Origin of the sequence: Kitasatospora griseola, from assembly GCF_014648555.1 — a bacterium.
Lineage (GTDB): Bacteria > Actinomycetota > Actinomycetes > Streptomycetales > Streptomycetaceae > Kitasatospora > Kitasatospora griseola.
In genome coordinates this window covers 376,246-417,253 of sequence record NZ_BMRI01000003.1, presented here as the reverse complement: position 1 = coordinate 417,253, position 41,008 = coordinate 376,246, and the positions used below count along the sequence as shown (strand labels likewise).

The window sequence follows — 41,008 nt, the reverse complement described above, 5'->3', positions numbered from 1 at the left end:
GGGGCTGCGACACCGGCTGCGCCGCCGGGGGTGAGGCCGGTGAGCGGTCAGTCTCCCCTACCCGTCCCCCAGTCGGGAAAACGTTCACCGGTTGTGTTCCCGCCGTTCGCTCCGGCGCGAATGCGGCCCTCCTCGCCTGGGAAGACTCCCCTCAGACCGTCCCCCCGGCCAGCGGGGCCGCGGGGACCGGTGGGCCGCGGGTGACGTCGCGTCACCCGCTCTGGAGGGCTAGTGGTCAGTACCAAGAGCCGCCGGACACCTGACCGGCGCACGTACGTCCTCGACACCAGCGTGCTCCTGGCCGACCCTCTCGCCATGACGCGGTTCGAGGAGCACGAGGTGGTCCTCCCCGTCGTCGTGGTCACCGAGTTGGAGGCCAAGCGGCACCACCCGGAGCTGGGCTACTTCGCCCGCCAGGCGCTGCGACTGCTGGACGACTACCGGATCCGCCACGGGCGGCTCGACGAACCGATCCCGGTGGGCGAGCTGGGCGGCACCATCCGGGTCGAGCTGAACCACTCCGACCTGTCGATCCTGCCGGCCGGCTACCGGGCCGGCGGCGGCGAGGCGGACACCAGGATCCTCGCGGTCGCCCGCAACCTGCAGGCCGAGGGCTACGACGTCACGGTGGTCTCGAAGGACCTGCCGCTGCGGATCAAGGCGAGCTCGGTCGGCCTGCTGGCCGAGGAGTACCGGGCCGAGCTGGCGATCACCTCCGGCTGGACGGGCATGACCGAACTGCACGTCCCCGCCGACCAGGTGGACGAGCTGTTCGCCGGCCAGGACCGCGCCCTCTCGGTCGAAGGCGCCGAGCAACTCCCGGTCCACACCGGCCTGGTGCTGCACTCCGAGCGCGGCCGGGCCCTCGGCCGGGTGGCCGCCGACGGCCGGGTGCGGCTGGTCCGCGGCGACCGCGAGGCGTTCGGGCTGCGCGGCCGCAGCGCCGAGCAGCGGATCGCCCTCGACCTGCTGCTCGACCCGGAGATCGGGATCATCTCGATGGGCGGCCGGGCCGGCACCGGCAAGTCCGCGCTCGCCCTGTGCGCCGGCCTGGAGGCCGTCCTGGAGCGCCGCCAGCACCGCAAGGTGATGGTGTTCCGGCCGCTGTACGCGGTCGGCGGCCAGGAGTTGGGCTACCTGCCCGGCAGCGAGGCCGAGAAGATGGGCCCCTGGGCGCAGGCGGTGTTCGACACCCTCTCCGCCGTCACCACCCAGGACGTGATCGAGGAGGTCATCTCCCGCGGCATGCTGGAGGTCCTGCCGCTCACCCACATCCGCGGGCGCTCGCTGCACGACGCCTTCGTGATCGTGGACGAGGCGCAGTCCCTGGAGCGCAACGTGCTGCTCACGGTGCTCTCCCGGATCGGCCAGAACTCCCGCGTGGTGCTCACCCACGACGTCGCCCAGCGGGACAACCTGCGGGTCGGCCGGTACGACGGCGTGGTCGCGGTGGTGGAGAAGCTGAAGGGGCACCCGCTGTTCGCCCATGTGACGCTCACGCGTTCGGAGCGCTCGCCGATCGCCGCACTGGTGACCGAGATGCTGGAGGACATCCAGCCGTAGGCATAACCGGACACACCGGGGCAAAGGGGTCTGACGGGTACCGTCAGGCCCCTTCGCTGTCAGCCCTGTTGACGACCCCTCGGCCGTTCGTCCACCAAACGCCCAGGTGGCGAAGTTTGTGAGATCCGCCACGGCACAGGGAATTGCGTAGACACCGTCGCGTGCGGCATGGTGAGGGTTCTGTCAGGCCCCGCGTACGGCTATTCCTCGCCCGGCAACTCCGGTCGGCGGGCGGAAAACTGAACACCGCAAGGCCGTACGCCGCTCGATTCCACCGCCGCTCCGGGCTCGCCCGGGGGGACGGCCGAGCCCGCGCCTCCCGTGACCAGAGTTCGACGGAGGCCAGTGACCAGGGGCAGATTGCGCCCGGACGGTCACGCGCCGGGCGACGCTGGAAGGAAACCATGTGACTCGGATCTCGGTCCGGGGAGTCGCTGTCGCCTCCGCCACCGCGGTGACCGCCGTCGGTGCAGTGGTAGGTGCGGCCTCTGGCAGTGAGGGCAAGACCGTCCAGGCGGTCGACGTCGCGAGCGCCACCCTGCTCGCCGACGCGCCCACCGGTGCTCAGGCCCAGAACGTCAGCGACGGCATCAGTCGCCAGGCCAACGCCCAGCAGGTCTCCGCCGACGCCGCCGCCAAGAAGGCAGCGGAAGAGGCGGCCCGGCAGAAGGCCGCCGCCGACGCCCAGGCGAAGGCCGACGCGGAGAAGGCCGCCAAGGCGGCCGAGGAGAAGCGTGCGAAGGAGGAGGCCAACCGCGCCTCCGCCCGCAGCGTGCTCGCCACCGTCAGCCCCGGCTCGGTCCAGGACATGGCGCTCCAGATCGTCGGCGACGCCAACCAGTTCCAGTGCTTCAGCCAGATCGTCAAGCGCGAGAGCGGCTGGGACTACACCGCCACCAACGCCTCCTCCGGCGCTTACGGCCTGGTCCAGGCGCTGCCGGGTTCCAAGATGGCCTCGGCCGGCGCGGACTGGCGCACCAACCCCGAGACCCAGATCAAGTGGGGCCTCAACTACATGAACAGCCGCTACGGCAGCCCCTGCGGCGCCTGGTCGTTCTGGCAGTCCCACCACTGGTACTAGGCCACTGGTACCGAGCCACGGCTCGTTCCGAAGGGCCCCGTTCTCGCACGGTCGAGAACGGGGCCCTTCGTGCTGCCGCGAGACAGCGGCCTCCAAGCGGGCCGTGCCGCCCGGGCGGCGCTGACCAGTGCGCAGCGGGCGGCGACGGTCCGGTGCGGACGCGGGGAAGCGAAGCGGGTCCTGGTTCCTCCGCTCCCGGCCGGTCCGCGGACAGAAGGTCTGTTGAAGCCCCTTCCCACGTCCGGGCGGACGAAACGGGCATATTGGTGATGATTTGCCCGGAATCTCCTGGAAGCGGTCCGTGTCACCGCCGCGACCCGGGGCCCCGACGGCGGGTAGCGTTCCTCACCGACGGCCGTGCGACCCGCGGCCGCGCAGCAGACGAACGCGGGGGAGACCGGGGAAGTGACGGAAGAGACGAGCGGCGGCCGCTGGCGCGGCGTCGCCAAGATAGGGGCCGTCGCGGCCGGTCTGTTCGCCGCGGCGGAACGCCGCCGTCGTGCGGCCATCGCCGCGGAGGCGCAGGCCCTCGCCACCGAGCAGGCCGTCGAACTCGCCGCCGAGCGGGCCGCCCTGCGCACCGTCGAGCAGACGGCCCGTCAACTCGCCGACCAGGGCGGTGGATCGGCCGACGGTCGGGCCCCCGCTGCCGCCTCCCCGGAAGGGGCGGCCGTGCGGGCAGACCCGACCGTCCCGGCCCCGCGCAGCGCCGAACCGCCGTCGACGGCCCCGCCCGGCCGGCCCGCCAACCCGGTGGACGCGGTGCCGTGGACGCTGCGGGTCGCCGCCGAGTCCACCTGGCGCCTGCTGCTGCTCGGCGTCGCGCTGTACGTGGTGTTCCGGGTCATCGACACGCTGCGGCTGGTCGCGTTCTCGGTGCTCGCCGCGCTGCTGATCTCCGCGCTGCTGGAGCCCACCGTCTCCTGGCTGCGCCGGCGCGGCGTCCCGCGCTCGGTGGCCGCGGCCGGCACCTTCATGTCCGGCCTGGCGGGCATCGGCCTGGTCGGCTGGTTCGTGTTCTGGCAGGTGTCCACCAACCTCGACCGGGTCACTGTCAAGGCGCAGGACGGTGTCCGGACGCTGCGCGACTGGCTGGTCAACGGGCCGTTCCACCTGACGCAGGACCAGCTGGACAACTTCACCAACCAGATCACCACGTCCATCGGCAAGAACTCCGACCAGCTCACCTCGGCCGGCTTCACCGGGGTGAGCATCGCCGTCGAACTGCTCACCGGCATCGCGCTGACCGCCTTCACCATCTTCTTCCTGCTCTACGACGGCGCCCGGATCTGGAACTGGATGCTGCGCGCCCTGCCCCGGCACTCCCGGCACGCGATGGCCGGCGCCGGGCCCAAGGCCTGGGCGACGCTGACCGCCTACGTCCGCGGCACCGTGGTCGTCGCGTTCATCGACGCGCTGTGCATCGGCATCGGACTCCAACTGCTCGGGGTGCCGATGGCGATGCCGCTCGCGGTGATCATCTTCCTGGGCGCGTTCGTGCCGCTGGTCGGCGCGCTGGTCACCGGCACCATCGCCGTGCTGATCGCGCTGGTCACCGTCGGGCCGTTCAAGGCGCTGATGGCGCTGGTGGTGCTGGTCGCCGTCCAGCAGCTGGAGGGCCACATCCTGCAGCCGCTGATCCTCGGCCGGGCGGTGCGGGTCCACCCGCTGGCCGTGGTGCTCGGCGTCGCCGCGGGCTCCATCATCGGCGGCATCGCGGGCGCGATCGTGGCCGTGCCGCTGATCGCGGTGACCAACACCGTCACCGGGCACCTGCGACAGCGCAACGCGGCCGGCCAGGAGGTCTTCCAGGCGATCGAGGCGGCCCGCAGGCCCTAGCCGCGGAAACGACAAGGTCCCGTCCGGGGAGGGGAGTTCCTCCGGGACGGGACCTTTGCGTTGTGCGTTACGCCAGCTGGGCTTCGGCGTCCAGCACCGAGGCGACGGCCTGGACGGTGGCGGCGATCTTCACGGAGGCCTGGACGACCTCGCGCTCGACGCCGGCCTTGCGCAGCACGCCCTCGTGCGAGTCGAGGCACTGGCCGCAGCCGTTGATCGCGGAGACCGCGAAGCACCACAGCTCGAAGTCGACCTTGTCGACGCCGGGGTTGCCGATGATGTTCATCCGCAGACCGGCCCGCATCGTCCCGTACTCCTTGTCGGAGAGCAGGTGCAGCGTCCGGTAGTAGACGTTGTTCATCGCCATGATCGCGGCGGCGCCCTTGGCGGCCTGGTAGGCCTCGGGCGACAGGTGCGACTTGGCCTCGGGCTCCAGCTCGCGCAGCACGGCGGACGAGCCCGTCGCCATCGCGCAGGCCAGCACGGTGCCCCAGAGCTGCTGCTCCGGCAGGTCCGAGTTGCCGATGACCGAGCCCAGGTTGAGCTTCAGGTCCTTGGCGTAGTCCGGCAGGGCCGCCTTGAGTTCGTCGAGAGCCATCGGGGTCAGCCGGCCAGCAGGGCCTGGGCGTCGAGGGTGTCCTCGCCCTTGGTCCAGTTGCACGGGCACAGCTCGTCGGTCTGCAGGGCGTCCAGCACCCGCAGGACCTCCTTGGGGTTACGGCCGACGGAGCCGGCGGTCACCATGACGAACTGGATCTCGTTGTTCGGGTCGACGATGAACACCGCACGCTGGGCGGTGCCGTCGGCGCCCTCGACGCCGCAGGCGCGCATCAGGTCGTGCTTGACGTCGGCCAGCATCGGGAAGGGCAGGTCGCGCAGGTCCTTGTGGTCCTTGCGCCACGCGTGGTGGACGTACTCCGAGTCGCCGGAGACGCCGAGGATCTGGGCGTCACGGTCGGCGAACTCCTCGTTCAGCTTGCCGAACGCGGCGATCTCGGTCGGGCAGACGAAGGTGAAGTCCATCGGCCAGAAGAACACGACCTTCCACTTGCCCTCGTAGGACTTGTGGTTGATCTCGGCGAAGGCGTTCGCGGCGTCGAGGTCCACGCAGGCGTTGAGTTCGAACTCGGGGAACTTGTCGCCGATCGTCAGCACGTCGCTTCTCCAGGGGTTGAGATGAGGGTTGTCCGAATTACGGACATGTCCAGCGTCGCACAGCGGCTACTGATCAGTGAAATCGGATCTTCTGCTTTGCCTGATAGGCAATCCCGATCAGTGCGGCACACTGGTGGCAGCATCGGACCCACGCAGGAAGCGCAGCCGTGAAGCACCCTACGCAACGCACGCCCACCCTCTCCCAGCTGCGGGCCTTCGCGGCCGTCGTCGAACACCTGCACTTCCGGGAGGCCGCCGCCGCGATCGGCACCAGCCAGCCCGCGCTGTCCGGCGCGATCGCCGCACTGGAGGAGGCCCTCGGCGCACAGCTGGTGGAACGCACCACCCGACGCGTCATGATCACCCCGCTCGGGGAGCGGGTCGCCGTCCACGCCCGGCAGGTGCTGTCCGCGCTGCACGCCCTCACCGAGGAGGTCGAGGCCGCCCGCCGGCCGTTCACCGGGCCACTGCACCTCGGAGTGATCCCGACCGTCGCGCCCTACCTGCTGCCGACCGTCCTGCGACTCGTCCGCGACGCCTACCCCGACCTCGAACTGCACGTCCACGAGGAGCGCACCCCCTCCCTGCTGGACGGCCTGGCCACCGGACGCCTCGACCTGCTGCTGCTCGCCCTGCCCGCGGGCGGCAGCGTCCCCGTGGCCGAAATCCCGCTGTTCGACGAGGACTTCGTGCTGATCGTGCCGCCCGAGCACGAACTCGCCGGACGGGTCGACGTCCCGCGCGACGTCCTGCTCGACCTGGACGTGCTGCTGCTGGAGGAAGGCCACTGCCTGCGCGACCAGGCACTCGACATCTGCCGCGAGGTCGGCGCCGAGGTGTCCGGCGGAAGCACCCGCGCCGCCGGACTCTCCACCCTCGTCCAACTGGTCGCCGGCGGCCTCGGCGTCACCCTGCTCCCCGCCACCGCCCTCGACGTCGAGACCGGCCGCACCGACCGCCTCGCCGCCGTCCGCTTCGCCGCCCCCACCCCCGGCCGCCGCATCGGCCTCGCCCACCGCCCCGGCTCCGCCCGCACCCCGGAGTACGACCGCTTCGGGGCGGCCCTCCGCGACGCCCTGCGGGGCCTGCCCGTCCGCATCGCCGCCTGACGGCGGCCCCTCGCCCACCCACCCACCCGTGGCCCCGCCGCCGACGTGGACCCCGGGGCGACTCCGCTGCGCGGGGCTGGGGTGGTGCTGCGGCTCGCCCGTGTAGGCCCCGTGCGGTGGGTCGCTCTCGTGTCTGTCCCCTCCGGCTTCTCCCGCCCGCGCAGCGGTGTTTCTGCGTTCACCTTGGCGGCGGGGTCACGGGTGGGTGGGTGGGCGGTGGGCATAAAGAACGGTGAGGGGGTGGGCGGGTGTACGTGTCGCGGATCAGGGTGTCCGGCGTGAAGTGCTTCCGTGGGGCGCGGGCGGTGGATCTGACGGTTCCTCAGGGGCCGGGGTGGAATGTGGTCGCGGGGCCGAACGGGAGCGGGAAGAGTACGTTGCTGCGGGCGGTCGCGGTGGCGCTCGGGGCGTTGCCGGGTGATTCGGCCGCGGGCTGGGGCGACGGTTGGGTGGAGGCCGAGCCCGCGCCGCGCTGGCGGGTCGGGGTGGCGCAGGGTGTGCCGAGGGCGCTGTTCGTGGAGCCGGCCGGGGGCCGTGACGTCCTGTTGGACGCCGAGTCGGTGGCCGGGGTGCTGCCCACCGGTTGGCGGGTGAGCGACCCGCGGCGGCAGTACGTGGCGAACGGCGAGCTGGAACTGCCGTTGGACGAACTCGGCGACGGCGTCGCCGCGTTGGCCCGGCTGGTCGGCCGGCTCTCGGCGGTCCCGCACCCCGGGCCGGTGCTGATCGACGACGTGGACCGCCAGTTGCACCCGGTGTGGCAGCAGCGTCTCGGCCCGTGGCTGACCGAGCGGTTCCCGCGCACCCAGTTCCTGGTCGCCACCCACAGCCCGTACGTCTGCCAGGCCGCCGATCCGGGCGCGCTGATCCGTCTGCCCGGCCCCGCCGAGGATTTCGCGCCGCACCGGCTGGACGAGGACCTGCGGCAGCGGGTGCTGTACGGCAGCGGCGAGGACACCGTGCTGTCGGAGCTGTTCGGGCTGCCCAGCGCCTACTCGCCGGCCGCCGAGGCCGAACGCCGCCTGCTGGTGCGGCTGGAGCGCAAGATGTACGCGGGCCGGGCCACCGACGCGGAGCTCGCCGAGTACCGGGAGCTCGGGGCGAAGCTGAACAGCTCGCTGACCGCCCGGGTCGACGAGGTCACCGCGCGGCTGCTCGGCCGGGACCGGTGATCCCGCTCCAGCGGCCCGCCCTGCAGTCGCGGCTGGCCGCCGACCTCGACCGGGCCACCGCCGGCATCCGGGCGGCCGGCCCGAGCACCGCGTCCGGCCGCGCCGCGTGGCGCAAGGCCGTCCGGCCGAAGGCCCAACTGCGGCTGATGCTGCGGCAGATGGCGCCCGGCCTGGAGCGCTGCATGTACTGCGGGGACAACCTGGGCACCGATATCGACCACTTCGAGCCGATCGCCCAGGCGCCGCTGCGGACCTTCGACTGGCAGAACCACCTGCTGGCCTGCGCGCACTGCAACAGCAACCGCAAGCGCGACCGCTTCCCGCGCGACCCGGCCACCGGCGACGGCCTGCTGGTCGACCCGTGCCGCGAGGACCCGGCCGACCACCTGCTGCTCTACCTGGACTCCGGTGCGTACGACCCGCTCACCGTCCGGGGCGAGGCCACCATCGAGGTGTTCGGTCTCAACGAGCGGCCCGAACTGGTGCGCGGCCGGCGGATGATGTTCGCCGTGGTCAAGGCCCTGCTGCTGACCTGGCAGCTGGCGGGCCCCGCCGAGGCCGAGGAGTACGCGGCGGCCCTGCGCGAGATCCATCACGCCGACGTGCTGCGCACCGTCCTCGGACTGCGCCGCAGCCGCCCGCTGGCGCTCGCGGTGCTCGGCCCGGACGTCCTCGCCGCGCTGGACGAACTGGTCGCCGCCGAACCGGGATTCGTCGCCTGAGGGCCGGTCAGAGGCGCTGCTCGAACCAGACCACCTTGCCCGCGCCCAGCCGGGTCGCGCCCCAGCGGTCCGCGCACCGGGCGACTATCTGGAGGCCGCGCCCGCGCTCCTCGTCCGGGCCGGCCCGGCGGGTGCGGGGGAGCGCCGCGGAGTCGTCGCCGACCTCGCAGCGCAGGCGCGAGGTGCGCACCAGCCGGAGCGTCACCGGGCGGGTGGCGTGCCGGATCGCGTTGGTGACCAGCTCGCTGACCATCAGCTCGCAGTTCTCCCGCAGATGGTCCAGGCCCCAGTTGTGCAGCGCGTGCCCGGCCAGCCGGCGCGCCCGGCCCGGCGTCTCGTGCCGCGGCTGGAGGTACCAGTAGGCGACGTCGTCGGCCGGGATCCCGTCGAACGCGGCGGCCAGCAGCGCGATGTCGTCGGCCCGGTCGCCGGGCGGCAGGATCCGCAGCGCCTCCTGGCACAGCTGCTCGGGGGTGAGCCGGTGGGCGCCCTCCAGCCGGGCCCGCAGCAGTTCGAGGCCGGTGCCCAGCGGGCGGCGGCGGGTCTCCACCAGGCCGTCGGTGAACAGCAGCAGCGCCGAACCGGGCGGGGCAGCCAGCTCCACCGAGGTGAAGTCCACCCCGCCGACGCCGATCGGCGCCCCCGGCGGCAGGTCCAGCAGCTCGCTGGTGCCGTCCGGGCCGACCAGCACCGGCGGCACGTGCCCGGCGCTGGCGATCACCACCCGGCCCGCGATCGGGTCGTACACCGCGTACACGCAGGTCGCCAAGTGGTGCTCGCGGCCCAGGCGTTGGGCCTGCTCGTCGAGGTGGTAGAGCACCTCGTGCGGCGGCAGGTCCAGGCCCGCCAGGGTCTGCGCGGAGGTGCGCAGCTGGCCCATCACCGCGGCCGAGGTCAGCGAGTGGCCCATCACGTCGCCGGCGATCAACGCCACCCGGTTGCCCGGCAGCGGGATCGAGTCGTACCAGTCGCCGCCGACCTGCGCCCCGCGCTCGCCCGGCAGGTAGCGGTGTGCCAGGCGCACGCCGTGCGGCTGCGGCAGGTGCGCGGGCAGCATCGAGCGCTGCAACTCGTCGGCGATCTCCCACTCGCGGGTGTAGCGCAGCGCGGTGTCCACGGCCAGGCCCGCGTGGGTCGCCAGATGGGCGGCCGTCGCGGTGTCCGCCGGGTCGAACGACACCGGCTGCCCGTCCGCCGCCGGCCGCCGGATCAGCAGCAGCATGCCGAGCGCCGCCTGCCGCCCGTGCAGCGGCAGCGCCAGCAGCGCCGTCCCCGCGGGCAGCCGGCCCAGCGCCCGGGCGCCGAGCAGTTCGGCGGGCAGGCCGCCGCGCTGCTCGTCCAGCACCACCGGGCCGTGCGGGGCGCGCCGCTCCAGGGCGCGCTCCAGCGCGCTGCCGGGCGGCACCGGGCGCAGCCCGCCGCGCCGGCCCAGCCGCGTCCCGGCGGTGTGCAGCACCCGCAGCGCGCGCGGCCGTCCGAGGTCGCGCTCGACGTCCGGCAGCGGGTCGCGGACCAGCACCACCAGGGCGTCCGCCAGTTCGGGCACCAGCACCCGGCCCAGGTTGCGCAGGGTGGCCGTCAGATCGAGCGAACTGTTGATCCGCCGGGCCGCACCGTCCAGGTACGCCAGGCGCTCGGCAAGCCGGGGCGGCCCGTCGGGCGGCGGATGCCGCTGGACGGGTACGGCGGGCTGCTGCCCCGCCAGGGGCTCCAGTTGGTCGCGCACGGGCTGCCCGATTCTGTGCAGATGTGGAGGACGTCGTAGCTGGGGCTGACGTCAGGTCAGCCGGTGCGCCGACAGCGCAGGTACAGCTGGGTCTCCGGAGGCTGCGCGGACCCCGCCGGGGCGTACGACTGGCTGTCCACCGCCTCCACGGTGAAGCCCGACCGCTCCAGCAGCCCCGTCAGCTCCTCGCGCAGATAGCCGCTGACCCGGATCTCCTGCTCCAGGAACGGCAGCGGTGCGTTGTCCAGGTCCGCCTCCACCATGCCCAGCGCCAGCAGGCCGCCGGGGCGCAGCAGCTCACGGATCCGGCCGAGCGCCACGGCGATCTCGGCCCGGGGCAGCATCAGCAGCGAGAAGAACGCCGCCGCGCCGTCCCACGTCCCGGCCCCGGCCGGCCCCAACTCGGGCACGCCCCACAGTCGCTCGGCGTTCCCGGTGGCCAGGTCGACGACGTCGAACCGGTGGAACTTTGCGGCCGGCACGGCCTTCCGGGCCTGCGCCAGCATGCCCTCCGAGAGGTCCACGCCGATCACCCGCAGCCCGCCGTCCGCCAGCTGACCGGCGGTCGGCTCACCCGCCCCGCACCCGACGTCCAGCACCCGGGCCCCGGCCGGCAGCTGCTCCAGCAGCCACCCCGCGCAGGCCAACTGGCCCGACCTGGCCGGAAACACCTCCTGGTAGCGCTCTCCCATCGCGTCGAACGCAGCGGCCTGCTCGGCCCGCTCGGCCCGTCGGCCCTCACCCGCGGACGCCCGTTCGGCGTCGACGGGGACAGCAATCTGTTCGTCCGTCACCTGATCTGGGCACCTCTCCCGCGCGCGTCCTGCCCCACCCGTCGTGGTCCGCACACCACTCCCGACCCTGGCCTATGAGAATAAACGCGATCACCGCACTGTGGAGTCCGTTTCCGGCCAACTCGTGCGCCGTTGGGCGAATATCGCCCGCCAGGGGAAGCACACCGTCGCCCGCAACGGAGCACGCCAGCACCCCGCACGCTGCCCAGCGCGCCCGCACCACGCCTCTGACCTGCGTCGATACCCCGTCAACCTGGTTACCGCAGACGTTTATCGAACGTCAATCGCGGCCTGGCAGAGTCTTCCTCAGCGCCGGGGAAGCGTCAAAGCGTTCCCGCAGCCGGGGGGCTGCGGGGACGCTGACGCCCCGGGGGGGACAGGCCTTCGCCAGGGGGGACCAGGGGGGTACCACGGGGGAAGCGAAGGCCTACGGCGCGGGGGGAGGGGAAGGCTCGGTGTGCCGCGAGTCGATGAGGTCCTGCACGGGCTGGGCCTCGGGCACACCGAGCCGCGTGAACACGGTCAGCGCTTCCTGAAGACACGCCAGTCCTCGGGAGGGCTGCCCGAGTTCGAGCAGGGCCTCGCCGAGAGCGGCATTGGCCATCCCCTGGCAGTACGCCGCCTCGATCTCCTGCGCGATCGACAACGACTCCTCCGCGGCCTCGGCGGCGGAGGCGAACTGACCGTCCGCGACCAGGCAGGCCGCCAGGCGGGCCAGCGAGTAGCCCTCCCAGATCGGATGCTGCTGCGCCCGGTACAACTGGTGCGCCTCGCGGAGATGGACGGCCGCCTCACCGGCCTCACCGGTCGAGCGCAGGACGACGCCGAGTTGGTAGAGGGTGTCGGCGAGACACGGCACGTTCCCGGATGCCCGGGCCGCCGTCACCGCCGCACGGGCCGACTCCACCGCCTCCTCGTGCCGCTCCAGCCCGACATAGGCCCTGGCCATGTTGGCGAGCAGCCGCGCCTCACTGATCGGCACACCGAGAGTCCGGCTCATCGCGTGGGCCTGCTGGTAGAAGGGCAGCGCCTCCGCCGACCGGCCCGCCATGGTCAGCACGATGGCGAGCTCGTTCGCCACCGAGATCTGCAGCCGACTGGGGCGTGCCACGGACTGGAGCTCCAGGCTGAGACGGAGCGACGACTCCGCTTCCACGTGTTCACCGGCCATCTGGTGGAGGTGGCCCGCCGCATACCGCACACGCGCCAGTACCTCGGTGTCCCGGTCCTCCGACGCGGTCGTCGACGCGGCCACCAGCGCGGAGCGGAAACGGGGCACCGAGGTCGGGTCCTCGACCAGCGCGCGCAGGATCAGCACCAGGTCCATGGCCGGCCGGAGCAGGGCGATGGACGTCCCGACCGCTGCTTCGATGCTTCCCAGGACCAGCGAGATCTCGGTCCGCAGCCAGCTCCGGGCGGCGGTGTTGTCGGACAGCGGCAGCCCGGAGGAGACCGGCAGGTGCAGTTGTTCGTTCAGCTCGTCGTCCGGCTCGATCACCCGGGCCGCGTTCTGCATGGTGGCCAGCAACAGGTCCAACAGGCGCATCAATGCTGCGTGCTGTTCCGCCGTGTCGCCGGTCTTCACGTTCTGGTGCTGCGCGTACAGGCGGAGCAGGTCGTGGTAGCGGTACCGACCGGGGGTGAAGCACTCCAGCATGTTCGCCTCGACCAGGGCCTCCGCCAGGTCCTCGGCCTCCCGCTCCTCCCGCCCCAGCAGAGCGGCCACCGCGGCCAGCGGCAGGTCGGGCGAGTCGACCACGGACAGCAGTCGGAACGCCCGGGCCTCCTCGGGCTGCAACTGGGCGTAACCGAGCCCCAGGGTGGTCTCCACGGCGAGGTTGCCGAGCTGGAGCTCCTGGAGCCGGTTGCGCTGGTCCGCTAACCGACGGGCCAGGTCCGACACGCTCCAGCGCGGGCGGCTGGCCAGCCGGGCGGCGGCGATGCGGACCGCCAGCGGCAGGAGGCCGCAGGAGGTGACCACTTGGAGCGCGGCCTCGGGTTCGGCGGCCACCCGTTCCGCGCCGACGATCGCGGAGAACAGCGCCAGCGCCTCGTCCGGGGTCAGTTCCTCGATGTCCACCAGGTGCGCGCCGGGGATCTCCGCCAGACGGGAGCGGCTGGTCACGATGACGGCGTTGCCCGAGACACCGGGGATCAGCGGTCGCAACTGCTGGGCGTCACGGGCGTTGTCGAGCAGGATCAGCATCCGCTTGTCGGCCAGCAACGAGCGGTAGAGCGCGGCGCGCTGGTCCAGCGAGTCGGGGGTGTCGGGTGTGCCGAGCGCGTGCAGGAAGTCACCCAGCACCACGGCCGGGTCGGCCGGCGAGGCGCCGGCGCCGCGCAGGTCCACGTACAACTGCCCGTCCGGGAAGTCCGGTCGCAGGCCATGGGCCACGTGCACCGCGAGGGTGGTCTTGCCGACGCCGCCGATGCCGGCCAGCGAGGTGACCACCACGGCTTGGCCGGAACCCGCCCTCAGGACGTCCCGGAGTTCGCTGACCAGCTTGCTGCGGCCGCTGAAGTCCGAGACATCGGCGGGCAGCTGCGCCGGGGGAACGAACGGCGCCGACTCCTCGGCGGAGGCCTTGGCCGGAGTGGCCAGCACCGCCGTCAACTCCGGGTCGCCGGCCAGGATGCGGGTGTGCATGGCGGCGAGGCCGGTGCCGGGCTCCACGCCCAGCTCCTCGATGAGCAGCTTCCGGGTGTCCGCGTAGACGCCGAGGGACTCGGCCTGTCGGCCGCTGCGGTACAGCGCCAGCATCAGCAGTTCACGCAGCCGCTCCCGCAACGGGTGGGCGGCGGACAGCGAGTTGAGCTCGGCCACCACATCGGCGTGCAGGCCGATCTCCAGCGCCATCGCGCAGCGCTCCTCGGCGACCGCGAGTCGGCGCTCCGTCAACCGGCTGCGCTGGGCGTCGGCGTACGGGCCGGGCACTCCGGGGATGGGGCGGCCGCTCCACAGGTCGAGGGCCGACATCAGGACGTCGTGCGACGACCGGAAATTGCCCTCCGACCGGGCGTTCGTGGCCTCGGCCACCCGCTGTTCGAAGACCGACAGGTCCAGTGCCTCGGCCGGAACGCGCAGCGCGTAGCCGTCGCTCACCGAAACCAGCACTTCGGACGGTTTCCGGACGGCACGGTTCGGCTCCAGCACGGAGCGCAGGCGGGAGATGTAGGTGCGCAGCGCGGCGACCGCCTGCGGCGGGGTCCGGTCCCCCCAGATGCCGTCCACCAGGTCGTCGGTGGTGACCGGGCGGCCCTCGCCGAGCAGCAGAGCGACCAGCACCGCCTGCTGCTGCGGGGATCCGAGCGCCAACGGTGCGTCACCACGCCATGCCTGGACAGGGCCGAGCACTTGGAAGCGCAACGCCTCTGCGGAGCGCGTGCCCTGAAGCTCCATGTCCTCCCCTGTGGCCGATGAACCGTCTGCTTCCCACGCTGATACCCGTCATGTGGGTGCGTCAGCTTATGAGGAAGCCCGCAAACGTCTACCAAGCGGGTGCGCAGTGCGACGTTTATGAGACATTTAGCGGCCCCTACGATACTGGCCGCGTGCCCGGGGAGAGTCGTCCGGGTGATCCGAACTCTTGAATGAAAGGCGGCCCACCCCATGGCCAACGAAATCACCACCGCCGCCGTCCCCGTGGCCGAGGAGACTCCGACCCCCGTCGAGCACGTCGCGGCTCCGGCCGACCCGAACTCGATCGAGCAGGCCCTGACGATGCTGGCCGAGGCGCCGGTCGAGGAAGTTCCCGTGGTTCCCGCCCAGCGGAAGGACAGCGAGACCTTCGAGCCGCTCGGCACCGTCGGCAACTGCCCGTGACGCTCGCCCTCACCAGAACGAGCCCCGACCCTCACCGGCCGGGGCTCGTCCCGTTTCATCGGGTCACTGCGCCGAGCGCACCCGCAGGCTGGTGATCAGCGGGCCGTCCGTCACCTCGGCGAAGAAGTCGTTGCCCTTGTCGTCCACCACGATGAAGGCCGGGAAGTCCTCGACCTCGATGCGCCAGACGGCCTCCATGCCGAGCTCGGGGTACTCCAGGACCTCGACCTTCTTGATGCAGTCCTGGGCGAGTCGCGCCGCCGGGCCGCCGATCGAGCCGAGGTAGAAGCCGCCGTGCTCGTTGCAGGCCTTGGTGACCTGCTTGGAGCGGTTGCCCTTGGCGAGCATGACCATGGAGCCGCCGGCGGCCTGGAACTGGTCGACGTAGGAGTCCATCCGACCGGCCGTGGTGGGGCCGAAGGAGCCGGACGCGTAGCCCTCGGGGGTCTTGGCGGGGCCGGCGTAGTAGACCGGGTGGTCCTTCATGTACTGCGGCATGCCCTCGCCGCGGTCCAGCCGCTCCTTGATCTTGGCGTGCGCGATGTCGCGGGCGACCACCAGCGTGCCGGAGAGCGAGAGCCGGGTCTTCACGGGGTACTTGGAGAGCTGCTCGCGGATCGCGGCCATCGGCTGGTCGAGGTCGACGCGGACCACGTCGCCGTCCAGGTGGGCGTCGGTGGTCTCCGGCAGGTACTTGGCCGGCTCGGTCTCCAGCTGCTCCAGGAACACGCCCTCGGCGGTGATCTTGCCGAGCGCCTGGCGGTCGGCCGAGCAGGAGACGGCCATCGCGACGGGCAGCGAGGCGCCGTGCCGGGGCAGGCGGATGACGCGGACGTCGTGGCAGAAGTACTTGCCGCCGAACTGGGCGCCGATGCCGATCTTCTGGGTGAGCTCGAAGACCTTCTGCTCCAGCTCCAGGTCGCGGAAGCCGTGGCCGGTCTTCGCGTCGCCGCCGGTCGGCAGGTTGTCCAGGTAGTGCGCGGAGGCGTACTTCGCGGTCTTCAGGGCGAACTCGGCGCTGGTGCCGCCGACCACGATCGCCAGGTGGTACGGCGGGCAGGCCGCGGTGCCCAGCGAGCGGATCTTCTGCTCCAGGAAGCTGAGCATCGACGACTCGTTGAGGATCGCCTTGGTCTCCTGGTACAGGTACGACTTGTTCGCCGAGCCGCCGCCCTTGGCCATGAACAGGAACTTGTAGGCGTCCCCGTCGGTGGCGTACAGCTCGATCTGGGCCGGCAGGTTGTTGCCGGTGTTCTTCTCGTCCCACATGGTCACGGGGGCCATCTGGGAGTAGCGCAGGTTCAGCTTGGTGTACGCGTCGTACACGCCGCGGGCGATCGCCGACTCGTCCTGACCGGAGGTCAGCACGTTCTGGCCGCGCTTGCCCATCACGATCGCGGTGCCGGTGTCCTGGCACATCGGGAGGATGCCGCCGGCCGAGATGTTGACGTTCTTCAGCAGGTCCAGCGCCACGAAGCGGTCGTTGGGGCTGGCCTCCGGGTCGTCCAGGATGCGGCGCAGCTGGGCCAGGTGGGCCGGGCGCAGGTAGTGCGAGATGTCGTGCATCGCCTCGGCGGTGAGCAGCCGCAGGGCCTCCGGCTCGACCTGCAGGAAGGTGCGCCCGCCGGCCTCGAAGGTGGAGACGCCCTCGGAGGTGAGCTTGCGGTACGGGGTGGTGTCCGCACCGAGCGGGAGCAGGTCGCGGTAGGCGAACTCTGAAGCCATGGGGGAGATCCTTCAGTTCTTTCGGCGTCGTCGACGAGGCACCCTCCAGGTTAGGCGCAAGGCGCGCGCCCCCGGCGCTCAGGTCGGCCTGCGTGACGCGGGTCACGCGGAGCTCCCCGCGCGGGCCCCGTGCGCCCCGCGCCGAACGCACCGCCAACTCCGCATCGAACTGCCCCACCCGCCCCACGCGGAACACGTCACGCACCCCACGCGGAACACGTCACGCACCCCACGCGGAACACGTCACGCACGCCACGAACCCCGCGTCGAACGCGCCACGCGCATTGCGTCGAACCGACGTTCGGGTGGTGAGCGGGCTCGCTAGGCTTGTGACGTGGACAACTCTCCCGCTCAGCAGCCGCAGGACCAGCCGCCCGCCCCGATGAAGAAGAACGAGCCGACGCCGGCTCCCGCCCCTGCCCCCGGCACCGATCTGGCCGGCGAGCTCCGGGCCGCCGACGCCGACCGCGAGCGCGTCGCCGACCTGCTGCGCGACGCCTACGCGGAGGGCCGGCTCACCGTCGACGAGCACGCCGAACGGATCGAGGCCGCCTACAACGCCCGCACGTTCGGCGAACTGGAGCCGCTCACCCGCGACCTGCCCAGCCACCCGGGCCCGATCCGGCACAACCTGACCAAGCCGCCGCTGGACGCCCCGGCCCCCGCCCCGCAGCAGCAGCCCTCGCTGCCGCCGGCCCGGGCCGAATCGCCCACGATGCTCGCGGTGTTCGGCGGCGCCGCCCGCAAGGGCCGCTGGCGGGTGGGTTCGCACCTGAAGGCCGTCGCGGTGTTCGGCGGTGTCGAGATCGACCTGACCGACGCGGTGTTCGAGTCGCCGGAGGTGGTCATCGAGGTGATCGCGGTGTTCGGCGGCGTCGAGATCCGGGTTCCGGAGAACGTCACGCTGCAGGGCAGCGGCGCCGGCATCTTCGGCGGTTTCGACGTCCGCGAGCAGACCTCGCCGGACCCGTACGCGCCGGTGGTGCGGATCAAGGGCGCGGCGGTGTTCGGCGGTTGCGAGGCCAAGCCGAAGCGCGGAAAGAAGCTCAAGGAGTGGGTCCGCCGCCAGCTGGAGGGCTGACCTGCGGAGATCTCACGGATCGTCAACTCGCTTGACGGCACTCGTCGTTGTTGCGAGTGCAGTGGGTAGTCGATTGCGTGCGGTGTGCATGAATCCGGGGGTGGCGGGGTAGTTCCAATCGCACATCGTTCCTGTACGGCTGTGACCCCGCGGGTCGGCGACGGTGCCACGGCGAGGGAGCACGGGGCAGTCGGGCAGGAGGCGACCCAACCCCGAGCCTTTGAGCCTGGTCAGGAGTCACCGTGCTGCATCCGATCGAGTCCACCGCCGCCGCCCGCCGCCCCGCGGTCCCGGATCCGGACGACAACCCCTGGCACACTTCCGCCGCGTGCCGCAGCGACGAGGCCGGGCTGTTCTTCGCTCCGTCCAAGGAGCCGACGGCCGCCCGGCTGGCCCGCGAGGAGCAGGCCAAGCGGGTCTGTGCCCGCTGCCCGGTGCTGCTGGAATGCCGCGAGCACGCCCTCGCCCAGCCCGAGCCGTACGGCGTCTGGGGCGGGCTGACGGCCGCCGAGCGCCGTGTGGTGCTCGCCCGTCGGCGCCGCCGCGAGGCCGAACTGCTGGACGCGCGGCGGCTGACGGCGCGGATAGCCGGCTGAGCCGGGCCGCGCGGCAGGGGCGGCCGGGGAAGATCTCCCCGGCGGCCCCGAACGTGCCCGCGGGCCCGGCCGCCCGGGCTCAGTTGGCGCGGTCGAAGTCGATCGCGCTGTAGGCCCGCAGCTTGGCCAGCTTGTGGGTGGAGTCGATCTGCCGGATCGTGCCGCTCTTGGAGCGCATCACCAGCGACGAGGTGGTGGCGGTCTCCGAGCGGTAGTGGACGCCGCGCAGCAGCTCGCCGTCGGTGATGCCGGTGGCGACGAAGAACACGTTCTCGCCGCTGACCAGGTCGTCGGTGTGCAGCACCCGGTCCAGGTCGTGGCCGGCGTCCAGCGCCTTGCGCTTCTCGGCCTCGTCCTTGGGCCACAGCCGGCCCTGGATGGTGCCGCCCATGCACTTCATCGCGCAGGCCGCGATGATGCCCTCGGGGGTGCCGCCGATGCCCATCAGCAGGTCGACGCCGGTGCCCTCGCGGGCCGCCATGATCGCGCCGGCCACGTCGCCGTCGGAGATGAACTTGATCCGGGCGCCGGCCTCGCGGATCTCCTTGACCAGGTCGTTGTGGCGGGGCCGGTCCAGGACGACGACGGTGACGTCCTCGACGGCGGAGCCCTTGGCCTTGGCGACCCGGCGGATGTTGACGGCCGCGGGGGCGGTGATGTCGACGAAGTCGGCGGCCTCGGGGCCGCAGACCAGCTTGTCCATGTAGAAGACCGCGCTGGGGTCGAACATGGTGCCGCGGTCGGCGACGGCGAGGACGGCGACGGCGTTGTTCATGCCCTTGGCGGTCAGCGTGGTGCCGTCCACCGGGTCGACCGCCACGTCGCACTCGGCGCCGGTGCCGTCGCCGACCCGCTCGCCGTTGTACAGCATCGGGGCTTCGTCCTTCTCGCCCTCGCCGATGACGACCACGCCGTTCATGGAGACGGTGGACACCAGGGTGCGCATCGCCTTCACGGCCGCGCCGTCGGCGCCGTTCTTGTCGCCCCGGCCGACCCAGCGGCCGGCGGCCATCGCGGCGGCCTCGGTGACCCGGACCAGTTCGAGGGCCAGGTTGCGATCGGGGGCTTCCGGCGCGACCTCCAGGGCGCTGGGAAGGTGGTGCGGGTACTGCGTGGTCATCGTCGTTACCTCTCTGTACGCGACGGCCAGTCAGCGTCGGGTCGCGGAGGGTCACCGGCGCTGCTTCGAGGGTTGCTGCGATCGTATCGGCAGGTGGGACGGGAGTCTGCGGCGCACTCCGCGCGCACCGCGACGGGGCGGCCCGTGCGCCGCCGTTCCGTAAGCGCCGCCTACCATGGGCGGGTGGCAGGCAACAGCAGCAAGAAGGGCCGTCAGACGGTACGGGACATGGTCCTGTCGATGGCGGCGGTCGGCATCGTGGTCACGGTGGCGTACTTCAGCATCCCGAGCGCGGACGGCAAGAACGGCGTGCACCCGGTGCAGTACCAGGTCGAGCTGGCGTCGGCGAAGCGCGCCGCGCCGTACCCGCTGGTCGGCCCGCAGCCGCTGCCGGAGGGCTGGCAGGCCACCTCGGTGAGCTACGGCGCCAGTGACAAGGCTCACGCCGTCTGGCACCTGGGCTTCAGCACCGCCTCCGGCCAGTACGCGGCGATCGAGCAGAGCGACGGCAAGCCCGACGACGTGGTGGCCAAGAACGTCCCCGGCGGCAAGCCGGACGGCACCGCCACGGTGGACGGCCAGGAGTGGCAGCGGGTGCAGGGCGACCGCTACCGGGCGCTGACCCGTCCCGCCGGCAGCACCGGCACCACGGTGCTCACCGGCACCGCCTCCTACGAGGAGCTCGCGCAGCTCGCCCAGTCGCTGAAGTAGCGGTCGTCACACGTCGCCGCACGCGGAAGGCCCCCGCCGGGGAACGGCGGGGGCCTTCGCTGTCACGGGGCCGAGCAGGCTCAGACGGTGGTGACGACCTCGTCGTAGGCCAGGCGCGGGCTGCGCGGGAACCAGGCGTCCTCGCCCGGCTTGCCGATGTTGACCACGGCCAGCACCGAGTGGTCGCCGTCGGCGAAGAACTCCTTGTTGATGCCCGCGGCGTCGTAGCCGGTCATCGGGCCGGCGGCCAGGCCGGCGGCGCGCACGCCGATGATGAAGTACGCGGCCTGCAGGGCGCCGTTCAGGGTGGCGGAGGACTCGCGGACCGAGCGCTCGCTGAAGAACATGTCCTTGGCCTGCGGGAAGTGCGGCAGCTGGGTCGGGAGCTCCTCGTGGAACTCGTTGTCCGCGGCCAGGATCGCGACCAGCGGCGCGCCGGAGGTCTTGGCCTGGTTGCCCTCGGCCATGTGCTGCACCAGGCGGGCGCGGGCGTCGTCGGAGCGGACCAGGACGATGCGCAGCGGCTGCTGGTTGAAGGCGGTCGGGCCGAACTTCACCAGCTCGTAGATCGCCTGGATCTGCTCGTCGCTGACCGGCTCGTCCGAGAAGGTGTTGGCGGTGCGGGCCTCGCGGAACAGCAGGTCCTGGGCGGCGGCGTCGAGGGCCAGGGTCATGACGGTGTCCTACCTCAAAGCTGGGGGCGGTCAGGCACGGCGGGTGCCGTACACCCCGATTCAACTTCGGTGAAAGTTAAACCATTCCCCGGACTGCCTGTGATCCGAGCCACACTCCGGCGCGGCTACTCGCCCGCGGACTCCTCGGCCGCCAGCGCCGCGTCCAGCCGGGCCCGTGCGCCGTCCAGCCAGCGCTGGCACACCTTCGCCAGCTGCTCGCCGCGCTCCCACAGCGCCAGCGACTCCTCCAGCGTCGTCCCGCCCGTCTCCAGCCGCCGGACCACCTCCAGCAGCTCGTCCCGCGCCTGCTCGTACCCGAGCGCCTGCTCGGCGCCCGCACCCTGCTGATCAGCCATGGCGCCCAGCGTAGGGGCAGGCCCGGACAAACCCCTTGCACCCCCGCCTACGCTGCCGAACATGAGCACCCCACGCCCGGCCCGCCCGGAGGACGCCGCCGAACTCGTCCGCCTGCGCACGCTGATGTTCGAGTCCATGCAGGGCGAAGCGCGCCCCGGCCACTGGCAGCACACCGCCCAGGACCTGGTGGCCCGTCAGCTCGCCGAACCCGACCGGCGCCTGCAGGCCTACGTGATCGACGACCCGGACCGCCCCGGTCGACTCGCCAGCTGCGCCGTCGGCACCCTCGAACAGCGGCTGCCCGCCCCCGGCCACCCCGACGGCCTGTTCGGCTTCGTCTTCAACATCTGCACCGACCCCGGCCACCGCGGCCGCGGCCACGCCCGGGCCTGCACCGAAGCGCTGATCGCCTGGTTCGACGAACGCCGCGCCACCCGCGTCGACCTGCACGCCACCGAGGGCGGCGAGGCGCTCTACCGCAGCCTCGGCTTCCACGAGCACTCCACCGCGCTCTCCCGCCAACGGCTGCTCACCGACTGAACCGCGCCCTCAGCCCTCCTCGGCCGCCCGCACCCCGAACGAGCCGCCCGCCACCCGGACCCGCAGCGCCTCGCCGCCCGCGACCTGCGCCGGATCCGTCACCACCGCGCCGTCCTCGCGCTGCAGCACCGCGTACCCGCGCTCCAGCGTGGCCAGCGGCGACAGCGCCACCACCCGGGCCAGCGCATGGCCCAGATCGGTCTGCGCGTGGTCCAGCCGGTGCCCCAGCACCCGGCGGGCCCGCTCCACCAGCGCCGTCACCTCCGCGCCGCGCGCCGCCACCGCCTCGGTCGGCGCCGCGAGCGCCGGCCGGCTGCGCACCGACGCCAGGCCCGCCGCCTCCCGGTCCACCCGGTGCACCACGTACCGCCGCGCCCGGTCCCGCAGCTGACGCACCTTCGCCAGCTCCTCGCCGACGTCCGGCACCACCCGCTTCGCCGCGTCCGTCGGGGTGGACGCCCGCAGGTCCGCGACGAAATCCAGCAGCGGCTGGTCCGGCTCGTGGCCGATCGCACTCACCACCGGCGTCCGGGCCGCCGCCACCGTCCGCACCAACTCCTCGTCGGAGAACGGCAGCAGATCCTCCACACTGCCGCCGCCGCGGGCCACCACGATCACCTCGACCTCCGGCCGGGCATCCAGCTCGCGCACCGCGGCGCACACCTGCGACACCGCCTGCGGCCCCTGCACCAGCACGTTCCGCACCTCGAACCGCACCGCCGGCCACCGCCGCCGGGCGTTCTCCAGCACGTCCCGCTCGGCCGCCGAACCGCGACCGGTCACCAGGCCCACACAGCCCGGCAGGAACGGCAGCGGCTTCTTCCGGGCCTCCTCGAACAGGCCCTCGGCGAACAGCTTGCGCTTCAACTGCTCCAATCGGGCCAGCAGTTCACCCAACCCGACGAGCCGGATCTCCGACGCCCGCAACGAGAGCGTGCCGCGCGCCGCGTACCACTCCGGCTTCGCCAGCACGATCACCCGCGAGCCCTCCTGCACGGCATCCGCGACCTGCTCGAACACCGAACGGAAACACGTCACCGTCAACGAGACGTCCCGATCCGGGTCCCGCAGCGTCAGGAACACCATCCCCGCCCCCGGCCGCCGCGACAGCTGCGCGATCTGCCCCTCCACCCACACCTCGCCCAGCCGATCGACCCACCCGCCGATCAGCGCCGAGACCTTTGCCACGGGCAGGGGCGCTTCGGGACTGCTCGCATTAGCCATCCCCCGAGGCTAGCTCTTGCGGGGGACACGCAGGCGGGCGCACGGACGGCGGCGCGTGGAGGCACCCCCGCGCGCCGCCGTCAGCGCTTCTGCGTCAGCAGGATCAGCAAGCCCAGCGCCAGCCAGATCCCGCCCACGATCAGCGCCGTGTGCGAGGCCTCCACCAGGACCGCGACGATCACTGCGACGCCGAGCATCGGGACGACGGCGTGGCGCAGCCAGTCGCGGGAGTGGTGGCGCACGACGTACCAGCCGACCACCGAGGCGTGCAGCAGGACGAACGCGGTGAGGGCGCCGACGTTGACCACCGAGGTGAGCTGGTCGAGTCCGTCGTCGCGGCGGGCGGCCCAGACGGCCGCGACCAGGGTGATGACGGCGGCCGTGAGCAGGGCGCGGCGGGGGACGGCGGTGCGTTCGTCGACGGCGCCGAGCAGCCGGGGCAGGCGGCCCTCCCGCCCCATGGCGAAGACCAGGCGTCCGGCCGCGGCCTGGCCGGCGAGTGCGGCGAATGCCGCGCCGATGGCCTTGGAGGCGGCGATCAGCACGTGCAGCCAGTGCCCGACGGAGGCTTCGACGGTGTCGTAGAACGCCGATCCCTGCGCGGCGGGGTCCGCGGCCAGTTGATCGGGCGTCATGGGTTCCAGGACGGCGGCCAGGTAGGTCTGGGCGACGAACAGCAGGCCGGCCGCCGCCAGGCACCAGAGCACCGCGCGGGCGACGGCGGCCGAGGCGCCGACCGCCTCCTCCACGAAGGAGGCGATCGCGTCGAAGCCGAGGAAGGAGAGCACCGCGACCGACACCGCCGACAGCACCGCCGTCAACGAGAACCCGCCGACTCCCCCGAACGGGGAGCCCCAGTCGCGGGCGGCCCCGTGCAGCGCCAGTTCCACCGACGCGGCGACCACGAACACCGTCAGCACCACGATCTCCATGGCGAGCACGGCGAAGCCGACCACGGCGGCCGTCCGCACCCCGGTCAGGTTGAGCGCGGTGGTGATCAGGACCGCCAGCACCGTCCACACCCAGCGGGAGACGTCCGGCACCAGGGAGTTGAGCGCGATGCCGGAGAACAGGTAGGCGACGGCGGGGATCAGCAGGTAGTCCAGCATCGCCATCCACCCGGCGACGAACCCCGGCCCCTCGCCGAGCCCGGCCCGCGCGTACGCGAACACCGACCCGGTCCTGGGCACCGCCCGCACCATCTCGGCGTACGACAGCGCGGTGAACCCCATCGCCACGGTGGCCACCAGGTAGACCGCGGCGACCGCGCCGTGGCTCTTCGCGTCCAGCACGCCGAACACGCCGACCGGCGCCATCGGGGCGATGAACAGCAGTCCGTACACCATCAGATCGCGCACGCCGAGCGTGCGCCGCAGTTCCGTCGTCCCTGGCTGTGTGCTCACCCTCGCCATTCCACCGGTCCGGGCCCGCGCCGACCGGGCGACGCGCGTCCACGCGGGCGGGACTCGCCCGTACGATGGAGCACATGTCCACCAGTGCTCAGCGCCGTGTCCTGCTCGCCGCCCCCCGTGGCTACTGCGCGGGTGTCGACCGCGCCGTGATCGCCGTGGAGAAGGCCCTGGAGCAGTACGGGGCGCCGATCTACGTCCGCAAGCAGATCGTCCACAACAAGTACGTCGTGCAGACCCTGGAGAAGCAGGGCGCGATCTTCGTCGACGAGACGGAGGAGGTGCCCGAGGGCGCGATCGTGGTGTTCTCCGCGCACGGCGTCGCCCCGTCGGTGCACGACGAGGCCGAAGCCGGCAAGCTCGCCACCATCGACGCGACCTGCCCGCTGGTCACCAAGGTGCACAAGGAGGCCCGCCGGTTCGCCGACGAGGACTACGACATCCTGCTGATCGGCCACGAGGGCCACGAGGAGGTCGTCGGCACCATGGGCGAGGCCCCGGACCGGATCCACCTGGTGGACGGTGCCGAGGACGTCGCCAACGTGAAGATCCGCGACGAGTCCAAGCTGGTCTGGCTCTCCCAGACCACCCTCTCCGTGGACGAGACCATGGAGACCGTCGGTGCCCTCAAGGAGCGCTTCCCGCTGCTGGTCTCGCCGCCCAGCGACGACATCTGCTACGCCACCCAGAACCGTCAGGTCGCCGTCAAGCAGCTCGCCCCCGAGGCGGACCTGCTGATCGTGGTCGGCTCGAAGAACTCCTCCAACTCGGTCCGCCTGGTCGAGGTCGGCCTGGAGTACGGCGCCAAGGCCGCCCACCTGGTCGACTTCGCCGACGAGATCGACCTCGGCTGGCTGGAGGGCGTGCAGACGGTCGGCCTGACCAGCGGCGCGTCCGTGCCGGAGATCCTGGTCGAGGGCGTGCTGCAGCTGCTCGCCGCGCACGGCTTCGAGGACGTGCAGATCGTCAAGACCGCCGAGGAGCACCTGACCTTCTCGCTCCCCAAGGAGCTCCGCCGCGACCTGCGCGCCGAGGCCGCCGGCAAGCTCTGACCGGCCGTCCGACCCACGTCAGCCCGCCGACGCCCGGATCCCTCTCCCGAGGGGTCCGGGCGTCGGCCGTGCGGGCGGCGGCCGTCCGGGAACGGCTGCGCCCGCCCCCGCGCCCCCGTACGTTGGTGCGAAGGCCGGCGGGCAGCGGACGTCCCCGGCGGTACGGAAGGCGACGGCAGTGACGACGGTCTTCGGCGTGGACATCGGCGGCTCGGGCATCAAGGGCGCACCGGTCGACCTGGACAGGGGCGTGCTCGCGCAGGAGCGGCACAAGGTGCTCACCCCGCACCCGTCCGGCCCCGACGCGGTGATCGACGCGGTCTGCGAGGTCGTCCGGCACTTCGACCACCGCGGGCCGGTCGGCCTGACCTTCCCCGGCGTGGTCGTCGACGGGCACACCCGGACCGCCGCCAACGTCGACAAGGGCTGGATCGGCCTGGACGCCGCCGCCCGGTTCGGCGAGGCGCTCGGCCTGCCCGCCACCGTGGTCAACGACGCCGACGCGGCCGGACTCGCCGAAGTCACCCACGGCGCGGGCCGCGGCCGCCCCGGGGTGGTCCTGCTGCTCACCTTCGGCACCGGCATCGGCAGCGCGCTGTTCTCCGACGGCGTGCTCGTCCCCAACACCGAACTCGGCCACCTCGAAATGCGCGGCAAGGACGCCGAACGGCGCGCCTCCTCCGCCGCCAAGGAACGCCACGACCTCAGCTGGCCCAAGTGGGCCGAGCGGGTCGACGAGTACCTCGACCTGGTCGAGATGCTCTTCTCCCCGCAGCTGGTGATCGTCGGCGGCGGCGTCAGCCGCAAGCACGAGAAGTTCCTGCCGCTGCTCAAGGACCGCCGCACCGAGATCGTCCCCGCCCAGCTCCGCAACGACGCGGGCATCGTCGGCGCGGCGATGGCCGCGAGCCGGGCGGTCCCGGCTACCGGCTCCGGTGGCGGCGGCGCTGGGCGACGTAACGCGCGGTGACGATCGCGGTGGCCAGGCCGGTCCCGGCGAACAGCCAGCCCGCGCGCAGCGCCAGCCCGCCGGCCAGCGCCACCACCTGGCCGGTGATGCCGCTCGTGGTGCCCGGCTGCAGCAGCACCAGCGCCGCCGCGAACGCGATCGGGCCGCAGATCGGCGCGGCCGGCAGGTCCGGGTACCGCACCCGCACGGCCAGCTGGAAGCACACCACCAGATAGCCGAGCCCGAACAGCACCCCGAGCCCCCCGAACATCAGCCGGTCCAGCCCGGCGAACGCCAGCGTCCCGGCCGCCGCGACCACGCCGGCGCCCACCGCGGTCAGCCGGGCCGGCGGGCCGCCGGACCGCTGCCGACGGGCCGTCAGCAGCCGGTGCAGCAGCCGCTGGACAAGGGGTCCGGACCGGCCGTCGGAGGCCGTCCGCAACCGGGACTCGGGGGGCCGGCTCTGCCCCGGAACGGCGGCCTCGTCGGCGCCGCGCCCCGGCGCTCGTCGTCTCGGCCCTGGCGGCTGGGTACGGATGCTCTGCTCCACCCGACCAACGTACGGTCCGATCATCGACACCGTGTGTAATGGCTCCCGACCAATTGATCCGTGTCCGGCCGGTGCACGCCCCACCGCGCGGCCTCGGCCCCCCGCACGCCCCGTAGACTGGGGGATCGGCCCGCACCGGGCCAACTCGACGCCCTCCAAGCCACGGGACACCACTCTTCATGTCGCTCACGATCGGAATCGTCGGCCTGCCGAACGTCGGCAAGTCGACCCTGTTCAACGCCCTGACCAAGAACGACGTGCTGGCGGCCAACTACCCGTTCGCCACCATCGAGCCCAACGTGGGCGTCGTCGGTGTCCCGGACCCGCGGCTGGACAAGCTCGCCGAGATCTTCGGCTCGCAGCGCATCCTGCCCGCCACCGTCGACTTCGTCGACATCGCCGGCATTGTCCGCGGCGCCAGCGAGGGCGAGGGCCTGGGCAACAAGTTCCTCGCCAACATCCGCGAGGCCAACGCGATCTGCCAGGTCGTCCGCGCGTTCACCGACCCCGACGTGGTCCACGTCGACGGCAAGGTCTCGCCCAAGGACGACATCGACACCATCCACACCGAGCTGATCCTCGCCGACCTGCAGACCATCGAGAAGGCGCTGCCCCGGCTCCAGAAGGAAGCCCGGCTCAAGAAGGACACCGGCCCCGTCCTCGCCGCCGCCGAGGCCGCCCAGGCCGTCCTGGAGACCGGCAAGACCCTCTTCGAGGCCGGTTTCGACACCACCCTCGTCCGCGACCTCCACCTGATGACCGCGAAGCCGTTCCTCTACGTCTTCAACGTCGACGAGGACGCCCTCTCCGACGAGGACTTCAAGAACACTCAGCGCGCCCTGGTCGCCCCCGCCGAGGCCATCTTCCTCAACGCCAAGATCGAGTCCGAGCTCATCGAACTCGAGGACGACGAGGCCCTCGAACTCCTCCAGTCCATGGGCCAGGACGAGCCCGGCCTCGCCACCCTCGCCCGCGTCGGCTTCGCCACCCTCGGCCTCCAGACCTATCTCACCGCAGGTCCCAAGGAAGCCCGCGCCTGGACGATCAAGCAGGGCGCCACCGCCCCCGAGGCCGCCGGCGTCATCCACACCGACTTCCAGAAGGGCTTCATCAAGGCCGAGGTCACCTCCTTCGAGGACCTCGTCGCCACCGGCTCCATCGCCGAGGCCCGCGCCAAGGGCAAGGCCCGCATCGAAGGCAAGGAATACGTCATGCAGGACGGCGACGTGGTGGAGTTCCGCTTCAACGTGTGATTGCTTGAGATGGATTGATCTGTCAAATGCGCAGGTCGTACGGGGCCGGCCTCCCTTGAGGCGGGCCCCGACTTCTTTTTCGTGCTGACTTGGCGCTGACTTCTTCGGCCCGCCGTGCTCGCATGAGTGGTACGTTATGTGGTACCAGTCATGGAGGGAGTTCAGTCGATGTCGATCACTGCCAGCGAGGCGCGCAAGGCTCTCTTCCCGTTGATCAAGAAGGTCAATGACGATCATGAGGCCATTGAGATCGTCTCCAAGCATGGAAATGCCGTACTCGTCTCGGCCGAGGACTATGCCGCTCTGCGTGAAGGCTCCTACCTGCTGCGCTCGCCGGTGAACGCCCGCCGCTTGCTCAAGGCGTACGAGAACGCCCTTGGCGGCACAGGGCTTTCCGAGCGGGAGCTCATCGACCCTGACGCGGCGGATGGCGAGAAGGGTGCCGCGTGAGGCTCGTCTTCGAGGAGGCCGGCTGGGAGGACTACACCTCCTGGCTCAAGAATGACCGCAAGATGCTCGCCCGGATCAACAAGCTCATCGAGGACGTCCTGCGCGACCCGTTCACCGGGATCGGCAAGCCCGAGCCGCTGAAGTACCACTTGCCCGGCGCCTGGTCGCGGCGGATCGATGACGAGCACCGCCTCGTCTACTTGGTGACGGACCGGGAAATCATCGTTCTGGCCGCCCGCTACCACTACTGATGACTGGCTGAGGGTTCGAGTCACCGTGCTGATTCTGTGCTGACTCAGGTCGCCGGGATCGGCGCCTTTGCAGGTCACAGCCTTGTCGTGAGTATTCCGCTTCAACGTCTGACGCCGCACGGCAGAACAAGGGACCGGCCGGTGGCCGGTCCCTTTGTCGTGCCGGTCAGGGGCGTGCTCGGGGGGTGAGCCGGTCGAGGTCGATGTCGAGGGTGAAGGGCACCGGGCGGTGGAGGGCGCCACGGAAGATGCCGGTCGGGACGTAGCTGCGGGTGGGGGTGTCGAGTTCGTAGACGTGGGCGGCGGTGGTGCCGTCCTCGTCCTCGATCCGCCAGTAGTGGGGGATGCCCGCCTCGGCGTACTTGTGGAGCTTGACGGTGCGGTCGCGATGGGCGGATTCGGGCGAGACGACCTCGACGACGAGGAGGACGTCCCGGGGATCGTGCCAGGTCCGGTCCGGGTCGTAGGGGGCGGTGGTCGCCAGGAGGTCGGGTTCGGGGCGGTTGCGCGAGTCCAGTCGGACGGTCATCTCGCGCTCGACTTCGATGCCCTCCGGAGCCTGGGCGGCGAGGGCGTTGGTGAGTGCGGTGACGACGCGGCTGTGCCACGCCCGCTGCGGCGACAGCATGAAGACGAGTGCTCCGTCGATCAGTTCGGTGTGTCGAGGCGCCTCGGGGAGGCGGTCGAGATCCTCCGCGAACCAGCCCTCCGCGCGCGGCGGGCGCATCCAGTCGGGCAGTGAGGTCATGCCGCTCAGGGTAGTGGGTAGACGGTGTCTACTATCGGCTGGTAGACAGTGTCTATGGATGACGAGCGGACGTCCCTGCGTGAGCGCCTGGTGGATGCCGGGGTGGAGTTGGTGCTGGCGGAGGGGTCGGGGGCGGTGGGGTTGCGGGAGATCGCGCGGCGGGCGGGGGTGTCGCACGGGGCTCCGCGGCGGTATTTCGCGACGCACCGGGAGTTGTTGTCGGCGGTGGCGCGGCGGGGGTTCGAGGAGTTGGGGCGGCGGTTCGCGGGGGTGCGGGCGGAGGGCGCCAGGGGGCGGCTGGAGGGGGTGGCGCGGGAGTACCTGGCGTTCGCCGCCGAGCGACGCGGGATGTTCGAGCTGATGTTCCGTCACGACCTGCTGAGCAGCGACGGGCAGCAGGCGGACGGGCCGCGGCTGCGGGAGGCGACGGGGCCGCTGTTCGGGGGGATGGTCCGGCTGGTGGGGGAGTGCATCGGGGACGGGGAGCGGGCGCCGGTCGTGGCGGCGGCGCTGTGGGCGAACCTGCACGGGCTGGCGCAGTTGCAGGGGTGGGGGAGCGTCGAGCTGATGCTGGGGGAGCGGCGGGAGGACGCGCTGCTGGCGGCGGTCCTGACCGTGCACCTGGGCGAGCGGTGAGCCGGCTCGCGCTGCCGGTGAGCGCCGCCGCCGCGATGCTGGTGGCGCTGGACGGCACGGTGCTGCTGATCGCCCAGCCCGGCATGCGGCGCGAACTCGGGGCCGGCGCAGCCGCGTTGCAGTGGACCAGCACCGGCTACCTGGTCGCGGTCGCCGCTCTGCTGGTGGTGTCCGGCCGGCTCGGCGACCGGTACGGGCACCGCGGGACTCTTCTGGCGGGGGTGCTGGGGTTCGGCGCGGCCTCGGCCGGGATCGCGGTCGCCCCCACGGTCGGCTGGGTGATCGGACTGCGGGTCGCCCAGGGCGCGTTCGGCGCGCTGCTGCAACCGGGGACGCTCGCGCTGCTGCGGCTGTGCTGTCCGCCGGAGCGCCTCGGCCGGGCGATCGCGGTGCGGACCGGAGCGATCGCGGTCGCGGCCGGCGCGGGCCCGCTGATCGGCGGCGTGCTGGTGGCGCAGTTCGGCTGGCGGGCGGTGTTCTGGATCAACGTGCCGGTCGCCGTCCTGATCGCCGCCATGACGCTCGCACTGCGGCCGCCCGAGGTCGAACGGGGCCGCCACCGGCTCGACCTGGCGGGTGCGGCGCTGCTCGCCGCCGCGCTCGCCGTCCTGGTGCACGCGCTCGCGGAGGTCCCCGACCGGGGCTGGGGCGACACCGCGACCCTGGTCGAACTCGCCGCCGCCGCAGCCCTGTCGGCGGTTCTGGTCGGCCACGAGCGACGCACCCCCGAGCCGGTGGTGCCGCGTCCGGTGGCCAGGTCGCGTCCGGTGATCGGCTCGCTGGTGCTGCTCCTGATGTCCTCCGCCGGACTGTTCGGCACCCTGTTCAGCACCACGTTCCGCCTCCAGGACGCCCTGCGCCTCGGCCCGTTGGACACCGCGCTGCGGATGCTGCCGCTGACCGCGCTGATGGTGCTGGGAGCCCCGGCCGCCGCACAGGCGCTGCGCCGGTATGGCCCCCGCACCACCGCGCTCGCCGGAACGCTCCTGCTGGTGACGGGAGTTGCCGCCCTGGCCGGTCCGGGCGCCGGCGGAGCGGCGCCGCTCGCGACGGCGGTGGCCGCCGCCCTGCTGGGCGCGGGGTTCGCGGCGGTGATGGTGACGGCCACCGGCAGCGTGGTCGGCGACGCCCCACCGGGCTGCGCGGGCGCGGTCGGCGGCCTGAAGCAGACCGCGATGAACATCGGCCCCACCCTGGGCATCGCCGCCGCCTCCGGCGCCGGCCCGCACGGCGCCCTCCCGGTCCTGGCCGCACTCGCCGCCGCGGGCCTGCTCCCGGCCGCCACGCTGCCCGCCGCACGGCACGCTTCGCGCAAGGAGGTCGTCGCCCCGGGCGGGTGATGCGCCGGGCCGGCGACGGGGGAGCGATGAGGCAAGAGACCCGCCCTGCCTCATCGCTCCCGCCACGCCGAGGACCCGCCGCCCGGCCGCCTGCCGTGTCTGGACGCCGCCGTCAGCAGCCCGTGGCACGCTGGCCCGGTGACGGAACAGCAGACAACGGCGCGTCAGCCCATCGGCGCACTGAGTTCGACGGTGCTGGACTGCCCCGATCCGGAGCGGCTGGCGGCGTTCTACCAGCGGCTGACGGGCTGGGCGGTGACGTACCGCAGTGCGGCGTACGTGTTCATCGGGGACGGGCCGGTGCGGATCGGGTTCCAGCGGGTCGGCGGGTTCCGTCCGCCCGACTGGCCGGCGGACGGGGCGCGGGCGCATCTGGATTTCACGGTGCCTGCGTTGGGGCCCGCGGTGGCGGAGCTGCTGGCGGCGGGTGCGACGAAGCCCGAGCAGCAGGCGGGCGGCGATCACTGGGTGACGCTGCTCGATCCGGACGGGCACCCGTTCTGTCTGGCGGTCCCCGAGTGACGGCGGCGGGTGCGGTCACGCTGGAGGCGGACGGCGAGCGCCTGGCGTGCACGGTGGTCGAGCCGGCGGGGCGGGCCCGTCCGGGTGCGGCGTTGCTGATGCACGGTGCGGGCAGTAGCGGGAAGCACCGATGTCTGCCGCTGGCACAGGAGTTGGCGGCGGCCGGCTGCCGTTCGGTGGTGTTCGACTTCGCGGGGCACGGCACGAGCACCGGCGAGCTCGGGCAGCTCTCGTTGGCGCGTCGCTCGCGGCAGGCCCGTGCGGTGCTGGAGCGGTACGCCCCGGACGGGCCGCTGCTGCTGGTCGGGTTCTCGATGAGCGGCCAGACCGTCGCCGACCTGCTGGGTGAGCCGGACATCGGCGGGCGGGTGCGGGCGGTGGCGCTCGGCGCGCCGGCCGCGTACGCCCGGGAGGTGCGGGAACTGCCGTTCGCGGAGCCGGAGTTCACCGCCACCCTGCGCACCCCGGGCAGCTGGCGCAGCAGTACCGCGTTCGAGGCGTTGGCCGCGTTCGACGGCCGGGCGGTGCTGGTGCTGCCGGAGTTGGACGAGGTGATCCCGGCCGAGGTGACGGACGCGCTGGACGCGGCCCTGCGCACCCGGGCCGCGTACACCCGCCTCGTGCTGCCGGGCGCGGACCACCAGCTCGGCGGCTGGCTGAGCACCCACCCGGAGCACCGCGCCCTGGTGGCCGCCGCGCTCCTGGGAGCCGGCGGCTGAACAGGCCTGTCGGTCAGGGCAGTCGGACGGTCAGCCGACCGGTCGGATCGGCGGTGACGGTGACGCCGGTGAGGTCGTTCACGAAGAAGTCGGGGCGGTGGGCGGCGGCGCGCGGGCCGATGCCGAGGACCGGCATGCCGGCGGCGCGGGCGGCGGAGATGCCGGCCTCGGAGTCCTCCAGGACCAGGCATTCGGCGGGGGCGACGCCGAGTTCGGCGGCAGCCTTCAGGAAGCCCTCGGGGTCGGGCTTGCTGGCGCCGACCTGCTCGGCGGTGATCATCAGCGGCGGCAGCGGGACGCCGGCGGCGGCCATCCGGACCCGGGCGAGGGCCTCGTCGGCGGAGGTGACCAGGGCGTGCGGCAGTCCGGCCAGCGCCTCCACCAGCCGTCGGGCGCCGGGGACTTCGACCACGCCGTCGGTGTCGGCGGTCTCCTCGGCCAGCATCTGCCGGTTCTCGGCGAGGTTCTGCTCCATCGGGCGGTCGGGCAGCAGCAGCGCCATGGTCAGGTGGCCCTGCCGGCCGTGGACGGTCTTCATGGCCTCGTCGGCGTCGAGCCCGTTGCGTTCGGCCCAGCGGCGCCAGCAGCGTTCGACCACGGCATCGGAGTTGACCAGGGTGCCGTCCATGTCGAGCAGGACGGCCCGGACCGGCGGGGTGAGGGCGGGCATCGGGGCTCCTCGGGGCCTCGGGCGAGTGTTTGTTCCACAATCGTACAAAACCTGCGCCGGGAGCCGTCGAGCTCACCCCAGCAGGTGCGCGTTGACCGCCCGGGCCTCCGCGGCCAGCTCCGGCAGCTCCACCACCTCGACGCCCGCCGCGGTGAGCAGCGCGCTGCCCCGGCAGTCCTCGACGAACAGCGCGGGCTCCCGCCAGGCCACCACCACCCGCGGCACCCCGGCGGCGACGATCAGCTCGGCGCAGGGGTGCGGACGGGAGGCGCGCTGCCCGCAGGGCTCCAAGGTGCTGTAGACGGTGGCGGTGCGCAGTCGCGGATCGCCGGGCGCGAGCCGGCCGAGCGCGGCCTCCTCGGCGTGGTTCACCGCGTCGACCTCCCGGCTGAAGCCCTCGGCCAGCACCTCGCCGTCGGCGCCGACGATCACCGCGCCCACCGAGAACGCCGTCCGGGACGGCGGGCAGCGCCGGGACAGTTCGATCGCGCGACGCAGCCACTCCTGGTCGGTGGTCATCTGGGGCTCCTTCGGGGCGTACCGCAGCAGGACGACGCCCCCCACGGTACGGTCCCGGCGGAGCCCGGTTCAGACGGCGGTGCGCGGTGACAGCGGGAGCGGCAGCGAGGGCAGGCCGTCGATGCTGACGGCGACGTGGTCCTTCCCCTCGCAGTAGGCGCTGAAGTTCTCCTCGCCCTTGCGGTCGAAGTACTGCCGGTGGATCTCCCGGTCCGAGCGGTAGTCCATGAACGGGACGGCGTACCCGCAGGAGTCGCTGACCCGATCCGCCCGGACCAGGACGATCGCGCGCAGCCCGGCGCCGTCCGCGGACGGGTCGAAGCGGCCGAGCAGTTCGGCGAAGCGGGGGTCGTCGCGGAACACCGGCTCGCCCCGGCCGTGCACCCGCAGCACGGTCGGCGGGCCGTCGAAGGCGCACCACATCAGGGTGATCCGGCCGTTCTCCCGCAGGTGGGCGATGGTCTCGGCGTGCGAACCGCCGAAGTCCAGGTAGGCGACGGTGAGTTCGTCGAGGACGGCGAGGGTGCCGGAGCGGCCCTTGGGGGAGAGGTTGACGTGCCCGTCGCCCGACAGCGGGGCGGTGGCCACGAAGAACACGGGCTGCCTGTCGATGAACGCGCGCAGCCGGTCGTCGATGCGTTCGTAGGTCTTTCCCATGCCGCCGATTCTGCGCCCGGGTCGGCCCGGCGGGCGAGGGGGTTTCGCCGACGTCCCACAAGGTGAGACGGGATTGTCCGACCAGTGGAACGGTTTTCTATGCTGGGCCGGTCGCCTTCGAGGGAGAGGGGAACCACTGTGGCCGGTTACACCCACGGGCACCACGCCGCCGTCCTGCGCTCGCACCGCACTCGCACCGCCGCCAACTCCGCGGCCTACCTGCTGCCCGAACTGCGCCCCGGCCAGCGGCTGTTGGACGTCGGCTGCGGGCCCGGCACGATCACCGCCGACCTGGCCGACCGGCTCGGCCCGACCGGCCGGGCGATCGGCGTCGACCCGTCCGCCGAGGTGCTCGCCCAGGCCGCCGCGCTCGCCGCCGAACGCGGCCTGGAGCAGCGGCTGACCTTCGAGGCCGCCGACGTGTACCGACTCCCGTACGCCGACGCCTCGTTCGACGTGGTGCACGCCCACCAGGTGCTCCAGCACCTCGCCGACCCGGTCGCCGCGCTGCGCGAGATGCGCCGGGTCGCCGCCCCCGGCGGGGTGATCGCGGTCCGCGACGCCGACTACGCCGCGATGGCCTGGTACCCCGAACTGCCGGAACTCGACGAGTGGTCGGCGCTCTACCGGGCGACCGCCCGGGTCTTTGGCGGCGAGCCCGACGCCGGCCGCCGCCTGCTCTCCTGGGCGCACGCCGCCGGCCTGACCGACGCTCGGCCGTCCTCCAGCACCTGGACGTACGCCACCGGGGCCGAACGCGCCTGGTGGTCGGAGAGCTGGGCCGAGCGGACAGTGCACTCCAACACTGCCGCCACTGCCCTCGCCGAGGGCCTCGCCACCCCCGCCGACCTGGCCCGGATCGCCGCCGGCTGGCTCCGCTGGGCCGGCCGTCCGGACGCCTGGTTCGTCGTCCTGCACAGTGAACTCCTGTTGAGCGTAAGCTAGTTGGCTCGCTGCGGTCCGACCCGTCGGCCACGGCAGGGTCCGGCCCGCCCCCCATCGGGCCGGACCGCTACCGTGTGGCGCCATGGAGGAACACCCGGACCGCACGCCCGCCGCCCACCGCGTGATGCGCCAGGACGACAACGGCAACCGCTTCCTGCTCGCCCGCGGCCTCACCCGCCCCGCCGCCGAGGCCCTGGCCGCCGAGTTCGAGGCCCGCGGCCACAAGCAGCTCTACTGGGTCGAACGCGAAGAGCCCGAGGAGCCCGCGCAGCCCGGGGCGGGCCGCGCGTAGTCGGTCCGGGCCCGGGCGCCCGCGGCCGCGTAGCGTGGCGGGAGCAGCAGGCCGGGGCGGCCGTGCCGAGCGAGGAGGACATCCGTTGGCTCTGGAGATCGAGCGCAAGTTCCTGGTCCCGGACGGCGAAACCGTCCCCGACGGGCGGGAGTTCGAAGTCCGGCAGGGGTACCTGGTGACCGGCCCGGACGGGGCCGAGGCCCGGGTGCGGGACCAGGGCGGGGCGTGCTCACTGACCGTCAAGCGCGGCACCGGCCTGGTCCGCGGCGAGTGGGAGACCCCGCTCACCGCCGAGCAGTTCGAGGCGCTGTGGCCCGCCACCGAGCAGGCCCGGGTCGCCAAGACCCGCCGGGTGGTGGAGCTCGGCCGGTACGAGGCCGTGGTCGACACCTTCCACGGCCGGCTGGCCGGGCTGCGCACCGTCGAGGTCGAGTTCGCCGACGAGCGGGACGCCGCCGCGTTCACCCCGCCGCCCTGGTTCGGGCCGGAGGTCACCGACCGCCCCGACCTGAAGAACCAGCGCCTCGCCACCGCCGCCGGGCCGCCCCGCCCCTGACATAGGGTCGGGAGCCGACGAACGGTACGAGCGGCAAGGGCGGCAGGGCGGCGATGGCAGAGCTGATCGACACGGTGGCGTGGGTCCTCCTGGAGGGCGGCCGGATCCTCTGCGCGCGCCCCCGCGGCAAGGACGTGTTCTACATCCCCGGCGGCAAGCGCGAGGACGGCGAGACCGACCTGCAGACGCTGACCCGCGAGGTCGCCGAGGAGCTCACCGTCGCCATCCGCCCCGACACCGTCGTCCACGTCGGCACCTACCACGCCGACGCCCACCCGTCCGGCCCCACCGTCCGGATGGCCTGCTACCGCGCCGACTACACGGGCACCCTCGCCGCCAGCAGCGAGATCGAGGACGTGGAGTGGTTCGGCTACGCCGACCGCGACCGCGTACCGCCGGTCGACCAGCTGCTCTTCGACGACCTGCACCGCGACGGCCACCTGCGCTGAGGCCGGAACGCCCCCGGAAATGCCCGTTCTGTACGCCAATCGGACAGACGACCCGTATGTCGGGATAGCTGGGCGTTTCCCGGGGTATGGCAGTGTCCGGCAGCATTCGTCACGATCAGTAGCCGGGTTCGGCGCGGCGTGGCGGCGGCCCGCGCCCCCGACGGCCCGCCGGCGGCGCGTTCCAGCGACGGCCGGAGGCCCCGTAGGTGGCGAAGCCGGGTGACGGCGGGGGAGAGCGCGAGGCGTCCGGCCTGCCTCCGCGCGGGCCGGGGCGGCCGAGCGGTTCCGCGCTGCCCATAGGCGCCGGCCGGTCCGGCAGCGCGGCCGCCCGCGCCCGCCTGCGCCGCCGCCCCGGCCACGAGCCGCCGACGCCGCCCACCGCGGGGCCGTCCGCCGGGCCGGAGCCGCCCGCCCGGGGCGCCCCGGAGGCCCCGGGCAGCCGGAGCACCCGCGGCCGCCCCGTCCGGGCGTTCCCCGGCGGGCCCGGCCTGCACCCGGCCGCCCGCTCCGACACCGCGCCGACCAGCCTGCACCCCAGCCGCCGCACCGAGGGCGGCAGCGTGCTGGACGTGGTGCGGGTGGCGATCGTCATCCTGGACACCGCGGGCCGGGTGGTGCTGTGGAGCCCGGCCGCCGAGGAGATGCTCGGCTGGCCCAGCGAGGTGCTGGTCGGCCGGGCGCTGGAGGACCTGCTGGCCGCCCCGGAGGACCAGCAGCGGGCCCGGGCCGCCCTGCAGGAGACGCTGCGCCGCGGCTCCTGGCACGGCTTCACCGGCATCAGCGACCGGTACGGCGTGCCGGTCGAGGTGGAGGTCCGGCTGTCGCTGCTGGTGGACGGCGACGGCGCCCCGTACGTGCAGGCCGCGCTCACCGAGGCCGCCGCGCTGCGCGCCGTCGAGCGCGACCTCGCGGTCCGCGACGCGCTGTTCGAGCAGTCCCCGCTGGGCATCGCGGTGCTGGACACCGAACTGCGCTACACCGCCGTCAACCGCACGCTGGCCGAGATGAACGGCCTGCCCGCCGAGGCGCACATCGGCCGCACCACCGGCGAGACGCTGCCGGAGCGCTCCGCCGACGAGATCACCGCCCTGCAGCGCCAGGTGCTGGCCACCGGCGAACCCGTCATCGACGTCACGCTGGCCTCGCCGGGCGGCCGGGCCGGCTTCCGGTCGATCTCGTTCAGCCGGATGACCGACCGGGCCGGCCGGGTGCTCGGCATCTCCGGAACCGCGATGGACGTCACCGAGCGCTACCGGGCGGTGGCCAAGGTGGAGGGTGCCCGGCGCCGGCTCTCGCTGCTCAACGAGTTCGGCTCCCGGGTCGGCGACCTGCTGGACGCCTCGATGATCGCCCAGGAGCTGGCCGGCGCGGTGGTCCCGCGGCTGGCCGACTACGCCGCGGTGATCCTGCTGCAGGCCGTCGCGCACGGTGACGACCTGCCCCGGCACGGCCACGACCGGCGCACCTCGCTGCTGCAGCTGGGCGTCGCCTCCGTGCAGGACGGCCCGACGGTGGAGACCATGCTCCGGCACGGCGCCCGGATCACCTTCGAGGACGAGTCCGCGTTCGGCCGGGTGCTGCGCAGCGGTGTCCCCGAACTGCTCACCGGCGCCGAGCTGGACGCGCTGTCCTTCCCCGGCGACCCCAAGGTCGAGGCCGCCCGCGACCTCGGCATCCACTCCCGGCTGGTGGTGCCGCTGCGGGCCCGCGGCATCGTGATCGGCCTGCTGGTGGTCAGCCGGGCCGGCTACCGGGAGGGCTTCGACCGCGACGACCTGGCCTTCACCGTCGAACTCGCCGACCGGGCCGGCAGCTCGCTGGACAACGCCCGCCTGTACGCCCGCGAGCGGACGGCCGCGCTCACCCTGCAGCGCACCCTGCTGCCCCAGCAGGTGCCGCAGCCGGCCGGCGTCGAGGTGGCCTACCGGTACGTGCCGGGCTCCAGCGGCACCGAGGTCGGCGGCGACTGGTTCGACGTCATCCCGCTGCCCGGCGACCGCACCGCGCTGGTGGTCGGCGACGTGATGGGCCACGGCCTGCGGGCCGCCGCCACGATGGGCCGGCTGCGCACCGCGGTGCGGGTGCTGGCCGCCCTCGACCTGGCGCCCGAGGTGGTCCTGCGGCACGTCCACGAGCTGGCCGACGACCTCGCCCAGGGCCCCGACGAGGCCCTGCTCGCCACCTGCGTCTACGCGGTGTTCGACCCCGCGCGGCGCAGGCTGACCGTCACCAAGGCCGGCCACATCCCGCCGGTCCTGGTGGTGCCCGGCGCCGACGCCGAGCCGGCCTGCTCCGGCGGCCCGCTGCCCGGCGGCGCCGGCCAGGTGCTCGACCTGCCCTCCGGCGCGCCGCTCGGCGTCGGCGGGGTGCCGTTCGAGTCCATCGAGATGGAGATCCCGGACGGCAGCCTGCTCGCCCTGTGCACGGACGGGCTGGTGGAGTCCCGGGACAAGGATCTGGACGTGGGACTGGGGAGGTTGATCAGCGTGCTCGAACAGCCGTACGCCTCGATCCAGCAGGCGTGCGAGGCCGTCCTCGACACCATGGAGCAGGGCCGCGAGCCCGACGACGTGGCCCTGCTGCTGGCCCGGCTCGGCCGGGAACGGGAGGACGCCCCCACCGCCGGCTGGACGCTGCCCGCCGAGCCGACCGCGGTCTCCCGGGCCCGCCGGCTGGTCCGCCACACCCTCGCCGACTGGGGCGTCGAGTCCCTCACCGACACCGCGGAGCTGCTGGTCAGCGAACTGGTCACGAACGCCGTCCGGTACGCCAGCGCCCCGATCGGGGTCCGCCTGACGCTCGGCGACCTGCTGCTGGTGGAGATCTCCGACCCGCTGCCGGACCCGCCCAAGGAGCGGCACGCGAGCGCCGGCGACGAGGGCGGGCGCGGTCTCGAACTGGTCCGCCGGCTCGCCCTGCGGTGGGGAACCCGGGCCGAGGGGCTGGGCAAGGTCGTCTGGTTCGAGCTGGCAGACTCGGACGTTCAACCACCCGAGTCGATGTTGTGACGTTGAAGGGCGTGTGCGCCCACGCCCGAATGATGAATACTCGGACATCGAAATACTCGGTCGTCTCGACACCGGATGGGCGCGCGGGTTGGAGGGGTCGGTCCGTTGAACAGCTTCCCGGCACGGAACACGACGCACGGCAGCAGCGGCCGAGCCGCGCTGCCGGAGCAGCCGGGTGCCCCGACGGTGCATGCCACCCTCCCGGACGGCTGGGAACAGGGCTCCTCGGGCACCATCTACGACTACATCCGGGTCGCCACCTTCGCGATCGGCCCCGACGGCCGGATCGCGCAGTGGAGCGACCGGGCCGCCAAGTTCTTCGGCGTGCCCGCCGCGGACGCGGTCGGCGCGGACCCGATCACCGCGTTCGTCCCGCGCGAACTGTGGCAGCGCGGCCGGGCCCGGCTGGAGCGCATCCTGTCCGGCGAGGAGTGGGTCGGCACCGCCCCCTACCGGGACCAGTCCGGCGCGGAGAGCCTCGCCGAGGTCTACGCGATGCCCGACAGCGCCGACGGCTCGGCCACCTGCCTGGCCGTCGACCTCGGCCGGCTGCGCGCCATCGAGACCGACCTGGCGGCCTCCGAGGCCGTCATCCGGCAGACCCCCACCGGGTTCTTCCTGTTCGACACCGACCTGAAGCTGCAGCGCGTCAACGGCGCCTTCGCGGCCGGCCTCGGCCGCAGCCCCGGCGCCCTGCAGGGCCTCGCCCCCGGCGACGTGTTCCGGCCCTCCGACGCGGACCGGCTGCTGCTCGCCCTGCGCAAGGTCCTCACCGGCCAGGAGCCGGTCCTCGACCTGCGGATGTCCGCCCCCGCCCGCCCCGGCCGCCCGGCCGGCCGCGACGACGAGCGCACCTGGGCGGTCTCGCTGTACCGGCTCACCGCCGCCGGAGGGCGCCCGATCGGCGTCGCCGGGCAGGTCCAGGACGTCACCAGCCGGAGCATCGCCGAACGCGAGGCCGCCGGAGTGCGCCGCAGCCTCGCCCTGCTCAACGAGGCCTCCACCCACATCGGCTCCACCC

Annotated in this window: 42 protein-coding genes; 26 read left to right on the top strand and 16 right to left on the bottom strand. The window is 73.0% G+C overall.

Annotated features, from left to right (window positions below):
* Positions 1–231 precede the first annotated feature (231 nt).
* The 3 genes from phoH2 to IEZ12_RS06035 all read left to right on the top strand — a co-directional run bounded on the left by phoH2 (position 232) and on the right by IEZ12_RS06035 (position 4,483).
* Positions 232–1,563, top strand: coding sequence for an RNA 5'-3' helicase PhoH2 (phoH2, locus tag IEZ12_RS06045; RefSeq protein ID WP_043915849.1), 1,332 nt, complete (start codon positions 232–234; stop codon positions 1,561–1,563).
* 406 nt (positions 1,564–1,969) lie between these two features.
* Positions 1,970–2,644, top strand: coding sequence for an aggregation-promoting factor C-terminal-like domain-containing protein (locus tag IEZ12_RS06040; protein ID WP_189271107.1), 675 nt, complete (start codon positions 1,970–1,972; stop codon positions 2,642–2,644).
* Between the two features lie 405 nt (positions 2,645–3,049).
* On the top strand, positions 3,050–4,483 hold the full coding sequence (locus IEZ12_RS06035; RefSeq protein ID WP_189271106.1) for an AI-2E family transporter: 1,434 nt from the start codon (positions 3,050–3,052) through the stop codon (positions 4,481–4,483).
* A gap of 67 nt (positions 4,484–4,550) precedes the next feature.
* Here the strand turns inward: IEZ12_RS06035 and IEZ12_RS06030 are convergent, their stop codons facing one another.
* A complete protein-coding gene (locus IEZ12_RS06030; RefSeq protein ID WP_100588824.1) occupies positions 4,551–5,081 on the bottom strand; it encodes an alkyl hydroperoxide reductase in 531 nt (176 codons plus the stop codon).
* A gap of 5 nt (positions 5,082–5,086) precedes the next feature.
* Entirely contained in the window at positions 5,087–5,638 is a 552-nt protein-coding gene (locus tag IEZ12_RS06025) for a peroxiredoxin (RefSeq protein ID WP_043915853.1), read from the bottom strand.
* 167 nt (positions 5,639–5,805) lie between these two features.
* On the opposite strand from IEZ12_RS06025, the gene IEZ12_RS06020 reads away from it, so the two are divergent.
* The 3 genes from IEZ12_RS06020 to IEZ12_RS06005 all read left to right on the top strand — a co-directional run bounded on the left by IEZ12_RS06020 (position 5,806) and on the right by IEZ12_RS06005 (position 8,641).
* A complete protein-coding gene (locus IEZ12_RS06020) occupies positions 5,806–6,747 on the top strand; it encodes a LysR substrate-binding domain-containing protein (RefSeq protein WP_189271105.1) in 942 nt (313 codons plus the stop codon).
* Between the two features lie 248 nt (positions 6,748–6,995).
* A complete protein-coding gene (locus IEZ12_RS06010; protein WP_373295443.1) occupies positions 6,996–7,919 on the top strand; it encodes an AAA family ATPase in 924 nt (307 codons plus the stop codon).
* Complete coding sequence (locus IEZ12_RS06005) at positions 7,916–8,641, top strand: HNH endonuclease (protein ID WP_229847276.1); 726 nt, start codon at positions 7,916–7,918, stop codon at positions 8,639–8,641. Before IEZ12_RS06010 ends, IEZ12_RS06005 begins: the two co-directional genes overlap by 4 nt.
* Positions 8,642–8,648: 7 nt before the next feature.
* On the opposite strand, the gene IEZ12_RS06000 is transcribed toward IEZ12_RS06005, so the two are convergent.
* From IEZ12_RS06000 to IEZ12_RS05990, 3 genes are all read right to left on the bottom strand, one after another.
* Positions 8,649–10,367, bottom strand: a complete 1,719-nt coding sequence (locus IEZ12_RS06000; RefSeq protein WP_189271104.1) for an ATP-binding SpoIIE family protein phosphatase — start codon at positions 10,365–10,367, stop codon at positions 8,649–8,651.
* A 56-nt stretch (positions 10,368–10,423) separates the two neighbouring features.
* Positions 10,424–11,161 carry a class I SAM-dependent methyltransferase gene (locus tag IEZ12_RS05995; protein WP_229847275.1) on the bottom strand — a complete coding sequence of 246 codons (738 nt, stop codon included), beginning with the start codon at positions 11,159–11,161 and terminating at the stop codon, positions 10,424–10,426.
* A 427-nt stretch (positions 11,162–11,588) separates the two neighbouring features.
* The gene (locus IEZ12_RS05990; RefSeq protein ID WP_189271103.1) at positions 11,589–14,477 is read right to left on the bottom strand and encodes an AfsR/SARP family transcriptional regulator; all 2,889 of its coding nucleotides are present in this window, start codon (positions 14,475–14,477) and stop codon (positions 11,589–11,591) included.
* A 294-nt stretch (positions 14,478–14,771) separates the two neighbouring features.
* Here IEZ12_RS05990 and IEZ12_RS05985 point away from each other — a divergent pair, with 294 nt between their 5' ends.
* Entirely contained in the window at positions 14,772–14,984 is a 213-nt protein-coding gene (locus IEZ12_RS05985) for a hypothetical protein (RefSeq protein ID WP_189271102.1), read from the top strand.
* A 63-nt stretch (positions 14,985–15,047) separates the two neighbouring features.
* Here IEZ12_RS05985 and IEZ12_RS05980 read toward each other — a convergent pair whose 3' ends face one another.
* On the bottom strand, positions 15,048–16,709 hold the full coding sequence (locus tag IEZ12_RS05980) for a fumarate hydratase (protein WP_100588829.1): 1,662 nt from the start codon (positions 16,707–16,709) through the stop codon (positions 15,048–15,050).
* Positions 16,710–17,043: 334 nt separating this feature from the next.
* Here IEZ12_RS05980 and IEZ12_RS05975 point away from each other — a divergent pair, with 334 nt between their 5' ends.
* Entirely contained in the window at positions 17,044–17,790 is a 747-nt protein-coding gene (locus IEZ12_RS05975; RefSeq protein WP_229847274.1) for a DUF1707 SHOCT-like domain-containing protein, read from the top strand.
* 242 nt (positions 17,791–18,032) lie between these two features.
* Positions 18,033–18,386 (top strand): WhiB family transcriptional regulator, encoded by a 354-nt coding sequence (locus IEZ12_RS05970; protein WP_100588831.1) that lies wholly within the window; start codon positions 18,033–18,035, stop codon positions 18,384–18,386.
* Between the two features lie 79 nt (positions 18,387–18,465).
* On the opposite strand, the gene glpX is transcribed toward IEZ12_RS05970, so the two are convergent.
* Complete coding sequence (gene glpX, locus IEZ12_RS05965) at positions 18,466–19,506, bottom strand: class II fructose-bisphosphatase (protein ID WP_043915862.1); 1,041 nt, start codon at positions 19,504–19,506, stop codon at positions 18,466–18,468.
* Between the two features lie 183 nt (positions 19,507–19,689).
* Here glpX and IEZ12_RS05960 point away from each other — a divergent pair, with 183 nt between their 5' ends.
* Complete coding sequence (locus IEZ12_RS05960; protein WP_229847273.1) at positions 19,690–20,217, top strand: DUF4245 domain-containing protein; 528 nt, start codon at positions 19,690–19,692, stop codon at positions 20,215–20,217.
* 80 nt (positions 20,218–20,297) lie between these two features.
* On the opposite strand, the gene IEZ12_RS05955 is transcribed toward IEZ12_RS05960, so the two are convergent.
* Together IEZ12_RS05955 and IEZ12_RS05950 are read right to left on the bottom strand one after the other, a co-directional pair.
* Positions 20,298–20,891, bottom strand: coding sequence for a malonic semialdehyde reductase (locus IEZ12_RS05955; RefSeq protein WP_189271101.1), 594 nt, complete (start codon positions 20,889–20,891; stop codon positions 20,298–20,300).
* Positions 20,892–21,016: 125 nt separating this feature from the next.
* Entirely contained in the window at positions 21,017–21,247 is a 231-nt protein-coding gene (locus IEZ12_RS05950) for an exodeoxyribonuclease VII small subunit (protein WP_100588908.1), read from the bottom strand.
* Positions 21,248–21,308: 61 nt separating this feature from the next.
* On the opposite strand from IEZ12_RS05950, the gene IEZ12_RS05945 reads away from it, so the two are divergent.
* Positions 21,309–21,788 (top strand): GNAT family N-acetyltransferase, encoded by a 480-nt coding sequence (locus IEZ12_RS05945; protein WP_043915866.1) that lies wholly within the window; start codon positions 21,309–21,311, stop codon positions 21,786–21,788.
* A gap of 9 nt (positions 21,789–21,797) precedes the next feature.
* Here IEZ12_RS05945 and xseA read toward each other — a convergent pair whose 3' ends face one another.
* Positions 21,798–23,012 carry an exodeoxyribonuclease VII large subunit gene (gene xseA / locus IEZ12_RS05940; RefSeq protein WP_189271100.1) on the bottom strand — a complete coding sequence of 405 codons (1,215 nt, stop codon included), beginning with the start codon at positions 23,010–23,012 and terminating at the stop codon, positions 21,798–21,800.
* Between the two features lie 80 nt (positions 23,013–23,092).
* Entirely contained in the window at positions 23,093–24,424 is a 1,332-nt protein-coding gene (locus IEZ12_RS05935) for an APC family permease (protein ID WP_189271099.1), read from the bottom strand.
* A 74-nt stretch (positions 24,425–24,498) separates the two neighbouring features.
* Between IEZ12_RS05935 and IEZ12_RS05930 the strand changes: the two genes are divergently transcribed.
* Positions 24,499–25,473 (top strand): 4-hydroxy-3-methylbut-2-enyl diphosphate reductase, encoded by a 975-nt coding sequence (locus tag IEZ12_RS05930; RefSeq protein WP_189271098.1) that lies wholly within the window; start codon positions 24,499–24,501, stop codon positions 25,471–25,473.
* A gap of 178 nt (positions 25,474–25,651) precedes the next feature.
* Complete coding sequence (gene ppgK / locus IEZ12_RS05925) at positions 25,652–26,443, top strand: polyphosphate--glucose phosphotransferase (protein ID WP_189271097.1); 792 nt, start codon at positions 25,652–25,654, stop codon at positions 26,441–26,443.
* On the opposite strand, the gene IEZ12_RS05920 is transcribed toward ppgK, so the two are convergent.
* Positions 26,397–26,972, bottom strand: coding sequence for a DUF6542 domain-containing protein (locus IEZ12_RS05920; RefSeq protein ID WP_189271096.1), 576 nt, complete (start codon positions 26,970–26,972; stop codon positions 26,397–26,399). The genes ppgK and IEZ12_RS05920 overlap by 47 nt on opposite strands.
* Before the next feature lie 179 nt (positions 26,973–27,151).
* Here IEZ12_RS05920 and ychF point away from each other — a divergent pair, with 179 nt between their 5' ends.
* The 3 genes from ychF to IEZ12_RS05905 all read left to right on the top strand — a co-directional run bounded on the left by ychF (position 27,152) and on the right by IEZ12_RS05905 (position 28,926).
* Positions 27,152–28,225: a redox-regulated ATPase YchF gene (gene ychF, locus IEZ12_RS05915; protein WP_189271095.1), complete on the top strand. Its 1,074-nt coding sequence runs from the start codon at positions 27,152–27,154 to the stop codon at positions 28,223–28,225.
* Between the two features lie 168 nt (positions 28,226–28,393).
* Positions 28,394–28,675 carry a type II toxin-antitoxin system Phd/YefM family antitoxin gene (locus IEZ12_RS05910; protein WP_100588909.1) on the top strand — a complete coding sequence of 94 codons (282 nt, stop codon included), beginning with the start codon at positions 28,394–28,396 and terminating at the stop codon, positions 28,673–28,675.
* Complete coding sequence (locus tag IEZ12_RS05905) at positions 28,672–28,926, top strand: Txe/YoeB family addiction module toxin (RefSeq protein ID WP_189271094.1); 255 nt, start codon at positions 28,672–28,674, stop codon at positions 28,924–28,926. Before IEZ12_RS05910 ends, IEZ12_RS05905 begins: the two co-directional genes overlap by 4 nt.
* Before the next feature lie 166 nt (positions 28,927–29,092).
* Here the strand turns inward: IEZ12_RS05905 and IEZ12_RS05900 are convergent, their stop codons facing one another.
* A complete protein-coding gene (locus IEZ12_RS05900; protein WP_189271093.1) occupies positions 29,093–29,674 on the bottom strand; it encodes a Uma2 family endonuclease in 582 nt (193 codons plus the stop codon).
* Between the two features lie 54 nt (positions 29,675–29,728).
* Between IEZ12_RS05900 and IEZ12_RS05895 the strand changes: the two genes are divergently transcribed.
* The 4 genes from IEZ12_RS05895 to IEZ12_RS05880 all read left to right on the top strand — a co-directional run bounded on the left by IEZ12_RS05895 (position 29,729) and on the right by IEZ12_RS05880 (position 32,891).
* The gene (locus IEZ12_RS05895; RefSeq protein ID WP_189271092.1) at positions 29,729–30,310 is read left to right on the top strand and encodes a TetR/AcrR family transcriptional regulator; all 582 of its coding nucleotides are present in this window, start codon (positions 29,729–29,731) and stop codon (positions 30,308–30,310) included.
* Entirely contained in the window at positions 30,307–31,650 is a 1,344-nt protein-coding gene (locus tag IEZ12_RS05890) for an MFS transporter (protein ID WP_373295442.1), read from the top strand. The genes IEZ12_RS05895 and IEZ12_RS05890 overlap by 4 nt, the downstream gene beginning before the upstream one ends.
* A gap of 138 nt (positions 31,651–31,788) precedes the next feature.
* Positions 31,789–32,172: a VOC family protein gene (locus tag IEZ12_RS05885; RefSeq protein WP_229847272.1), complete on the top strand. Its 384-nt coding sequence runs from the start codon at positions 31,789–31,791 to the stop codon at positions 32,170–32,172.
* Positions 32,169–32,891, top strand: a complete 723-nt coding sequence (locus IEZ12_RS05880) for an alpha/beta hydrolase (RefSeq protein WP_229847271.1) — start codon at positions 32,169–32,171, stop codon at positions 32,889–32,891. Before IEZ12_RS05885 ends, IEZ12_RS05880 begins: the two co-directional genes overlap by 4 nt.
* Before the next feature lie 13 nt (positions 32,892–32,904).
* On the opposite strand, the gene IEZ12_RS05875 is transcribed toward IEZ12_RS05880, so the two are convergent.
* The 3 genes from IEZ12_RS05875 to IEZ12_RS05865 form a co-directional block, all read right to left on the bottom strand.
* A complete protein-coding gene (locus IEZ12_RS05875; RefSeq protein WP_189271091.1) occupies positions 32,905–33,561 on the bottom strand; it encodes an HAD-IA family hydrolase in 657 nt (218 codons plus the stop codon).
* A gap of 72 nt (positions 33,562–33,633) precedes the next feature.
* Entirely contained in the window at positions 33,634–34,080 is a 447-nt protein-coding gene (locus IEZ12_RS05870; protein ID WP_043916783.1) for a deaminase, read from the bottom strand.
* A gap of 69 nt (positions 34,081–34,149) precedes the next feature.
* The gene (locus tag IEZ12_RS05865) at positions 34,150–34,737 is read right to left on the bottom strand and encodes a pyridoxamine 5'-phosphate oxidase family protein (protein ID WP_189271090.1); all 588 of its coding nucleotides are present in this window, start codon (positions 34,735–34,737) and stop codon (positions 34,150–34,152) included.
* Between the two features lie 99 nt (positions 34,738–34,836).
* Here IEZ12_RS05865 and IEZ12_RS05860 point away from each other — a divergent pair, with 99 nt between their 5' ends.
* The 6 genes from IEZ12_RS05860 to IEZ12_RS37755 all read left to right on the top strand — a co-directional run.
* Positions 34,837–35,682 (top strand): methyltransferase domain-containing protein, encoded by an 846-nt coding sequence (locus IEZ12_RS05860; protein WP_189271132.1) that lies wholly within the window; start codon positions 34,837–34,839, stop codon positions 35,680–35,682.
* Between the two features lie 82 nt (positions 35,683–35,764).
* Positions 35,765–35,974, top strand: a complete 210-nt coding sequence (locus IEZ12_RS05855; protein ID WP_189271089.1) for a hypothetical protein — start codon at positions 35,765–35,767, stop codon at positions 35,972–35,974.
* Positions 35,975–36,059: 85 nt separating this feature from the next.
* On the top strand, positions 36,060–36,530 hold the full coding sequence (locus IEZ12_RS05850; RefSeq protein ID WP_229847269.1) for a CYTH domain-containing protein: 471 nt from the start codon (positions 36,060–36,062) through the stop codon (positions 36,528–36,530).
* A 53-nt stretch (positions 36,531–36,583) separates the two neighbouring features.
* Positions 36,584–36,979: an NUDIX hydrolase gene (locus tag IEZ12_RS05845; protein WP_189271088.1), complete on the top strand. Its 396-nt coding sequence runs from the start codon at positions 36,584–36,586 to the stop codon at positions 36,977–36,979.
* Between the two features lie 206 nt (positions 36,980–37,185).
* Positions 37,186–39,987 (top strand): SpoIIE family protein phosphatase, encoded by a 2,802-nt coding sequence (locus tag IEZ12_RS05840; protein ID WP_189271087.1) that lies wholly within the window; start codon positions 37,186–37,188, stop codon positions 39,985–39,987.
* A gap of 75 nt (positions 39,988–40,062) precedes the next feature.
* The coding region (locus tag IEZ12_RS37755; protein WP_373295441.1) for a PAS domain-containing protein at positions 40,063–41,008 on the top strand (946 nt) is incomplete at its 3' end.

Excerpts from the sequence above, each read along its gene's own strand:
- IEZ12_RS06030 (WP_100588824.1), bottom strand. The coding sequence starts at position 5,081 with ATGGCTCTCGACGAACTCAAGGCGGCCCTGCCGGACTACGCCAAGGAC.
- IEZ12_RS05985 (WP_189271102.1), top strand. The coding sequence starts at position 14,772 with ATGGCCAACGAAATCACCACCGCCGCCGTCCCCGTGGCCGAGGAGACT.
- IEZ12_RS05980 (WP_100588829.1), bottom strand. The coding sequence starts at position 16,709 with ATGGCTTCAGAGTTCGCCTACCGCGACCTGCTCCCGCTCGGTGCGGAC.
- glpX (WP_043915862.1), bottom strand. The coding sequence starts at position 19,506 with ATGACCACGCAGTACCCGCACCACCTTCCCAGCGCCCTGGAGGTCGCG.
- IEZ12_RS05955 (WP_189271101.1), bottom strand. The coding sequence starts at position 20,891 with ATGACCCTGGCCCTCGACGCCGCCGCCCAGGACCTGCTGTTCCGCGAG.
- IEZ12_RS05950 (WP_100588908.1), bottom strand. The coding sequence starts at position 21,247 with ATGGCTGATCAGCAGGGTGCGGGCGCCGAGCAGGCGCTCGGGTACGAG.
- IEZ12_RS05945 (WP_043915866.1), top strand. The coding sequence starts at position 21,309 with ATGAGCACCCCACGCCCGGCCCGCCCGGAGGACGCCGCCGAACTCGTC.
- xseA (WP_189271100.1), bottom strand. The coding sequence starts at position 23,012 with ATGGCTAATGCGAGCAGTCCCGAAGCGCCCCTGCCCGTGGCAAAGGTC.
- IEZ12_RS05935 (WP_189271099.1), bottom strand. The coding sequence starts at position 24,424 with ATGGCGAGGGTGAGCACACAGCCAGGGACGACGGAACTGCGGCGCACG.
- IEZ12_RS05930 (WP_189271098.1), top strand. The coding sequence starts at position 24,499 with ATGTCCACCAGTGCTCAGCGCCGTGTCCTGCTCGCCGCCCCCCGTGGC.
- ychF (WP_189271095.1), top strand. The coding sequence starts at position 27,152 with ATGTCGCTCACGATCGGAATCGTCGGCCTGCCGAACGTCGGCAAGTCG.
- IEZ12_RS05910 (WP_100588909.1), top strand. The coding sequence starts at position 28,394 with ATGTCGATCACTGCCAGCGAGGCGCGCAAGGCTCTCTTCCCGTTGATC.
- IEZ12_RS05900 (WP_189271093.1), bottom strand. The coding sequence starts at position 29,674 with ATGACCTCACTGCCCGACTGGATGCGCCCGCCGCGCGCGGAGGGCTGG.
- IEZ12_RS05895 (WP_189271092.1), top strand. The coding sequence starts at position 29,729 with ATGGATGACGAGCGGACGTCCCTGCGTGAGCGCCTGGTGGATGCCGGG.
- IEZ12_RS05875 (WP_189271091.1), bottom strand. The coding sequence starts at position 33,561 with ATGCCCGCCCTCACCCCGCCGGTCCGGGCCGTCCTGCTCGACATGGAC.
- IEZ12_RS05870 (WP_043916783.1), bottom strand. The coding sequence starts at position 34,080 with ATGACCACCGACCAGGAGTGGCTGCGTCGCGCGATCGAACTGTCCCGG.
- IEZ12_RS05865 (WP_189271090.1), bottom strand. The coding sequence starts at position 34,737 with ATGGGAAAGACCTACGAACGCATCGACGACCGGCTGCGCGCGTTCATC.
- IEZ12_RS05860 (WP_189271132.1), top strand. The coding sequence starts at position 34,837 with ATGCTGGGCCGGTCGCCTTCGAGGGAGAGGGGAACCACTGTGGCCGGT.
- IEZ12_RS05855 (WP_189271089.1), top strand. The coding sequence starts at position 35,765 with ATGGAGGAACACCCGGACCGCACGCCCGCCGCCCACCGCGTGATGCGC.
- IEZ12_RS05845 (WP_189271088.1), top strand. The coding sequence starts at position 36,584 with ATGGCAGAGCTGATCGACACGGTGGCGTGGGTCCTCCTGGAGGGCGGC.